The sequence below is a fragment of the Streptomyces laurentii genome, assembly GCF_040635425.1.
GTDB classification, from domain to species: Bacteria; Actinomycetota; Actinomycetes; order Streptomycetales; family Streptomycetaceae; genus Streptomyces; species Streptomyces laurentii.
This window is the reverse complement of sequence record NZ_JBEYHT010000026.1, coordinates 1-57,671: the sequence shown is the minus strand read 5'-3', so window position 1 is coordinate 57,671 and position 57,671 is coordinate 1. Positions and strand designations below refer to the sequence as shown.

Annotated in this window: 43 protein-coding genes and 1 pseudogene (1 of these 44 running past the window's edge); 15 read left to right on the top strand and 29 right to left on the bottom strand. The window is 73.0% G+C overall.

Features of this window, described 5'->3' with window-relative positions; genetic code table 11:
• On the top strand, positions 1–274 hold the 3' portion of the coding sequence (locus ABZ693_RS18225) for an MFS transporter (protein WP_359877947.1). Its footprint begins 1,031 nt before the window's first position; 274 of the gene's 1,305 nt are visible here — the last part of the coding sequence; its start codon lies off the left edge, out of view; the stop codon is at positions 272–274.
• 93 nt (positions 275–367) lie between these two features.
• A complete protein-coding gene (locus tag ABZ693_RS18220) occupies positions 368–952 on the top strand; it encodes a DinB family protein (RefSeq protein ID WP_359877945.1) in 585 nt (194 codons plus the stop codon).
• A gap of 117 nt (positions 953–1,069) precedes the next feature.
• Here the strand turns inward: ABZ693_RS18220 and ABZ693_RS18215 are convergent, their stop codons facing one another.
• Together ABZ693_RS18215 and ABZ693_RS18210 are read right to left on the bottom strand one after the other, a co-directional pair.
• Positions 1,070–4,270 (bottom strand): M20/M25/M40 family metallo-hydrolase, encoded by a 3,201-nt coding sequence (locus ABZ693_RS18215; protein ID WP_359877943.1) that lies wholly within the window; start codon positions 4,268–4,270, stop codon positions 1,070–1,072.
• 161 nt (positions 4,271–4,431) lie between these two features.
• Positions 4,432–5,919 (bottom strand): NsdA family TPR-like regulatory protein, encoded by a 1,488-nt coding sequence (locus tag ABZ693_RS18210; protein WP_359877941.1) that lies wholly within the window; start codon positions 5,917–5,919, stop codon positions 4,432–4,434.
• 644 nt (positions 5,920–6,563) lie between these two features.
• On the opposite strand from ABZ693_RS18210, the gene ABZ693_RS18205 reads away from it, so the two are divergent.
• Both ABZ693_RS18205 and ABZ693_RS18200 read left to right on the top strand, forming a co-directional pair.
• On the top strand, positions 6,564–7,115 hold the full coding sequence (locus ABZ693_RS18205; RefSeq protein WP_359877938.1) for a hypothetical protein: 552 nt from the start codon (positions 6,564–6,566) through the stop codon (positions 7,113–7,115).
• 368 nt (positions 7,116–7,483) lie between these two features.
• The gene (locus tag ABZ693_RS18200; RefSeq protein WP_359877936.1) at positions 7,484–7,891 is read left to right on the top strand and encodes an FKBP-type peptidyl-prolyl cis-trans isomerase; all 408 of its coding nucleotides are present in this window, start codon (positions 7,484–7,486) and stop codon (positions 7,889–7,891) included.
• A gap of 114 nt (positions 7,892–8,005) precedes the next feature.
• On the opposite strand, the gene hypE is transcribed toward ABZ693_RS18200, so the two are convergent.
• The 15 genes from hypE to ABZ693_RS18125 form a co-directional block, all read right to left on the bottom strand.
• Positions 8,006–9,079, bottom strand: coding sequence for a hydrogenase expression/formation protein HypE (hypE, locus tag ABZ693_RS18195; protein ID WP_359878042.1), 1,074 nt, complete (start codon positions 9,077–9,079; stop codon positions 8,006–8,008).
• A gap of 58 nt (positions 9,080–9,137) precedes the next feature.
• Positions 9,138–10,340, bottom strand: coding sequence for a hydrogenase formation protein HypD (gene hypD, locus ABZ693_RS18190; protein ID WP_359877935.1), 1,203 nt, complete (start codon positions 10,338–10,340; stop codon positions 9,138–9,140).
• Positions 10,337–10,702: a HypC/HybG/HupF family hydrogenase formation chaperone gene (locus tag ABZ693_RS18185; RefSeq protein ID WP_359877932.1), complete on the bottom strand. Its 366-nt coding sequence runs from the start codon at positions 10,700–10,702 to the stop codon at positions 10,337–10,339. Before ABZ693_RS18185 ends, hypD begins: the two co-directional genes overlap by 4 nt.
• A 58-nt stretch (positions 10,703–10,760) precedes the next feature.
• Positions 10,761–13,286 carry a carbamoyltransferase HypF gene (gene hypF, locus ABZ693_RS18180; protein WP_359877930.1) on the bottom strand — a complete coding sequence of 842 codons (2,526 nt, stop codon included), beginning with the start codon at positions 13,284–13,286 and terminating at the stop codon, positions 10,761–10,763.
• Positions 13,283–13,978 carry a hydrogenase nickel incorporation protein HypB gene (gene hypB, locus ABZ693_RS18175; protein WP_359877928.1) on the bottom strand — a complete coding sequence of 232 codons (696 nt, stop codon included), beginning with the start codon at positions 13,976–13,978 and terminating at the stop codon, positions 13,283–13,285. Before hypB ends, hypF begins: the two co-directional genes overlap by 4 nt.
• Positions 13,966–14,400, bottom strand: coding sequence for a hydrogenase maturation nickel metallochaperone HypA/HybF (locus ABZ693_RS18170; protein ID WP_359877925.1), 435 nt, complete (start codon positions 14,398–14,400; stop codon positions 13,966–13,968). The genes hypB and ABZ693_RS18170 overlap by 13 nt, the downstream gene beginning before the upstream one ends.
• A gap of 210 nt (positions 14,401–14,610) precedes the next feature.
• A complete protein-coding gene (locus tag ABZ693_RS18165) occupies positions 14,611–14,751 on the bottom strand; it encodes a DUF6893 family small protein (RefSeq protein ID WP_359877922.1) in 141 nt (46 codons plus the stop codon).
• Between the two features lie 31 nt (positions 14,752–14,782).
• Complete coding sequence (locus ABZ693_RS18160; RefSeq protein WP_359878039.1) at positions 14,783–15,262, bottom strand: hydrogenase maturation protease; 480 nt, start codon at positions 15,260–15,262, stop codon at positions 14,783–14,785.
• An 89-nt stretch (positions 15,263–15,351) separates the two neighbouring features.
• On the bottom strand, positions 15,352–16,815 hold the full coding sequence (locus ABZ693_RS18155) for a hypothetical protein (protein ID WP_359877920.1): 1,464 nt from the start codon (positions 16,813–16,815) through the stop codon (positions 15,352–15,354).
• Positions 16,812–17,450, bottom strand: coding sequence for a DUF6084 family protein (locus ABZ693_RS18150; protein WP_359877917.1), 639 nt, complete (start codon positions 17,448–17,450; stop codon positions 16,812–16,814). Before ABZ693_RS18150 ends, ABZ693_RS18155 begins: the two co-directional genes overlap by 4 nt.
• Positions 17,447–18,187, bottom strand: a complete 741-nt coding sequence (locus tag ABZ693_RS18145) for a DUF5947 family protein (protein ID WP_359878038.1) — start codon at positions 18,185–18,187, stop codon at positions 17,447–17,449. Before ABZ693_RS18145 ends, ABZ693_RS18150 begins: the two co-directional genes overlap by 4 nt.
• 53 nt (positions 18,188–18,240) lie before the next feature.
• On the bottom strand, positions 18,241–18,864 hold the full coding sequence (locus tag ABZ693_RS18140) for a NifU-related iron-sulfur-binding protein (protein ID WP_359877915.1): 624 nt from the start codon (positions 18,862–18,864) through the stop codon (positions 18,241–18,243).
• Positions 18,861–20,645 carry a nickel-dependent hydrogenase large subunit gene (locus ABZ693_RS18135; RefSeq protein ID WP_359877912.1) on the bottom strand — a complete coding sequence of 595 codons (1,785 nt, stop codon included), beginning with the start codon at positions 20,643–20,645 and terminating at the stop codon, positions 18,861–18,863. Before ABZ693_RS18135 ends, ABZ693_RS18140 begins: the two co-directional genes overlap by 4 nt.
• A 168-nt stretch (positions 20,646–20,813) precedes the next feature.
• Complete coding sequence (locus tag ABZ693_RS18130) at positions 20,814–21,896, bottom strand: NADH-quinone oxidoreductase subunit B family protein (protein WP_359877910.1); 1,083 nt, start codon at positions 21,894–21,896, stop codon at positions 20,814–20,816.
• A 55-nt stretch (positions 21,897–21,951) separates the two neighbouring features.
• A complete protein-coding gene (locus tag ABZ693_RS18125; protein ID WP_359877909.1) occupies positions 21,952–23,649 on the bottom strand; it encodes a hydrogenase maturation protein in 1,698 nt (565 codons plus the stop codon).
• Positions 23,650–24,088: 439 nt separating this feature from the next.
• Between ABZ693_RS18125 and ABZ693_RS18120 the strand changes: the two genes are divergently transcribed.
• The 5 genes from ABZ693_RS18120 to ABZ693_RS18100 all read left to right on the top strand — a co-directional run bounded on the left by ABZ693_RS18120 (position 24,089) and on the right by ABZ693_RS18100 (position 29,961).
• Positions 24,089–25,537, top strand: coding sequence for a helix-turn-helix domain-containing protein (locus ABZ693_RS18120; RefSeq protein WP_359877906.1), 1,449 nt, complete (start codon positions 24,089–24,091; stop codon positions 25,535–25,537).
• 410 nt (positions 25,538–25,947) lie between these two features.
• Complete coding sequence (locus ABZ693_RS18115; protein ID WP_359877903.1) at positions 25,948–26,109, top strand: hypothetical protein; 162 nt, start codon at positions 25,948–25,950, stop codon at positions 26,107–26,109.
• 536 nt (positions 26,110–26,645) lie between these two features.
• The gene (locus ABZ693_RS18110) at positions 26,646–27,101 is read left to right on the top strand and encodes a hypothetical protein (protein ID WP_359877900.1); all 456 of its coding nucleotides are present in this window, start codon (positions 26,646–26,648) and stop codon (positions 27,099–27,101) included.
• 484 nt (positions 27,102–27,585) lie between these two features.
• Positions 27,586–28,101, top strand: coding sequence for a protein kinase family protein (locus tag ABZ693_RS18105; protein ID WP_359877897.1), 516 nt, complete (start codon positions 27,586–27,588; stop codon positions 28,099–28,101).
• A gap of 42 nt (positions 28,102–28,143) precedes the next feature.
• On the top strand, positions 28,144–29,961 hold the full coding sequence (locus ABZ693_RS18100; protein WP_359877895.1) for a trypsin-like serine protease: 1,818 nt from the start codon (positions 28,144–28,146) through the stop codon (positions 29,959–29,961).
• A 55-nt stretch (positions 29,962–30,016) separates the two neighbouring features.
• Here the strand turns inward: ABZ693_RS18100 and ABZ693_RS18095 are convergent, their stop codons facing one another.
• Positions 30,017–31,063 carry an AraC-like ligand-binding domain-containing protein gene (locus ABZ693_RS18095; protein WP_359878035.1) on the bottom strand — a complete coding sequence of 349 codons (1,047 nt, stop codon included), beginning with the start codon at positions 31,061–31,063 and terminating at the stop codon, positions 30,017–30,019.
• Between the two features lie 283 nt (positions 31,064–31,346).
• On the opposite strand from ABZ693_RS18095, the pseudogene ABZ693_RS36170 reads away from it, so the two are divergent.
• Positions 31,347–31,541 (top strand): annotated as a pseudogene (locus ABZ693_RS36170) (glycosyl transferase); the annotation flags it as partial.
• Positions 31,542–32,154: 613 nt separating this feature from the next.
• Here ABZ693_RS36170 and ABZ693_RS18090 read toward each other — a convergent pair.
• The 8 genes from ABZ693_RS18090 to paaA form a co-directional block, all read right to left on the bottom strand.
• Positions 32,155–33,003: an alpha/beta hydrolase family protein gene (locus ABZ693_RS18090; protein WP_359877892.1), complete on the bottom strand. Its 849-nt coding sequence runs from the start codon at positions 33,001–33,003 to the stop codon at positions 32,155–32,157.
• Positions 32,993–33,841 (bottom strand): tryptophan 2,3-dioxygenase, encoded by an 849-nt coding sequence (locus tag ABZ693_RS18085; RefSeq protein WP_359877889.1) that lies wholly within the window; start codon positions 33,839–33,841, stop codon positions 32,993–32,995. Before ABZ693_RS18085 ends, ABZ693_RS18090 begins: the two co-directional genes overlap by 11 nt.
• 67 nt (positions 33,842–33,908) lie before the next feature.
• A complete protein-coding gene (locus tag ABZ693_RS18080) occupies positions 33,909–34,685 on the bottom strand; it encodes an SDR family oxidoreductase (RefSeq protein ID WP_359877886.1) in 777 nt (258 codons plus the stop codon).
• A 50-nt stretch (positions 34,686–34,735) separates the two neighbouring features.
• The gene (locus ABZ693_RS18075; RefSeq protein ID WP_359877884.1) at positions 34,736–35,854 is read right to left on the bottom strand and encodes a 2Fe-2S iron-sulfur cluster-binding protein; all 1,119 of its coding nucleotides are present in this window, start codon (positions 35,852–35,854) and stop codon (positions 34,736–34,738) included.
• Positions 35,855–35,862: 8 nt separating this feature from the next.
• Positions 35,863–36,363: a 1,2-phenylacetyl-CoA epoxidase subunit PaaD gene (gene paaD, locus ABZ693_RS18070; RefSeq protein ID WP_359877882.1), complete on the bottom strand. Its 501-nt coding sequence runs from the start codon at positions 36,361–36,363 to the stop codon at positions 35,863–35,865.
• Positions 36,360–37,157, bottom strand: a complete 798-nt coding sequence (gene paaC, locus ABZ693_RS18065; RefSeq protein ID WP_359877879.1) for a 1,2-phenylacetyl-CoA epoxidase subunit PaaC — start codon at positions 37,155–37,157, stop codon at positions 36,360–36,362. The genes paaD and paaC overlap by 4 nt, the downstream gene beginning before the upstream one ends.
• Positions 37,141–37,458, bottom strand: coding sequence for a 1,2-phenylacetyl-CoA epoxidase subunit B (locus ABZ693_RS18060; protein ID WP_359877876.1), 318 nt, complete (start codon positions 37,456–37,458; stop codon positions 37,141–37,143). The genes paaC and ABZ693_RS18060 overlap by 17 nt, the downstream gene beginning before the upstream one ends.
• Positions 37,455–38,531, bottom strand: a complete 1,077-nt coding sequence (paaA, locus tag ABZ693_RS18055; RefSeq protein ID WP_359877873.1) for a 1,2-phenylacetyl-CoA epoxidase subunit PaaA — start codon at positions 38,529–38,531, stop codon at positions 37,455–37,457. Before paaA ends, ABZ693_RS18060 begins: the two co-directional genes overlap by 4 nt.
• A gap of 359 nt (positions 38,532–38,890) precedes the next feature.
• Here paaA and ABZ693_RS18050 point away from each other — a divergent pair, with 359 nt between their 5' ends.
• Genes ABZ693_RS18050 through ABZ693_RS18040 form a run of 3 tightly spaced genes read left to right on the top strand, consistent with a single transcriptional unit; the run spans position 38,891 to position 41,287 of the window.
• Complete coding sequence (locus tag ABZ693_RS18050; protein ID WP_359877871.1) at positions 38,891–39,145, top strand: acyl carrier protein; 255 nt, start codon at positions 38,891–38,893, stop codon at positions 39,143–39,145.
• Positions 39,145–40,623: a class I adenylate-forming enzyme family protein gene (locus tag ABZ693_RS18045; protein ID WP_359877869.1), complete on the top strand. Its 1,479-nt coding sequence runs from the start codon at positions 39,145–39,147 to the stop codon at positions 40,621–40,623. The genes ABZ693_RS18050 and ABZ693_RS18045 overlap by 1 nt, the downstream gene beginning before the upstream one ends.
• Before the next feature lie 4 nt (positions 40,624–40,627).
• Entirely contained in the window at positions 40,628–41,287 is a 660-nt protein-coding gene (locus tag ABZ693_RS18040) for an enterobactin synthetase (protein WP_359877867.1), read from the top strand.
• Between the two features lie 158 nt (positions 41,288–41,445).
• Here ABZ693_RS18040 and ccrA read toward each other — a convergent pair whose 3' ends face one another.
• The 3 genes from ccrA to ABZ693_RS18025 are packed head-to-tail and all read right to left on the bottom strand — an operon-like array spanning position 41,446 to position 55,164.
• On the bottom strand, positions 41,446–42,684 hold the full coding sequence (gene ccrA, locus ABZ693_RS18035; protein ID WP_359878032.1) for a crotonyl-CoA carboxylase/reductase: 1,239 nt from the start codon (positions 42,682–42,684) through the stop codon (positions 41,446–41,448).
• Positions 42,685–42,686: 2 nt separating this feature from the next.
• On the bottom strand, positions 42,687–46,583 hold the full coding sequence (locus tag ABZ693_RS18030; RefSeq protein WP_359877864.1) for a type I polyketide synthase: 3,897 nt from the start codon (positions 46,581–46,583) through the stop codon (positions 42,687–42,689).
• Entirely contained in the window at positions 46,576–55,164 is an 8,589-nt protein-coding gene (locus ABZ693_RS18025) for a non-ribosomal peptide synthetase (protein ID WP_359877861.1), read from the bottom strand. Before ABZ693_RS18025 ends, ABZ693_RS18030 begins: the two co-directional genes overlap by 8 nt.
• A gap of 501 nt (positions 55,165–55,665) precedes the next feature.
• Between ABZ693_RS18025 and ABZ693_RS18020 the strand changes: the two genes are divergently transcribed.
• Complete coding sequence (locus ABZ693_RS18020; RefSeq protein WP_435842457.1) at positions 55,666–56,886, top strand: phthiocerol/phthiodiolone dimycocerosyl transferase family protein; 1,221 nt, start codon at positions 55,666–55,668, stop codon at positions 56,884–56,886.
• Between the two features lie 46 nt (positions 56,887–56,932).
• A complete protein-coding gene (locus ABZ693_RS18015; RefSeq protein ID WP_359877856.1) occupies positions 56,933–57,451 on the top strand; it encodes an RNA polymerase sigma factor in 519 nt (172 codons plus the stop codon).
• Positions 57,452–57,671 lie beyond the last annotated feature (220 nt).

The following is a 57,671-nucleotide window of genomic DNA, read 5'->3' as shown; positions in this document are numbered from 1 at the left end:
GGACGCCCTGCCACAGGAGGGCCAGGGCCAGGCCTTCGGCCTGCTCGGCTCCGGCAGCATGACGCTTCAGGGCGTCGGGCCGGTCTGCGTGGGCTCGGTGGCCGCGGGCACGGGAACAGGCGGCGCGATCGCCCTGGCGGGCGGCGCGGTGGCGCTCACCGCCGGCTGGATTCTCACCTGGCACGCGCCCACTCCCCCGGTCCCCGTACCGAACCGCTCGACGGGATCGGAGAACGGCACCGGACAGCGTGCGAGCGGTTCTCCCGCGCGGTAGCCGTCACTGGTCGGTTCGGCCGCGAGCCGTCACGTACCCCACCCTCACGCCTTTCCGACAAACAGAGAACAACTCATGGAAGGTTCACGCCGCATGATCGACGAATTCGCCAAGGACACCCTGCACGGGCGACTGCGGCGAGACCGCGAGGCGCTGCTCTGGAAGCTCGACGGTCTGTCCGCGTACGACGCCCGCCGGCCTCTGACGGCGACCGGGACCAACCTCCTCGGCCTGGTCAAGCACGTGGCCACCGTCGAGGCCAGGTACTTCGGCGAGGTCTTCGGCCGCCCCTCCCCCGAGCCGCTGCCCCGGTGGCAGGACTCCGACGGCAGCGACCAGTGGGCGGCCGAGGACGAGACCCGCGAGCAGATCTTCGGGTTCTACCGGCGCACATGGGAACACGCGGACGCCACGATCGACGCGCTCCCCCTCGACGCCCCCGGCCACGTGCCGTGGTGGCCGGAGCCCTCCCTCCCTACCAACCTGTTCGCCGTCCTGGTCCACGTCCTCGGCGAGACCGTCCGGCACACCGGGCACGCCGACATCCTGCGCGAAGGCGTCGACGGCCGGACCGGGGTGCGCGCCGAACACGAGAAGCCGATCGACGAGCAAGCCCGTGCGGCCCACCGCGCGAAGATCGAGCGGGCCGCCGGAGCTGCCGCACCCCTCAAGGCGTAGAGGTCGCCGGCCCGGACCGCCGCCCGGCGAACGCACCGCGAGGCGGTGGGACGAGCACCTCAGTGCCCGTCCCCCGCCTCGCTCCCCGTCCCGAGTGGATCGGATGGATCGGATGGATCAGATGGTCTGCCAGAGCGCGGGAACGTTCGGCGGCTCCCAGCCCGGGTAGGCGGTGTGGCCCTGGAGGCACCGGTAGCGGACGCCGTTGTAGGTCACGACGTCACCGGCGGCGTAGGTCGCGCCCAGCTGCCAGGTGGTCTCCCCGCCGCCGCCACCGCTCACGGTGAGGGTGTAGGTGGTGGTGTGCGCGACCGAGCCGGTACCGGTGAGGGTCAGGGTGTACGTACCGGCGACCGTGCCGGCCGCGACCTGGACGGTGGCCGTCGAGGACTGCCCCGAGGTCACCGAGGCGGGCGCGAAGGACACCGTCACGCCGGACGGCGCGCCCGACGCGGACAGGGCCACGCTCTGCGCGGAGCCGGTGGTGGTGGCGGTGCGCACGGTCACCGTGGCGGAGGAACCGGGCGCGACGGTACCCGAGACCGGATCGGCGGACACGGAGAAGTCGTTGGCCGGGTTGGACACGTCACCGACGGCGGTCTTCCAGATCGTGTACGCGATGCCGTCGGCGCTGCGGTCCAGGGCGGTGGCGTTGATGTTGGACGTGGTGTCGCAGGACGAGTGGTAGCAGGAGTCGTAGGCACGGCCCGCGGTTCCGCCCCACTTGGCGGCCTCGGCCGCGCTCTTCACCGCGGAGGCACCGGTGGCGTAGCCCGAGGTGGGAACGCCGACCAGCTGGAAGGAGTAGTCGTCCGAGCGGCCCTGGCCCTCGACGTTCTCCTGCGGGGCCAGGCCGAGCGAGGTCCAGTACTCCTTCATCGGCGCGGAGGCGGCGGAGTTCAGGTTGTTGATGAAGTAGCCGCCGTTGAGCGAGGCCACCATGTCGAAGTTGTAGTACGCCTTGATCCGGGAACGCTCGGTGGTCGCGAGCGAGCGGGCGTAGAAGTCGGAGCCGTTCAGGCCCTGCTCCTCGTCGGTCCACCAGGCGAAGCGCACGCGGTTCTTCATGGCGGGGTTCTGCTTGGCCAGGGTCAGCGCCGTCTCCAGGAGCGCGGCGGAGCCGGAGCCGTTGTCGTTGATGCCGGGGCCGGCGGAGACGCCGTCGAGGTGGGCGCCGAACAGGTAGACGCTGTTGGCGTCGCCCTTGGGCCATTCGGCGATCAGGTTGTTGCCCGCGCCGGCGGTGCAGCCCGAGGCGCAGGTCTGCTCGGTGACCGTGAAGCCGGCCGACTCCAGCTTGCCCTTCACGTAGGCGAGCGAGGCGCGGTAACCGGCGGTGGTGGAGCGGCGGTTGCCGCCGTTCTGCCCGGCGATGGTGTTCAGCTGCGCGAGGTGGGCCTGGATCTGGGCCACCTCCACGTCCGGCGGGGTGGTCGGCGTGGTGCCGCCGCCGACGGTCAGGGTGTACGTGACGGTGTGGGTCTTGCCGCCCGCCGCGCCCTGGACCGTGATCGGGTAGGTCCCGGCGGCCGTGCCGGCCGAGGTCGCGATCCGCAGGGTGGAGGCGGCGCCCGAGGTGACGGTGGCCGGGCTGAAGGTGACGCTCACGCCCGAGGGGGCGCCGGAGGCGGTCAGCGAGATCTGCTGGGCGGCACCGGAGACGGTCGACGTGTTGACGGTGGCGGTGGCGGTGGCTCCGGCGTCGACGCTGCCGCCGGCGGGGCTGAGCGCCAGCGAGAAGTCGGTCTGCTGACCGGTGCAGGTCGGGTCACCGGCCTGGGCGGGCACGCTGATGGCGTCCCAGGCGGCCTTCGTCGTGTTGAACAGGCCGCAGGAGGCGTCCAGGTTCTTCGCCGAGGTGAGGGTCGCGGTGCGGTACTGCTTGTAGGTCATGCCGCTGGTCTTGAGCAGCATGCCACCGTAGAAGATCTTGCCGGCGCTCTGGATGCCCACGCCGGTCACCTGCTGGTTGTTGCAGGTGGGGCTGGCGGGCTTGCCGCCGCCGGGGGTGGAGCCCTCGGAGAGCAGATAGAACCAGTGGTTCAGCGGCCCGGCCGCCGCGTGCTCCTCGGTGTTGGGGATCGAGGCCGAGTAGCAGTTGGGGTTGTTGCTGATCAGCTGCGGGTTGTACATGTTGCGGATGGGACCGCGGCCCTGCAGGTTGATCATCTCGCCGACGGTGAAGTCGGGGGTGTCGTACGGGGCCGGCTCGTTCGCGTACGCCTCGGTCAGGGCGCCCATGATGTCGCCGGTCGCCTCGCCCAGGCCGCTCTCGTGGTTGGCGCCGCCGGGGGTGAAGGAGTCCAGGCCGTGGCCGAACTCGTGGGCGACGACGTCGACGCCGGCGATCCACTTGTTCGCGGTGTTGCGGCCGATGGTGACGGTGGAGCCGTCCCAGTAGGCGTTGAGGTCGTTGAGGCCGACCTTCGCCGGCCAGCTGCCGCCGTTGCCGTTGTGCCCGTTGCGGCCCAGCCAGTCGCGGAGCATGTCCGACTGCTTCTGCGCGGCGAACATGACGTCGACGCAGCCGGTCTCCTTGCTGGACGCGCTGCCGGTCCCCCAGTCGTCGGTCGCCTTGGTGAACAGGCCCCCGCTGTAGTCCGAGCACTGCAGACCGGGACGGGTGGTGTCGCGCAGCACGTAGTTGGTGCCCGACCGGGAGGTGTCGATGGTGAGCGGGCTCGGGCCGTTCCACTCGCTGCGGCCGGTGCCGGCGCGCACCTCGTCGTAGCTGTCGACGACCTTGCCGGAGCGGGCGTCCACGAAGACGTGCAGCCGGGTGGGCCGCCGCTCCTTGGTGGTGCCCGCGACCACGGTCTCCCAGGCGAGCGTCTGGACGTCGTTCCTGACCCGCACCACCAGCCGCGGCGCGTCGCTCCCGGTGACCGTGGCGACCCCGGCGCGGCTGGTGCGCTCCGCTCGGCCGGCCTTCACCCGGGCCGTGGTGGGCACCGCGATCGTGGCCTCGGTGGCGGAGCGTACGGCCCGGACCCTGCCCTCGCCGTCCGCGAGGACCACCGCGTCGCCGCCGACCACCGGCAGACCGTGGTACGTGCGCTCGTACGCGACGGAGTACAGGTCCTTGCCGCCCCAGGGGGTGACGTCCCGGCGGTCGTACCGCTCCTCGGGTCCGCCGGCCACGAGCGTGTCCAGGCCGCTGCTCACGGCACGGTCCGCCGCTGCGACGGCTCTGGCGACGGGAGAGGGTCCGGCCGGGGCGGACGCGGGCGCCGCCGCGGCGAGGGAGGCCGGCACCACCACCCCTCCGAGGGTCAGGGCCAGGGACGATATCCCGGCCACCGCGGTCTTTCTGAGCATCGTGGCTCCTTGTGAGAGAGGTGGGGGCTCCGCCGAGCCGGCCCGGCTCCGGGCACACCGGATCCGGGCCGGCTCGCGAGTCGCGACGACACACCCGTCGACGGTGACCGTTGCGTGTCACATCGCGGGCGGCTGAACCCTCACACCGCCCCGCCCCGGGGTCAACGGCCCCACGACCACCGACCGATGCAGGCAAAATCCGGCAAGTGCCCGAAAGTCGGGGCGACTTGTCCGCCCGCCGACCGGAACCGCTCCCGATACGCCCTGACTTCGGGTATGTCGTGCCACTGCCCGGTGAGCCGGCCGTGCAGCCCGCGCAGCTCGGCGCCGATCATGAATTCGCGGGAGCTCACGGCGTCCCCGAGCACCTCGCAGGCCAGCGCCGCGGCGGCCGCCGGGTCGCCGGCGCAGGCCCAGCTGTCGGCCAGGCGCAGCGTGAGCAGCAGCCGGGTGGTACGCATCTGCGGCGGAACCCCGGCGCACGACCGCGCGGTGGCCGTGACCGCCCGCCGGGCCGCGGACCGGTCGCCGGTGGCGACGGCCAGATCGCGCAGGGCACCGCCGATCGCGGAGTCCATCCGCATCTCGCCCTCGGCCCCCGCCATCCACGGCGCCTCCAGCAGGTCGCGGCGGTCCAGACGGGCGAACTTGCGCCGGGCCAGGGCGATATGGCGCCGGCACTCGGCCGTGTCCCCGGCGAGCGCGTACCCGCGGGCCTGGTAGAGGCCGGACAGCGCGGCCATCCAGCGCCGGCCGGTGTCCACCGCGCCGACGCCCGCCGCGTAGGTGAGCATCGAGCCGACATCCCCGTCGAGCTGGACCAGGGTGCACATGTCACTGAGCAGCGTGGCCCGCGCCGGGGCGTCCCGTACCGCGTCGGCACAGTGCAGCCCGTGGCCGAACCGGGCCATGGCGACGGCGCTCTGCCCGCGGTCCATCCGCAGCCGCCCGGCGACCTGGGCGTACTGGGCCGCCAGCCGGAGCTGTCCGTACGGCAGCCGCCCGGTGGCGTTGACGGCCTCGGCCCACCGGACGAGAGCCCGCAGCAGCCCGTCGACGACGGCCACCCGGTGATCGTCGGGCGGCTGCCGGAACCCCTCGCGGATCAGACAGGCCAGCAGGGCGGTGAGACCGTGCAGCAGATCCGGCTCGGCGCCCGCCGTGCCCCGCGACAGGGAGTCGGCGGTGACAGCCGACGGGCCGCCCAGCAGCTCCGACAACTCCGCCCGGTCGGGCACCGCGCAGCCCTCGGTCCCGTGCAGCGGGCAGGCCAGCCCCTCTGCGGGCAGCCGCGCGGGCCACAGCAGGGGGTCGGGGGCGCCGAAGCCGTCGACGCCGTCGGCACCCGGCAGCGGTGCGAACAGCACGGGGTCGGCCAGGAAGTGGACGGGACCGCGCGGCACGTCGCGCGGCTCGGCGAGCACCGCGGCCAGTTCGCCACCGGTCTCCAGGACCGAGTCGAGGCGGCGTACCAGGCCGAGGGGAGGTTCGCGCAGACCTGCCTCCAGCTTGCTGATCACCGAGTGGTGGTAGCCCACCAATAGGCCGAGCTGCAGCTGGGTGAGTCCGGCGGCCCTGCGCCGGGAACGCAGCCGCCGTCCGAACTCCCCCCATGCCGCCCCGCCCGCGCGCGCCGACGCTCCGGTCATGTCCCCTCCCCTGTCGGCCCCGCTCCCCGGAGCCGTGCTCCCGAGCTTCGTAGCCTTCCGCCAGGGGCGGCACAAGATACGGCGGTGGCATGGCGGCCATCACGCCCAGGTGATGGGGTGCCGTACGCGGGACAGGGCGTGGGTATCGCGGCACGCGGCCGCGTCGCCGAATCGGCTCTGCCGCCGACCGTGGACGGCGCGACCGCGCGGCGGCGAACCGGCGTCGGTCGCCTCCTCACGAGCGTGGCTCCCGGCCCTTGGACGCACTGACAGTGATCACATGTGGCCGCGATCCGTGCGTCGCGCGGTTCGCCCGGTGCCGCCGCACCGGTGTGCACGGTCGTCGAGGTGAGGTCCACCAGCCAGCGGTCGTCCGCGCCGGTCGCACGTCGCTATGATGCGGTACATACCGGCCCCGAACAGTTCGCGTCGCGCTCTCTCACGCCTCCCCGGGCACTCGCCGCCGGCCGGTGTGACGAGTCGAGGCAGGTCAGGAACCGCGCGTGACGCGACGCCTCCCCTCGCCGAGCCGAAGCAATTCGTGTCTCATACACCGACCCTGGCCGAATGAGCCCCTGGTCCGTGCCGAACGGGGACGAAAGCATCCACGGTGTCGGTAGAACGCTACGAGACAGGGATGTCCCATGTTTGCTCGTACCTCACGCGTCGCCATCGCAGCGGCAGCCACCGTCCTCGCCCTGGGTGCCGCCACCACCACCGCGAACGCCGCTCCCGCCGCCCCGAAGAACTGCGTGCTCAACGTCGATTCGGGCAGCGTGCAGTGCTTCGGCACCTTCCGCGAGGCCATCGCTTCCTCCACCAACGGCCGCGTCACCGACGCGCCGCTGTCGGGGAAGCACATCGACCAGAGGCTGGCCGACCGTCTCACGCGCTCGTCGTCCACCAAGGGGGCGCAAGCCGTGCAGCTCGGCGTCGTCTACACGGACTCCAACTACGGCGGCTCCACCCTCGTCATCAGCGGCGAGAGGGGCTGCCTGAGCGGCAACGGCCGAGACGCCCAGATCAACCTCGACGGCACCTTCAACAACTCCGTCAGTTCGCTGACCACACTGTCCTGCTGGCTGGAGCTGTGGGACGCCCCCGACACCTCCGGCATCCACCAGGAGTACCAGCAGTCGACCTCGTACGTCGGGGACGCGATGAACGACCGGGCGAGCTCGATCGCCCTGCTGTAACCACTGCCGTACGGCGGCAGGCACCTTGCCGTAGAGAGCCGGCCCGGGAACCTCTTCTCCACGACGAGGGTCCCGGGCCGGCGCCTGTTCACGGCGGTGGACGCCGCTTGCACGCCGTCGGCTGGCATAGCTGGTCAGCGATTGCCGTCGTTCCAGACACAGACGCCCGTGGTGCCCGCGCCGTACCAGCCCACCACTGAGCGTCACCGATCCCTGAGCCGAAGAACAGTCCCCTGTACCGAGGCCGCCCGCACCCCTTGCGGTCGTACAGGAACGCGCTCCGGGAGTCCGCACGCTCGGTAGCGTGGGGGGTCCATGTGTCCGGTTGGCCCGTCCGACGGCGTCCGGCAGAGAGTGATGAGGCTGCAATGACTGAACCGACGAAGCCCACGGTCGACGTTCCGGAGGGTGCCCCTCCCGCTGAGCTGACCATCCGGGACCTGGTCGTCGGGGACGGGGCCGAGGTGAAGCCGGGGATGGTCGTCAAGGTTCACTACGTCGGGGTGACCTTCGCGTCCGGGAAGGAGTTCGATGCCTCCTGGGGACGGGGCGAGCCGTTCAAGTTCGCTCTGGGCGGCGGCAAGGCGATCAAGGGCATGGACCGCGGGGTGAGGGGCATGAAGGTCGGCGGCCGGCGGGAGATCGTCATTCCTCCGCGTCTCGGCTACGGCAAGCAGTCGCCCTCGTCGCTGATCCCGGCCAACTCGACCCTCGTCTTCGTGGTGGACCTGGTCGACGCCTATTCCAGCACCACCGGGTGGAGCAGCGCACAGTGAGCGTTCGTCGGTTCGTGCCGCACGACGGGTCACGCCCGGCCTGATGGCCGGGTCGCCTCCTGGCCGGCCTCGGCCCGGGTGGACCGCCCGAAGCGGGCGGTCCACCCGGCGCGCTCAGCAGATCCGTGGCAGCTGCTCGCCGAGCGGCATGTCCACCACCCGGGTTCCGCCGAGGCCGGTACGGGCGACGACCATGCCCGGATGCTCCGCCACCGTCTCCCCGATGACGGCCGCACCCGCACCGAGCGGGTGCGCGCGCATGGCGGCCAGCACCTCTTCGGCCCGCTCGCGCGGGACGAAGGCCACCAGCTTGCCCTCGTTCGCCACGTACATCGGGTCGAGGCCGAGGATCGCACAGGCGTTGGCCACGGCGTCGGGGACGGGCACGGCACGCTCCTGGAGGACCACGCCGGTGCCCGAGGCCGTCGCGATCTCGTTGAGCGAGGCGGCCAGGCCGCCTCGGGTGGGGTCGCGCAGCACGTGCAGATCCGTCGTCACCGCGAGCATCGCCTCGACGAGACCGTTCAGTGCCGCGCAGTCGCTCTCGATCTCGACGCCGAACTCCAGCCCCTCCCGCACGCTCATGATGGCGACGCCATGGACGCCGATGGGCCCGCTGACGATCACCACGTCGCCGGGGACCACGCGCTGCGGGCGGAGATCCACGCCGTCCGGGATCAGTCCGATCCCGGACGTGTTCACGTAGACGCCGTCCCCGTGGCCGGCCTCCACGACCTTGGTGTCGCCGGTGACCACGTGGACGCCGGCGGTGCGCGCCGCCGCTCCCAGGGTGTCGGCCACCCGGGTCACGACGTCGATCGGGACGCCTTCTTCGAGGATGAATCCGCAGGAGAGGTAGACCGCTTGGGCCCCGCTCATCGCGAGGTCGTTCACGGTTCCGTTGACGGCCAGGTCGCCGATGCTGCCGCCGGGGAAGAAGAGCGGGCGCACCACGAAGGAATCGGTGGAGAAGGCCAGCCGGGCGCCGCCGAGTTCGAGCGCGGCCGCGTCCGTGGTCGACGAGAGTTCCGGGCCGCCGAAGGCGGGGGCGAAGACCTGCTCGACCAGTTCGGCGGACAGGGCACCACCGCCGCCGTGCCCCATCACCACCCGCGACTGGTCCCGCAGCGGTGCCGGACAGGTCCAGGCGAGCATGTCCGGGGCCGGGCCCGCAGCCTGGTCCGACATGGCGCGGCCGGTCGTGGCGGTCACCGTGCCGGCGGCAACGCCCGCGGTCGTGGTCGTGTCAGACAACGGAACTTCCTTCCAGGGGCGGGACGTTCGCGGACGCGTCCGCCGGGAACGGTGCACTCGGTGCGCCCGGTGCGCTCGACGCCTGGCCTTGCCGTCTCGCGGAGCCGAGGTCGAGCCTCCGGTAGAGGTAGTAGGCGGCGCAGGCCCCCTCGCTGGAGACCATCGTGGCGCCCAGCGGGGAGCGGGGCGTGCACAGCGTGCCGAACGCCTCGCACTCGTGGGGCTTGAGCAGTCCCTGCAGGACCTCTCCGCTGCGGCAGGCGGCCGGCTCGCGGGTGTCGATGCCCTCGACGGAGAACCGGATCTCGGCGTCGTGGTCCCGGTACCGCTCCGAGAGCCGCCAGCCGCTGTCCGGGATGACGCCGATACCGCGCCACGCGCGGTCGGTGACCTCGAAGACCTCGTCGAGCATGGCCTTGGCGGCCGGGTTGCCCTCGGCCCGTACGGCGCGGGGGTAGGCGTTGTCGACGGCGTGCTCCCCCCGCTCCAGCTGGAGCACGGTCCTCCGTACGCCTTCGAGGATGTCCAGCGGCTCGAACCCCGTGACCACGATCGGCACCCGGTACCGTGCGGCCAGTTCGGGGTACTCGGCGGTGCCCATCACGCTGCAGACGTGGCCCGCGGCGAGGAAGCCCTGGACGCGGCACTCCGGGGACCGCATGATCGCCTCGATCGCGGGCGGCACGCGGACATGGGAGACCAGCAGGCTGAAGTTGCGGATGCCCCGCTTGCGTGCCTGATGGACCGTCATCGCGTTGGGCGGGGCGGTGGTCTCGAAGCCGATGCCGAAGAACACGACCTCGCGCTCCGGGTTCTGTTCGGCGATCCGCAGCGCGTCGAGCGGCGAGTAGACGACCCGGACGTCACCGCCCTGGCCGCGCACCTGGAAGAGGTCGCGGCCCGTTCCGGGGACCCTCAGCATGTCCCCGAACGAGCAGAAGATCACGCCGGGGCGCGAGGCGATCTCCAGCGCCTTGTCGATGACCTCCAGGGGTGTCACGCACACCGGACAGCCCGGACCGTGAATCAACTCCACCTGCTTCGGTAGGAGTTGGTCGATGCCGTGCCGGATGATGCTGTGGGTCTGGCCGCCGCAGACCTCCATCAGCGCCCAGGGCCGGGTCACCGTCGCGTGGATCTCGTCGAGCAACCGCCGGGCGAGCCCGGGGTCCTGGAACTCGTCGATGTACTTCACCGGTGCCCCTCTCCCACGACGTCCTCGTGTACGAGCCGCTCGCCTTCCGCCACTCCGCCTGCCGTGATCTCGCTCGCCGTCATTCCGCTCGCCGTCATCCCGTCGGCCGCCTCCCACGGGTCGCCGAACTCCTCCTGGAGCATGCCGAGATCCTCGAAGAGCTCCAAGGTCCTCCTGGCCGACTCCTCGTCCAGCCGCTGCAGGGCGAATCCGACGTGGACGATGGCGTACTCACCGACCTCCAGGTCCGGCAGGTACTCCAGACAGACCTCCTTGACCACGCCGCCGAAATCGACGGTGGCCATCCGGGTGCCGCCCCGGTCCTCGATGTCCAGCACTCTCCCAGGGACCGCCAAACACACGTGTGTCTCCTCACTGTCGCTGCCGCTGTCGTTCTGGCTGCCGCTTGCGCTGGCGTGGCTACGCGCCGGAGTCCGGCCCCCCGTCCCCTCCCCGGGCCTGGACCCGCTCCTCGGTCACCCGTCCGGCCACGACCAGCTGGCCGAGGGCCAGTCCGCCGTCGTTCGGCGGGACCAGCCGGTGCCGGAGGACGGTGAAGCCGTCCTCGCCCAGCGCACGCGCACAGGCCGAGGACAGGACCGCGTTGGCGAACACTCCCCCGGTCAACGCCACGGTGTGCACGTCCAGTTCGCCGCGCGCGGCGACGCAGACCCGGTGCACCAGACGCGCCACGGCGTGGTGGAACCGGGCCGCGACGAGGGCGCTCGGTGTGCCGGCGCGCACATCGCCGGCCACCGCCGTCAGCAGGGGCGCGGGGTCGGCACCGAGCGGATCTCCGGGCCGCGGCGCCACCAGCCGGAAGGCGTACCGCGCGTCCTCCTCCGCCTCCGGCGCGCGCAGGGCCGCCGCCTCCAACTCGACGGCCGCCTGCGCCTCGTATCCGACGACATGCCGGATCCCGGCGAGGGAGGCGACGGCGTCGAAGAGGCGGCCCATGCTGGAGGTCGGGACACAGTTCAGGCGGCGAGCCAACTGCCGTTGGATCACCCGCAGTTCAGCGGGCGGGCACCAGGCCACGGGCGGCAGAGCGGGGTCGGCCGGGATGCCCGCCGCATGCAGGTGCGCGAGGGCCATGCGGTACGGCCGCCGTACGGCCGCGTCCCCGCCGGGAAGCGGGACGTAGGCCAGGTGCGCGAACCGGGTGAAGCCCGCGTAGTCGGCGAGCAGGAACTCGCCGCCCCACACCGCGCCGTCGAGACCGTAGCCGGTGCCGTCGAAGGCGACGCCGAGGACGGGGCTGCTGCCGTCGAGACCGTTCTCGGCCATGGCGGCGGCGATGTGCGCGTGGTGGTGCTGGACGGGGACGACCGGGCGCCCCGCCGCGTGCCGGGCGGCCCAGCGGGTGGACCGGTACGCGGGATGGCGGTCCACCGCCAGCAGACCGGGCTCCACGCCCGTGACGGACTCCAACTGCCTCTCGGCCGAGGCGAGGGCCTGTTGCGTCGCCAGGCTGTCCAGATCGCCGATGTGCGCGGACAGCCATGCCTTGCGGCCCCGGCCGAGACAGCAGACGTTCTTCAGGTCGCCACCGACGGCGAGCGCGGGGACGACCTCGACCGGCAGGGTGACCGGCAGCGGAGCGTAGCCGCGCGAGCGGCGAAGGACGAGCGGTTCGCCGTCGCAGACCCGTACGACCGAGTCGTCGCAGGGGACATGGATCGGGCGGTCGTGCAGCAGCCAGGCGTCCGCCAGTCCCGCGAGCCTGGTCAGCGCGTCCGTGTCGTCGGTGACGATGGGTTCGCCGGACAGGTTCCCGCTGGTCATGACCAGGAGCCGGGGGCCTGGCGGGCGTTCGGCGGCGCCGAGGCCGAGGAGCAGGTGGTGCAGCGGGGTGTACGGGAGCATGACGCCGAGGTCCGGACTGCCGGGAGCCACCCCGGGCGCCGGGACGATTCCGGAGCGGGGCGGGGTGGCGCGACGCCGCAGGAGGACGACGGGCCGGACGCGTCCGGTGAGGAGTTCACGCTCGGCGGGGCCGAGGTGCACCAGGGGCTCGACGTCCGCGAGGTCCGACGCCATCAGGGCGAACGGTTTGTCCCCGCGTGCCTTGCGCCGGCGCAGTTCGGCCACCGCCGAGGAGTTCGTGGCGTCACAGGCCAGGTGGTATCCGCCCAGGCCCTTGACGGCGAGGATCGCGCCGGCCGCGAGCATCCGCCGGGCGGCGGTCACGGGATCGCCGGCCGGATAAGCGGCAGGGCCGGTCACCGGGCCGGCCGCGAGGCCCGGCACCGGGTCGGTGCCCGCGTACGCCGCAGAGGGCGAACCGTCTCGTCCGACGACCAAGCGCAGCCGGGGGCCGCACTTCGGGCAGGCCACGGGCTGCGCGTGGAACCGCCGGTCCGTCGGGTCCTCGTACTCCCGCGCGCAGTCCGGGCACAGCGGGAAGCCGGCCATGGTCGTGTGGGCGCGGTCGTAGGGCAGGCCGGTCACGATGGTGAACCGGGGTCCGCAGTGCGTGCAAGTGAGGAAGGGGTGCAGATGTCTGCGGTCGGCCGGGTCCGCGAGTTCCCCGAGGCAGTCGTCGCAGGTGGCCGTGTCCGGCGGGACAAGGGTCCGGACCTCGCCGCCCGCGCGTGAGGGAACGATGGCGAACCCGCTGCCGCCGCTCGCGGTCACACTCGTCGTCTCGACGGCCTCCACCCGGGCCAGGGGCGGTGCCTCGGGTGCGATACGGGCGCGGAACGCCGCCACGTCCGCGGGGTCCCCCTCGACCTCGGCCACCACACCTTCGGCGGTGTTCGTGACGTGGCCGGACAGGCCCAGACCGGTGGCGAGGGCGTGGACGTACGGGCGGAAGCCCACGCCCTGGACGACCCCGCGTACGACGACACGTTCACGGACACGTTCGCGGACACGCTCGTACGGGGCAGCCGTCGGGGGCGCGGCGGTCGTCGGGGATACGGTGCCCGGTCGCCCCGCGGTCACGCGCCGGCCTGGGCCATCACGGGGGTGTGGACGCCGGCGCCCTCCGCCGCCGCCAGCGCCCGGTCGAGCAGCGTCCCGGCGCCGCGGCCGTCCCGGGCGGAGGTGAGCAGGACCTCGACGCCGGGGTTGACCTGTTCCACGTTCCGGCGGAAGGCGGCCTCGTCGAACTCCGCGGCCACGGCGAGGTCGGTCTTGGTGACGACCACCAGTTGGGCGAGGCCGAAGGCGGTCGGATACTTCAGGGGCTTGTCCTCGCCTTCGGTGACCGAGGCGAGGACGACCCGGAGGGATTCCCCGAGGTCGTAGCCGGCGGGGCAGACGAGATTGCCGACGTTCTCCACGAACAGCAGCCGGGTCGCCTCGGGCAGCCAGTCGTGCAGATGCCGGGCGACCATGTCGGCCTCCAGGTGGCACAGGCCGTCTGTGTGCACCTGCTTGACGGGGACGCCCGCCCGGGCCAGGCGTTCGGCGTCGTTCTCGGTGGCCAGGTCCGCGGTGAGCGCGGCCGTGCCGACGCCCCGCTCGGCGGCCAGTCGCAGGGTGCGCTCCAGCAGGGCGGTCTTCCCGCTGCCGGGGCTGGAGAGCAGATTGACCACCGTCGTACCGCGCGCGGTCAGTTCGGCGCGCAGGATGCCCGCGGCGGCATCGTTCCGGGCGAGGACCGCCCGCTGGAGGTCGACTACTCGGCACATGGGCGCCTCTTCTCGGTGAGGGGTTCGTCGCGTGGGGCGCGGGTCGGGGCGGTGGCGGCCGCCATGGGGCCGGCGGGGTCGGTCCAGCGGACCTCCCGGATGCGCAGTTCGCGTCCGGAGACGAGCTCGACGGCGGCTCCCCCGCAGCCGGGGCAGAGCAGCCGGGGCGGCATGCCGACCGGCCAGACCCGGGAGCAGGGTGCGCAGCGTGCGGTACCCGGGACCGTCCGCGTGGTCAGCTCGGCGCCCTCCACGACCGTTCCGGCGCAGGCGAGTCCGAAGCAGAAGTGGAGCGAGTCGGCGACGATGCCGGCCAGCTCGCCCACCTCCAGCCGGACGCTGTCGACGCCCTCGGCCCCGCGGGACCGGGCGGCTGTCTCGATCTGGTCGACGACGGCCAGGGCGACGGACATCTCGTGCATCGCTCTCCGTCCCAAGCTCGGTGGACTGGTGCGCGGGGTGCGGCTGGTGCGCGGAGCGGGCCGGTTCGTGGGGTGGGCCGCGGTCTCCGGGCCGCCATTACAGATCGGGCGGGACGGGGGCGCCGTCCGGCTCGCCGGGAGAGCGCGAGGGTGTCGTCCGTTCGGTGCAGTCGAACGGCGCGCGGTCTCCTCGCGGCTCCCGGCGGCGGGTCACATCCTTCTCATGCGCAGGTAGCGCTGGACGTCCGGGAGGACGGCCTTGCCGACGACCGCGGCGGCCAGGGCGAGGGCGCCGAGGACGCCGAGGACGCCGACGGCGCTCTTCTTCTTGTGGCAGGTGCACGTGCTCATGGGGATCTCCGTATCGCACTCGGGCCGGGCTTCATACGCCGGCTTCCTGGCCGACCAGTTCGGTCACCACGCGCACCGCCTCGGGCACCGCGGCGGCGACCTCCGCGCTGAGTTCCCCGCCTTCGTCGAGGCAGGCCGGCTCGCAGCCGACGACGAGGATCCTGCGGGGCGGCGTACCGCCGGCCCCCGCGCACAGGGTGTCCAGCAGGGCGAGGACGGCGTCGGGTGTCATCCGGTGGCCGTCGAGTGCCGCGGCGGGCGGGGCGGTGAGCCGTTCGTCCGGCGCCGTGGCGTCGATCAGGTAGAGCGTCCCCGGCGGGCCGCCCCGCGCGGTGGCGTCGACGAGGACGCAGGTGTCCCAGCCGTCGAGGAGCTTGTACGCGAGGTGGACGCCGCGGATCCCGACATCGGCCACCTCGACGTGGGGCGGCAGGCGCCGGGCGGCGAGCCGGCGTACGGTCTCGACGCCGAAGCCGTCGTCGCCGAGGAAGATGTTGCCGACGCCCGCCACGAGTGTGCGGGGGGCGGGACGCGGCTCGTCCCGGGCCTCGGGGTCGAGGCCGGTACCGGGGTCGTGGTCGGGGTCTCGCTCGGGGCCGTTCACACGTCCTCCAAGGGCCGCACCTCGTCGGGCTGGAAGTAGAGGAACCGGCCCTGTTCGCGCCGGATGTCGGCACCCGGGTCGTCCTCCACGGTCACCGCGATGTGCACCCCGCCGTCGACATCGTGCAGCACGGCCTCGACCAGGGCGGCCCGACCGTCCACGAACAGATCCTGGGCGTCCGTACGGCGCAGCCGCGGCCGCAACAGGACCCTGCTGCCCGCGCGCACGGCCTGCCCCGCGACGAGGACGTGGTCCCGGTCCGGGTCGACGGTCGGGTCGCCGGCCGGATCCCACCACGGGGTGTCCGGTACGAGCGGGTCGGCGCCCGCGGGCTCGGCGGGCCGGGCGATCTCCCGCAGTCCGCGTACCGCGCCGTGCAGGCGTTCCCACACCTCCTGCGGCAGGGTGTCCGCCAGGTCGATCACGGCCGCGGCCCGCGCGTCGGTCCCCCGGGCCTCGCGTTTCTCCTCGTCGGTGAGGGCCGTGGTACGCAGCGCGAGGATCTCGTCGATCTCGGTGGCGTCGTAGAAGGCTCCCGGGCTCTCGGGGGCGATGGCCGGGTGGTCGTCGAGGATGATCGGCGAGGAGAGCACGAGGTCGGCACGGCCGGGTTCACCGGCCAGTACGGGCCAGGTGTGCCGGTTGTCGCAGGACGCCACGGCTCCTCTCGCCCACTCCGGCGGGTCGGTCAGGGACAGGAAGGAGCCGGCGTCGAGCCGGAGCAGGGTGTGCGTGGCGACCAGCGAGTACGCGAGCGCCGCCTGCCGGTCGTCACCGGGCAGCGGACTCCAGGAACCGGCGTTCTCGACCGTGACGGACAGCTTCCGGACCCGGTACGGGCCGTCGAGTTCCGCCACCGAGATCCGCAGGACACCGCTGATCTCCTCGCGTCGGCGCACCAGTCGGCCGCGCACTCGCCCGTCGGCGTCGACGACCTCCTCGGTCTCCTCGGCGGCGGGGCGGCTGAACGGCACGGTGATGCCCTCGCCGTCGAGCCCGTCCGGCCCGCCCGGTCCGCTGGACCCGCCCGGTCCACTGGATCCGTCCGGTCCGCCCGGCGCGTCCACGGGGACGGTGAGGGTGATCCGCTCCTCGACGCCCTCGTCCCAGGTCGTCAACGTCCGGTCCGTCAGGCGCAGTTCGGGGACCGGCGCGTACGTGCCGTCCTCGCGGAGTGCCTCCGCGGTCCGCCGCCGGACGTGCAGGAAGCGGACCTCGACCGCGAGTTCGGCACCGGGCCGGGGCTCCATCAGGCATTCGGTGTGCTGCCGGGCATGCTCTCCGGCGGCGTTCCAGGACGGCGGTACGAGGACGCCGAACTGCCAGCGGAACCTGTTCTTGGCGGCCGACGCCCGGTACGGGTAGAGCACGTACCCCTCGAAGAGGACCGCGTCGGCGGCCTGCCGGGCGACGGCGAACCGCGCCTCCGTATCGGGGGTGAAGACGGTGGTGGTGGTCATCGGGTGCGCTCCCCCGTCCCTTCGAGCAGGGCCTCGACGGTGGCCTGCCAGGACGGCAGGGCTTGGCGGGACCGATAGGCGAGCAGCGCGTCCATCGCGTCGCCCGGGAGCCGGATCCAGCCGCAGCCCGGGAAGTGCTGGTCCATCATCTCGCGCCAGACCCGTACGGGCATCCGGTGGACGACCTCCTTGTCCCAGGGCACGGGTTCGACGTGGAAGCCGCCCGCGCCCGTGAAGGCGGTGCCGGAGAACAGCAGGAGCAGCGGCACCTCGCCGCCTTCGAGCGCCCGGAAGTACCGGGTCGCGGCGATGTCGACGTCGTAGGTGCAGGGCACGACGAGATCGGTCTCGATCTCGCCGGTGAAGCCCGGGACCATCACGGAGACCTGGGCGAACTGCACCGGGTTGAGGCTGGATTCCCACCGGGAGCGGTCGCCGAACAGGTCGCCCAGGGCCTCGGCCTCCCGGTCGTCGTATCCGCGCCGGGCTGGTTCGACGCGGATCTGGCAGCGCAGCGCGAGCGCGTGCACCCGGGTGCCCGGGGTCGCGGTGACGCGCAGCCGGAACACGAGCGTCGGCCCGGCCGCGTAGGCGTCGGCGCGCACGCCCGTACAGGCGAAGGAGAACTCGGTCACGGCCGGCTCCCCCGCTCGTCACGCACCCACTCGTCACGCGCCTGTACGTCACACGTCCGCTCGTCACGCGCCCGTCCGCGCACGCGGGCGAAGACGGCGTCGAGGTCGGACCGTGCCTCGGCCCCGCCGTCGAAGCCGCGCCAGTGCAGGCGCATACGGCCCACCAGTTCGTAGCAGACGTCGATCGGCACCAGGAAGCACTCCGTGCGCCCGCCGTGGCGGCGCAACAACAGCGCCTCCACGTCCGGTTCCAGGCCGGCGGCAAGCCGGGTGGCGTCCCGTACGGACTGCCAGGCGGGGTCCTCCAGTTCGCTCTCGGTGGCCCCGGCCGGGCTCGGGTAGAGCGCCACCGCCCGGCCGAGGGCGGAGTTGCGGAAGAGGAAGGCGACCGAGACCGGAATCCGCAGCGCCTCCCACACCGTGTCGTCGACGCGGTGGGCCGGGTCGGCGAGGAAGCGGTCCGGGACGGCCCGGAAGCGACCGCGTGGGAAGGTCGAGGGGTCGGTCGAAGGGCTGGTGGAAGGTCCGGTCGAGGGGCCGGTGGAGCGGTCCATGAGCTGGGCGCACGGGCCGCAGGCGCAGACCAGGCTCCGCTGGTCGGTGTCGGCCAGATGGCGGTGCCGGCCGTCGGCGAGCCGTGTTCCGCACAGTTCGCAGCGTTCCTCCCGCGGCGGGCGCGGCGTGGTGAAGCGGCGCAGGCCGGTGGGGGCCGGTCCGGCGCCCGCGCGGGTCGCCAGGCCGGTCGGGAGTCCGGGGGAAAGGCCGGTGGAAGGGCTGTTCGGAAGGCCCGTCACGCGACACCGCCCGGTGCGAGGCCGGGGCCGCCCTGGTTCGCGTACGACGGGCGGGCGCCGATCTGGAGCAGTGCGGGCTCGCGCGCCTCGGCCGGTTCCAGTTCGACGCCGGTCACTTCCGGGGCGAAGCAGGCGAGGGCGTCCAGCGCCGCCTGCCGCGTCGCGTCCCGGGTCGCGTCCGGGGTGCTACCGCATCCGCAGCCGGAGGACACCGCGACGCTCAGTCTGAGCACCCCGCTCGCCGTGTCGAACCCGGCGTTGCGTACCGGCTGCGGCAGTCCGGCCAGCGCCCGGTCGATGCGGCTCGGCAGATCCTCCGGGTGCAGTCCGTGCAGGTGGAGCAGGCTCGCGACGAGCGCGTCGGCGAGCAGGGGGCCCAGCGGCGTGGCCGGGGCACCGGAGTTCCCCGAGTTCCCGGAGGACCCTGGTGTGTCGGACGTACCGGGGCTCCGCTGTCCGAGCAGTTCGACGACCCGGGCGAGGGCGCTGCCGTAGAACTCCATCAGGACCCGTACGACGTCCTCGGCCGCCTCGACGGTCGCGGCGTCCCCTTTCTCCGCCAGCCGGTCGAGGACCTCTTCGACCCGCCGGCCCGCCTGCTCGGCGGTCACGGCGCTCATCCGCCCAGGCCGCTCAGGCCGGTGGGCACGTGCATCGCCTTCACCGTCCGTCCGCTGCCGGTGTACATGTGCACCCCGCAGGGCAGGCACGGGTCGAAGCTCCGGACGGCCCGCATGATGTCGATGCCCTTGAAGTTCTCGGGCGTGTTCTCCTCGAAGATCGGGGTGTTCTGCACCGCGTCTTCGTAGGGGCCGGGGGTGCCGAACGTGTCCCGGGTCGAGGCGTTCCACGGTGTCGGCGGATACGGGTGGTAGTTGGCGATCTTGCCGTCCCGGATCACCATGTGGTGCGAGAGCACCCCCCGGACGGCCTCGGTGAAGCCCACCCCGATCGACTCGTCGGGCACCTCGAACTTCTCCCAGGTCTGGGTGCGTCCGGCGCGGACCTCCGCCAGGCCCTTCTCCGCGCAGTGCAGGGCGACGGCCGCCGCGTACGCCTGGAAGTAGGTCCGGGCGCGGTTGCGCTCCAGGGCGTTGCTCCACCGCGGGATCTTCCACTCGAAGGTGGTTTCCGGCTTGGTCAGCGTCCGGGGCAGGTTGATGACGACACTGTGCCCGGTGGCCTTGACGAAGCCGATGTCGACCAGGCCGGACAGGGCGGTCGACCACAGCCGGGCGAGGGGACCGCCGCCGGTGTCGAGCGCCAGGTGGTCCTTGCCGTCGAACCACCGGGGGGACATCACCCAGCTGTACTTGTCGTCGAAGTTCCGCTTCTGCGGGGCGGGGATGGTGTGCTGGTTCCAGGGGTGCCGGGGGTCGACGGGGTTGCCCAGCGGGTCGCGGGTGACGAACTGCTCCTGCCCTTCCCAGTCGTCGTAGTACGAGCTGCCGAGCAGGATGCGGATGCCGAGGTTGATCCGGGTGAGGTCGTTGGTCACGAGCTTGCCGTCGACCACGACGCCCGGGGTGACGAACATCCGCCGCCCCCAGTCGGTCATGTGGGCGTACGTGAAGTCGCAGTGCTCGGGGTCGTTGAGCGCGCCCCAGCAGCCGAGCAGCACCCGGCGGCGGCCGACCTCCTCGTACCCGGGCAGCGCCTCGTAGAAGAAGTCGAACAGGTCGTCGTGGAGCGGGACGACCCGCTTCATGAACTCCACGTAGCGCATGAGCCGGCTGAGGTAGTCGGTGAAGAGCTGGACCGACGCGATGGTGCCGACACCTCCGGGGTAGAGCGTGGAGGGGTGTACGTGACGCCCCTCCATCAGGCAGAACATCTCCCTGGTGTAGCGGCTGACCTGGAGCGCCTCGCGGTAGAACTCGCCTTCGAGGGGGTTGAGCGAGCGCATGATGTCGGCGATCGTGCGGTAGCCGTGGTCGGCGGCGTGCGGGGCCTCGGTGCGCTCGGCGAGTTCCAGGACCCCGGGGTTGGTCTCACGGACCATCCGCTCGCAGTAGTCGACGCCTACCAGGTTCTCCTGGAAGATGTTGTGGTCGAACATGTACTCGGCGGACTCGCCGAGGTTGATGAGCCACTCCCCCAGGTGCGGGGGCTTCACGCCGTACGCCATGTTCTGCGCGTACACGGAGCACGTGGCGTGGTTGTCACCGCAGATGCCGCAGATGCGGCTGGTGATGAAGTGCGCGTCCCGCGGGTCCTTGCCGCGCATGAACACGCTGTAGCCGCGGAAGACCGAGGACGTGCTGTAGCACTCGGCCACTCTCTTCCGCTTGAAATCGATCTTGGTGTGGATGCCGAGACTGCCCACGATCCGGGTGATGGGGTCCCAGGCCATCTCCACCAGGCCGCTGCCGTCCCCTGTCGTCTTCGCCGGAGATGCCATTGTCTGTACGGTGCCCTTCCTCGGTGCGTCGCTGCGTCGGTGCGTCGGTGCGTCGGTGCGTCGGTGCGTCGGGTATCGACTCGTCGCGTCTGTTCGGTTCGTGGGGTCTTCGTCGCATCGCCGGGGCTTCGGGGCGCCGGCTTCACCAGCGGTGCCGGGGAGCGCCTCTCACCACGGCGGCCGGTAGCCGGTGGTGAGCTCGTCACCGGCGTGCCGCCACTTCGGCTCCTTGTCCACGGTCTCGCCCGTGATGTCCCGCAGCCGGCGGATCACGGAGCCGTACACGCGGCTGGCGGTGCTGGAGACCTTGCCGCCGGGCGGTTCGTCCATGAACGGCATGAACTTGTCCGGGAACCCGGGCATCGTGCAGGCGATGCAGATGCCCCCGACGTTCGGACAGCCGCCGATGCCGTTCATCCACCCGCGCTTGGGGACGTTGCACTTCACGACAGGACCCCAACAGCCCAGCCTGACCAGGCACTTGGGCGAGTCGTACGTGGTGGCGAACTGGCCCTGCTCGTAGTAGCCCGCGCGGTCGCACCCCTCGTGCACCGTCGCCCCGAACAGCCAGGCCGGGCGGAGCTTGTCGTCCAGGGGGATCATCGGCGCGGACCCGGCGGCCTGGTAGAGCAGGTACGTCAGGGTCTCCGCGAAGTTGTCCGGCTGAATGGGGCACCCGGGTACGCACACGAGGGGGATGCCGGCGCCGGACCTCCAGTCCCACCCGAGGTAGTCCGGCACGCCCATGGCGCCGGTCGGATTGCCGGCCATGGCGTGGATGCCGCCGTAGCTGGCGCAGGTGCCGATGGCGACCACCGCGAGCGCCTTGGGCGCCAGACGGTCGATCCATTCGCTCGTGGTGATGGGCTGGCCGGTCTCCGGGTCGCTGCCGAAGCCGCACCAGTACCCCTCCGGCTTGATCTTCTCGTTCGGGATCGAGCCTTCGATCACCAGCACGAACGGGTCGATCTCGCCTCGCTCCCCCTTGAAGAACCATTCGATGAACGTGTCGGCACCCTGCACCGGGCCGCACTCGAAATCGATCAGCGGCCAGTGGACCGCGATCTTCGGCAGGCCGGGCAGACCGGCCAGGGCGATCTCCTCGATGCTCGGCTGCATGGCGCCGGTCAGCGCGACCGAGTCGCCGTCACAGCTCAGGCCCGCGTTGATCCAGAGGATGTGGATCGGCTTCTCGTCGCTGCCGGGAGCCGCGCCCTGCCTCTCGACCGGGGCCTGTGTGCCTGCGTTCATGCGTCGCCTCCCACGGAGGATGGGGCGAAGGCCGCCTTCGGGCCTCGCGTACGAGTCAACGGTCGGCCGGACCGGCCGCGCCCGCATCCCGGAGTCCGCGTGATCCCGCGCCCTTCCCCTCCTTACGGACGAACGCCCGGCGCAGTGCGTGGTACGGGGCGGCGGGATCGTCGAAGATCGCCCGCATGCGGCTGAGCTCCTGTTCCCGGTAGGCCGCGAGGGGCGTCGACGCCTCCCGCGCCTCGTACTCCGCCTTCTTCGCCGCGACGCGGCGCGGGGTCCCGGGGTGCGCGGCCAGTCGAGCGGCCAAGCGGGTCATCTCGGCGGCGAACTCCGCCGGCCCACACGCGACGACCCGGTCGACGAGTCCCATGCTCCGGGCGGCGGACGCGGAGACGGGCCGGGCGGCCCGGGTGAGGCGTTCGGCCAGGGCCGGACCCACTCTGCGGGGCAGCGTGTGGGTCCAGTACTCCGACCCGTACAGGCCCATGCGCCGGTAGTGGGGGTTGAGGACGGCGCCCGACCGGCACCAGACCTCGTCGGCGGCGAGGGCCAGCATCACCCCACCGGCCGCGGCGTTGCCGCCGATCGCACTGACGACGAGCCGGTCGGTGGTCGTCAGGACCGCCTCGACCAGGTCGTTCATGGCGTTGATGGTGGCCCAGGACTCGGCGGCCGGGTCGGCGGCGGCCTCGACGACGCCGAGGTGGATGCCGTTGGAGAAGAAGTCGCGCTGTCCGCCGAGCACGAGGACGGAGGTGGGGCGCCGGCAGGCGGTCCCGTACGCTCTGAGCAGGCGGCGGCAGTGGTCGGTGCTCATCGCGCCCCCGGGGAAGGCGAAGGAGAGCATCCCCACGGCGCCGTGCTCCTGATAGCGGATGTCGGACCAGGTCCGGCCCCGCTCCGGAAGCTGGCGCGGCGCGGGCAGTTCGGGGAGCTCCGGCAGCCGTCCGGCGAGGGCCAGGGTGGCGGGCAGTTTGCAGGCACGTTCCCCACCCGGGCCGGTACGGGCGCGGAGTTCCGGGATCCACACGGCGCCGTCGGCCGTGGCGCGGCAGATCGCGCCGGTCCGGGTCGCCAGCAGCTCCCCAGGCCGGCCGCGCAGACCGTCCTCCGCGTGGCCTCCGTGCAGGAACCATTCCTCCCCGAGCAGCTCGTCCCGGACGCCGGGCTGCGAGTCGGCGGCACGCAGGACGCGCAGGACCGTTTCCGTGTCCTGCTCCCAGGAGATCCGCCGCCGCTCCTGGCGGAGGTGGGGACGGGCCCGCACCGGCCCGGTCTGCGGGCGCGGCGTCGCCCCGGCGGCGACCCGTTCGACGGCCAGATGCACGGCGGCCATGGCGGCGTCGGACAACTCATTTCGGTACAGGTCGCTCTTGGCCACCTCGGGGACGCGGAAGGCGGCCGTCGCCCAGACGTCGCCCGCGTCCATCTCCTCGTCGGCCTGCAGGACGGTGACGCCCCACTCGGCGGCGCCGTCGTGGATCGCCCAGTCCAGGGAGGACGGCCCGCGATCGCCCACCGGGCCCGGGTGCACGATCAGGCAGATCCGGCTCGACCAGACGTCCCGGGGCACGACCGTCCTCAGCATGGGGGCGACGACCAGGTCGGGCGTGTGCCGCCCGACGGCCTCCCGTACCGCCGCCTCGTCGGGCGTGACCTCCACGGACACGGCGTGCCCGCGGTCCCGCAGCTCGGCCTCGGCGCGCTGGGTGAGGCTGTTGTAGCCGCTGGCGATGAGCAGAATGCGCATGGCAGCCCTTCCGGGTCGTGGTGGAAGCCGCGCGCCGGGGCGGCGGCGGATCGGTGCGCGAGCCCCGGCGATCGTCCGGCACTCCGGGGCGGAGCGAACGGTGACGCTTCCCTCGCCTCACTCGTTCGAGACCTGTTTCCCCACCACGTGGCGGCGACACGTGGCGGCGACGTCCGGGCGGGGGGGCGGCCGGGGCGTCGCCCGTGCGGCGGGGCGTGGGGCGGGCCGTGGGGTCGGACCCGGACCACGCGGCCGTACGGCACCCCGCGCACACACGACGGCGCGCTCTCTTTGAGGGGCCGGCCGGATCCGGGCCCTCCCGGCGTGCCCGGAACTGCGCAAGATTGCGCGAAAAGATCCCGTCGGCTCCGGTTGGCCTTCACAGTGCCCATGACCTGCGATACCGCCCCGTTCCGGGCCGGCGCCCCGTGAGGAGACCGTGCGATCGACCGAGCACGCCGCGACGGTCGATTTCGTCGAGCGTTCCCCGCACGCCGACCTGCGTCTCGAGCACGTCGCCGCCCACGTGGGCTATTCGCCCTACCACCTGCATCGCTCCTTCCGCCGCGCGTTCGGCCTGGCCCTTCACACCTATGTGCGGCGCAGGCGCCTCACCGAGGCGGCGCGGGCCCTGGTCGACACGTCGGACCCGGTCCTCGACATCGCGCTCCGTCACGGATTTCGCGGGCAGCAGTCCTTCACCAGCGCGTTCTCCGCGGGCTACGGGGTGCCGCCGGCCACGTGGCGACGCACGCGACCGTTCTTTCCGCTGCTGCCCTACCGCTCCCCGCGGTTCACGGTGGTGTGGCCGAAGGCCTGCTGGTCGGCGCGCGTCTCTCCTGTCACGTTCGAAGCCTCAGGGGAAGAAGGCTACGGAGGGCTGGGAATGCTGGTGACGGAGTTCAGGACGGACGTCGTGGCAGGGCCCGAACGGTTCGCGTTATGGAGAGAAGCCACGGGACAGTCGCATATGCCCAATCGGCTACGCAGCAACGCCCACAACGACTTCCAGGCCAGGATGCGGGGGCTGGACTTAAGCGAAGTGCAGGTGGCCGGGCTCGCTTACCCGCATCTGGAGATCGCCCGGACAACGAAGCTGATCCGGCAGTCCGACCCCGAGGTGTATCAGTTCAACTATTTCCTCGGCGGGCATGGGACTCTCACCGTGGACAGGCGCGACGTGGCGCTGGGCGCCGGTGACCTGGTGGTGATGGACAGCAGCCGCCCCTACCAAGGTGAGGTCTACGCCGATCCGGGCAGATGGTCGCATGTGACGGTGCAGTGTCCGCGCGGGCTACTGCCGCTGCCGGAGAAGGCGGTGCAGCGCCTGCTCGCTGTCCCGATCAGCGGGCGCCACGGCATGGGCGGAGTATTGGCCCGCTGGCTGACCGACCTCAACACACGCGCCGGCGAGTTCACCCGAGCCGACATTCCCACCCTCACCTCGGTCACCCTGGACCTCTTGGCGTCCGTCATCGCCGGCTGTTCCGACGCCGAGAAGGCACTGGCCCCAGAGGCCCGCCGAAGCACCCTTCGGGTCCAGATCAACGCGTTCGTCGAGCAGCACCTCGCCGACCCGGCCATGACTCCCCAGACGATCGCGGACGCCCACCACATCTCCCTGCGCCACCTCCAGCAGCTCCTCGCCGAGAACGACACGTCGCCGGCCGCCTGGATACGCCACCGCCGTCTGGAGCGCTGCCGTCTCGACCTGTCCAATCCTCGTCTGAACTCCCGCCCGATCCATGTCATCGCCGCCCGCTGGGGTTTCGCCAACCCCATGCACTTCAGCCGGCTGTTCCGGACCGCTTACGGGATGCCGCCACGGGACTACAGGAACCTGCCGTCTACGGCATGCGCGAATCGTCAGGCACTCTGCGCGGACTGACAAGGCTGGCTGCCACGGTCCTCGGCATTCTGGACACCGAACAAAGATGTCGTACAGGCCTGCATCCCACATCAGAACCATGGAGCCCCCTGCAGGTCGGGCAGAAGCGTGTCTGCGCTCCGAACTCGTCAGGACTTCCTCAACCCAGAATCGACAAGGAGTTTGTCGTGGTATCCAAACTTTCCCGTACGATCGCCGTCGCTGCTGCGGGCGCCGGCCTGGTCCTGTCCCTCGCTGGCACTGCCCAGGCTGGCAGCCAAGGCACATACAGCGCCACACTCAGTAACGGGTGCGGCTCTGCCACAGGAACGTACAACTACACACAGTCCACCTCCTACAACGGCAAGCTGTCCTACAAGACGAACTGGGATTTCAACCTCAGGGACCTGTGCTCCACCAACGGTCGCGCCGTGAGCATCTACAGGAAGTACTCCAAGTGGAACGGCAGCGCCTGGATAAATGATGGCAGCTACCACCAGATCTCCCCTTCGGGGGCTGAAAGCAACGTCGCCGACGTCCGGCTCTTCCTGTGCGAGGTCGGCGTCCCCTCCGGCTGCAAGGCCTTCTTCTAGCCATCACTACGGTGGGCCGGGCGCTGAGCCCGGCCCACCGTGACCCGCAGCGTCCGAGCTTGCGTCGTTTGCTATGAGGCCCTGACTCCTGCCCAATCGACAACAGGGGCCCGGCGACGCCTGGTGCCGCACCAACGAGCCCCGGCTGCGCGGGGCCGTCTTCGACCTGGCCACCTTCAACGGCACTTGGCCCGCCCTTGCCGAAGCGGTCTCCGATGAGTAGCTGCGCTCCTGGCAGCGGCACCTGGACGGCCCCGCCCTCGCCGCCCGCCTCCAGGGTCTGCGGCACGTCCTGGCCGACGGCGTCCCGGCCGGCGCCCGGGCGAACCACCCCGACGGCGCCTCCGGCGTCCGGAATGCGGTCCTCGCGCTCCTAGACGAGTTCGCCGCCGCACGGCAGGCCGTTCCCCCGGCGCGGATCCCGGCGCCGGAGGAACGGACAGATCCTTCGGGTCCAACAGGCTGACCGGCCGTCGACGGCCGCACCCCACGCCATCGGCCTGTCGTTGGCCCGGCCATGAACCTTCGACCAGTGGATGCACACCGTCGCAGCGACGCCCGGTCCCGGCGAGGACCGCCTCGACCGGCTGCGCGAAGGCGACGGGATCAACGAGCTGGACGCGGGCGAACAGGCCACGTGGGCGCTGTCCGTCATGGCGGACTACACCCGCGAGCCCAAGGGCTGGCAGGCCCGCGTGCTCATCGGACGGACCGGCCCCGAGTGCGTCGGCCCCGCCACCGGATTCGGCTGCCTCAACCACACGGTCGTCGCCGTCATGGACCAGGCGCAGGGCCTCGCGAACACCACCCGCCGGCCGGTGAAGGTCATCCACGGGGTGAACGGCGAGCCGGACCGCTTCCTGCCCGCCCTGGCGAAGCACGCCGCGAGCCTGCGCGGCATCGACTCCTTCGTGTGGGTGGCACTCCCCGAGATCCAGGGCCCGGCCCGCGCCCGCGACGAGCAGCCCCTCGCGGCGCCGGCCACTCACTGACTCGGAAGCCCTGTTGGTTCCAACAGGGCTTACCGACTTCTTCCAAGGGTTTTCCATCTGGAGGGTTCGCCGACCGCACGGGGCCCCTCCGGCCCGATTCCAAGTGGCCCTGTCACGGCGGGTGTCGAGGCTCATCGGACACCACGTGGCCGCACCGTCGCTTTCAGCCGGGCCTTCCTCGACATCTACGGCGTATCGCCCTCACCGAGTTCCGCGCGCGGGCCCGCGAGGCCGCGCTGCACGGAACGTCGCTTGTTTCTGCACGCCATGTTCACAGAAGCGGGCCGCCCGAGCCTAAGTTCTTCGGTGCTGGAGGCGACGCCTCGGTGTGAGCAGTCTGGAGGACATGCGTGTAGAGACCACCTAGCCGGCCCTCGTTCCCTCTTCCAAGCGGGGAGAGAGTCGCCCTCGGGGCCCGGCGATGGACGGTCCGACCAGCCCTGCTTCTCCTCCCTCAGTGCGACGAACACAGGTTGGGACATCGATGAAGGTACGTAAGGGGATCGTCCGCGCGATCGGATCCGCCGTGTGCGCGGGCGCCCTGGCATGGCTCGTGATGGCGGGCGGTGTGACGGGCGGAGCCGCCGCGAGCGGCTCCGGCATGAAGGCGGTCGCCGACGAAGGCCCGGGCCATGCCATCGAGGACTTCGGCTACCCGAACGCCGACAAGATCCTCGCGGAGCGGAACATCACACTCAAGCGCGGTGACGGCCACATCCTGCTCGCCGACTGCGCGAGCGCGACCGATCTGCTGGAGGTCTGGTCCCGCAAGAAGGACAAGATCTGCTTCCGCGTCACCGGGACCAGCGGCTACCTGACCCTGGAAATTCCCTCGGTCTTCGCGATCAAGGGGAACGGCTACTCCGCTCAGGTCGACATGACGGTCGGCACCGAGGAGAAGTCGTTCGAGATCGACAAGAACTCCTGGACGCCGGTCGGCGAGAGCGCGGACGAACAGGGCCGCGAGTTCATGCTCATGGAGATCCGGACCACCAAGTAACCGGCGCGTACACCGGCACCACCCTTTCCCGAAGGAAGACACATGTCCCTACCCCATCCGCGCCCTGCGCGGATCACCGGCCTCCTGGCCGCCACCGCCGTCATATCGGCGGGCCTGATTCCCGCCACCCCCGCCTGGGCGGTGAACGGACCCGAGGCCGCCGCCGGCGCGCATCCCTCCGCGGTGAAGCTGAACCTCGGCGACGAGGCCACCAGCCGGGCCTGCACGGGCACGCTGGTCGACCCCCTGTGGGTCCTGACGGCCACGAGCTGCTTCGCCACCGTCCCGGGAACCTCGGTTCCGGCCGGCAGACCGGCCCTCGAGACCACCGTGACCCTCAGCGACGGCACCTCCGTCGCCGGCATCGAGATCGCGCCGCGCGACGACCGCGACGCCGCACTCGTACGACTGGCCACCCCGGTCGCCGGCATCAAGGCCACGGCACTCGCCGGCTCCGTCCCGGCGCAGGGCACCGACCTGACGGCGGTCGGGTTCGGGCGTACGAAGACCGAGTGGGTACCGAACAAGCCGCACACGGGCGCGTTCACCGTCAGCGCGTCCGACGCGGGCAACCTCACCCTCGCGAGCAAGGGCACCGACGCGATCTGCAAAGGCGACACCGGTGGCCCCCTGCTGAACGCGGCAGGCGAGCTGGTCGGCGTGAACTCGCGCTCCTGGCAAGGTGGTTGCCTGGGCGTGAACGCGGCCGAGACCCGTACGGGCGCCATCTCCGCCCGCGTCGACGGCCTCGCCTCCTGGATCGACTCCGTCAAGCAGCGCCCGGTCGTCGTCAAGGGCGGGCAGACGCTGCAGCCCGGTGAGACGATCTCGTCGGAGAACGCGCGGCTCACCATGCAGACCGACGGCAACCTGGTCCTGTACCACCGCACCGGTGGCGAGGGCAAGGGCGGGGCCCTTTGGGCGACCAACACCGAGGGCAACCCCGGGGCGTTCGCGAAGATGCAGGCCGACGGCAACTTCGTGGTCTACAAGAAGGGCGGCGCCGAGTCCGACCCGTCCAGCGCGCTCTGGGCGAGCCAGACCTGGAACAACACCGGTGCCCGCCTGGAGCTGCAGGCGGACGCCAACCTCGTCGTCTACACGAAGGACGGCGGCCACGGCATCGGCGGCCACCTGTGGCACAGCGACACCTACCCCCGCGGGGACAGGCTCGTCTCCGGCGCCAAACTGATGCCCGGTTACTGGCTCACCAACGGCCGGACCGTCCTGCTGATGGACATCCAGGGCAACGTCCACATCCGTGAGGCCGCCACCGGCCGGGAGCTGTGGAGCAAGATCACCTGGGACCGGTACGCGTACCTGCACATGCAGGCCGACGGCAACCTCGTCCTGTACAAGAAGGACGGCGGCGAAGGCCGGGGCGGCGCCCTGTGGGCCACCGACACCTGGAGCGGCGACGGCGGATTCGCCACCCTCGAGAACAACGGCAGCCTGGTCGTGCGCTGGGCCTCGGGCGGTGAGCGCTGGGCGAGCAGCATGCTGCGCGGGGAGGGCTCCGGCCGCTGCCTGGACTCGAACGGCAACACCGGCGCCACGATCTGGGACTGCTGGGGCGGCGGCACCCAGCAGTGGGACGTGACCCCGGCCAAGGAACTGCGCGTGGGCGGCGACAAGTGCCTCACCGCCGACAAGGGCGCCGGCCAGGGCGCGGGGGTGTCGCTCGCCACGTGTGACGGCAGCGCCGAACAGAAGTGGAACGTCAACACCGACAACACCATCACCGCCCACCTCAACCCGGGGCAGTGCATGAACGTGTGGGGCCAGGAAACCGCCAACGGTTCCCGGCTCGGCCTGTGGGAGTGCAACGGCGGCTCCAACACCAAGTGGATCCGTACCTGATCATTCGTTGATCCGGTGAGGGGTGGCGTGCTCGGGCACGCCACCCCTCACGGCGTCACCGCGCCTGGCACGCCGAACCCGCCGGCGTCCGGGCCGTGCGCGGGGAACCGGCCTTCCCGGCCGTCTGCGACCCGGCGGACTTCAGCACGTCGGCACGGAACTCGTTGGGCGTGGTGCCGTAGGTGGCGCGGAAGGAACGGCTGAAGGCCGTCGGGCTGGTGAAGCCCCAGCGCGCGGCGATGCTCTGGATGGACTGTCTGCGCAGGTCCGGGTTGACGAGGTCGGCGCGGCAGTGTTCGAGCCGGCGCCGGCGGATCGAGGTCGCGACGCCCTCGTGCTGGCCGTCGAACAGCGCGTACAGGCTGCGCAGCGAGATGTGGTGGCGTTCCGCGATCACCCGAGGGGTCAGGTCGGGGTCTCCCAGGTTGTGCTCGATGAAGGTGTCGATCCGACGGCGCAGAACATGGGCCCGGGTCCGCTCCGGCGCCTCTCCCACGGCACCGAGCTGCTGGGTCAGGTAGGAGGTGGCCAGGTCCACGGCCATGTTCCCGAGCCGGTTCAGGTCCTGGGGCCGGCAGTCGCGGCCGTTGTCGGCGAGGCCGACCAGGAACCCGGCCAGGATCGCTCCCATGCCCGATCCGACCGGGAAGCTCTGCGCCAGGAGCCGGTCGGCCTGCCGGGACGACAGCAGCATCTGGGTCTTGGGTATCTGCAGGACGATCACCTCGACGTTCCGGCCGTCCGTTCCCGAGCCGGACTCGTAGGGGCGGGAGGTGTCCCACAGCACCATGTCGGTGACGCGCGCCTCGGACTCGTGACCGTGCTGCGAGAACCACGCGGAGCCTCGGGTCACCAGACCGAGTTGATACTGCTCGGGGTCCCCCTTGCGGATCAGCGCCGGCGTGCGCCGCGAGTGGAGCGGCGAGTAGGAGAACCTCGACACCCGGACCGGTCCAAGGTCCAGCACGGATCCCTCGGCGTGGAACCCGGTGCCTTCCCGCAACATGAACGCCGTGGGCATCAGCGCGCTGGAGACCATGTCAGCGAACCAGTCGAAGCCGTCCGCCGTCGGCACGGATGCCGTGGAACCGCCCTGCCACATCGTCAAGCCCCCCGTATCGCACGTCTAACCGCTGTGTTCCTGCCCCCTGCAGATGATCTTCAGTCTGTCGGACGGAGCGGGCTGGAGCAGCAGGGTTGACCTCACTTCACCGCACGCGTCGCGCGGGAGAGCTGCCGCGCGGCCCGCGCACCTCAGTGGCCGTGGCACCCGATGCCGATACCGATGCCGATGGACGGTCGTCCAGGGTGAGACAGGCCGCTGAGACACCCGGGCGGGTAATGTCGGGGCGGAGCCGCCGGCTGCGGGCGGCCCGGTCGCTTACATGGGCGTCATGGCTTCCTCTCGCACCCATCCCCGGCGCCACATCGCGGTGTTCAACGTCCCCCAGCACGGTCACGTCAATCCCACTCTCGCGGTCGTCTCCGAGCTCGTCGGCCGCGGGTGGCGGGTCAGCCACGCCACGACGGAAGCGTTCGCTCCCCAGGTACGGGCCGCGGGCGCGACGCCCGTCCTCTACCGCGACCTCCACCAGGGCGTCGAGGCGCCGGAGGACATGGCCGAGGGTGCCCGCCAGGCCGCCGAGCAGGCCATCGTCACCGCGCCGGAGCTGGCCGCCGCCTTCGCGTCCGACCGGCCGGACGCCGTGCTCTACGACGTCCACGCCTCGGCCTGGGGGTCCACCTTCCCCGCGAGCACGCCGACATCGACGCGCTGCGCGAGGCGGTGCGGCGCGTCAGCACCTCACTCGCCATCAGGGCAGGTGTGGACGCGATGCGTCGGACCGTCCTCGATGCCGGCGGAACTGACGACGTTCAACACCCTGGGCGGATATCTGCGTTCCATGGGGCGGCCGGAGGAGGCCCTGGCCGTCCACTGGCGGAGCAAGGAGCTGTGTCTCGCCGGGGTCCCCGGCCAGTCGGAGGATCTCCTGGCCTTGTACCGGGTCAGTACCCCGGAGGCCGACCGGGAACTGGCCGCGGCCACCGCCCCCGGCCCCTCACCTCACGGCCTGGCCTGTGGACTTTGGACGGAGCACTCCCCCGTGTACGGGTGTCACGGCCGGCCCAGCCGTACGGCGGCCCCTGCACGCCTCGGTCCCACGGGTGGCTCCCGCTCCCAGACGGTGGCGGTCACCCGTCCGCGGCGCCCTCGGTCCCGCCGCCGGGGCGGTGGGCTCCGAAGGCGGCGGACATCTCCCAGAGGGTGTCGGCGACCGCGCGGGCGCCGGGGGCGCCGGGCTCGATGAGCGTGTAGTGGCCGGTGCCGGGCAGTACCACCGTTCTCAGGTCCTGGTGTACGGCCGCGTAGTCGGTGAACTGGGTGAGCGGGACCTCCTCGTCCACGGCACCGTGCAGCAGCACCGTCGGCACGCCGGTGGTGCCCGCCTCGCGCAGCAGGGTGAGGGGGTCGACCTCGGGCAGTCGCTTATCGAAATCAGCCTCCCCACCCATGAGTTGCAGGGCGGCGCCGTTGCTGAGGCCGTCGCGACGGGTCGCCGTGAGGTCGGTGATCGGGGCGAGTGCCAGTACGCCTGTGGGGAGTCGGCCGGTGTGCCAGCGGGACCCTTCGGGCAGCAGGCCGCGGGCCGCGCACCACAGGGCCAGATGGCCACCGGAGCAGTGACCGGCCAGCAGGTAGGGCCGCCCCTCGGGCAGGGTGTCCACGATCCGCGCGATGTCGTCGAAGGTCTCCGGGTAGCCGCCGGCCCCGCCCGACCGGCGGAATCCGGGCAGCAGCACGTCGAACCCGCACCGCGCCAGGTAGGCCGCGAAGGGGGTCAGATGCATCCGGTCGTAGCGCCAGTAGCCGCCGTGCAGCAGGATCACCAGCGGGGCGCCGGGGTCCTCGGCGGGCCAGGCGTCGTAGGACTGGTGCGGGTGGTCGCCGTAACGGCCGTGGCGCGGCGCGAGGACCGGCTTCAGGCTCAGGACCCGCTTCTCCTCCTGGGCCGCGAAGTCGGAGATCACCCTAGAGTTCACCGCGCACCTCCCACAGTTCCGGGAACACCGGCCTCGCGGACCGCTGTTCGAGCCAGGCCAGGCCCGAGGAGCCGGCGCTGCCCGTCTTGGTGCCCATGGCCCGGCGGACCACCATGATGTGGTCGAACCGCCAGCGCACGATGAGTTCGGCCAGGTCGGTGAGCTGTTCGCCGAGCGTCAGCAGCGGATCGTGCTGCGGGCCGGCGTAGATCCGCCGCCACACCTCGACGACGCCCGGGTCCGACACGTAGGGCTCGCGCACATCCCGTTCCCGTACGCGCTCGGGTACGGGCAGTCCCTGCCGGTGCAGGTAGCCCAGCACCTCGTCGTACAGGGACGGCTGGCGGTGGGTCTCGCTCAGCGCCTCGTGCACGGCGGGGTCACCCTGGTGCAGGCGGAGCATCGCCTCGGACTTGTCGCCGAGGAGGAACTCCACATGCCGGTACATCGCGGACTGGAAGCCGGAGGCCGTACCGAACGCCGCCCGGAAGCCATTGAACTGAGCGGGCGTCAGAGCGGCGAGCGGTGCCCAGGTGGCCTGAAGCGCGGTCAGCGCGCGGCGGCTGCGCGTGAGGGCGTCGGTGGCGGAGTCGAGGTCGTCCTTGGCGAAGGCGGTGCCGGCGGTACGCCACTCGTGGACGATCAGGGTGAGCCACAGCTCCATCACCTGGGTGGTGACGACGAACCCCATCTCGTCGGGCGCGTCGGTGAGGGGGTGCTGGAGGTTGTTGAGGACGGACGCGCGCACATAGGCGTCGTACGGGCTGGCGCCGTCGAAGGGCCGGGTCGGTACGTCGTCCGGGGCCGGCCGGACCGGCGCGGACGTGCCGTTGTCCATGGTGAGGGGTCTCCTAGGGGTGGCACGGGCGGGTGCTGTGGACGGTGGTGCGGGACGGGCGCGGGGCTCACGGGCCGAGGTGGACGCCACCGGAGGTGTCGATCCACTGGCCGGTCACCCAGCGGGCCTCGTCGCTCGCCACGAAGGACACGACGTCGGCGATGTCGGCGGGGGCGCCGAGCCGGCCGAACACGGAGGCCGACGCGTACCGCTGCCGGATCTCCGGGATCGCGAGGGTCGGGTTGATCTCCGTCTCGGTGTAGCCCGGGGCGACGCTGTTGACGGTGATGCCGCGCGGGCCCAGCTCCTGGGCGAGGGCCAGGGTGAGGTAGTCGAGGGCCGCCTTGGTCATGGTGTAGGCGATGATCGGCGGGAAGGCGACGCGGGTGGCGACCGAGGAGATGTTCACGATCCGGCCGCCGTCGCGCAGCCGGCCGAGGCCGCGCTGGACGATGAAGAACGGCGCCTTCGTGTTGACGGCGAACGCCCGGTCGTAGTCGTCCTCGGTGACGTTCGCGATCGTGCGGGGGACGGTGATGCCGGCGTTGTTGACGAGGATGTCCAGACCGGGTGCGGCGTCCTGCGCGGCGAGGGCCCGGTCGAAGGCCGTCCAGAGGGTGTCGGCGTCGCCGGGCACGCCCAGTTCGGCGTGGACCGGGAAGGCCCGTCCACCGTCGGCCTCGATCTCCTTGACGGTGCGCTCGGCCGCCTCCGCGTCATGACCGTAGTGGACGGCCACCAGCGCGCCCTCGCGGGCCAGCCGGCGGCTGACGGCCCGGCCGATGCCGCGGCTGCCGCCGGTGACCAGAGCGGTCCTGCCCGCGTGCCGCAGGGGGGTGGCCATCGCGTTCTCCTTCGTGCTGAGGGGGTGGAATCCGGGTGGGGCGGACGCGGTCAGGCGTCGAAGTCGACGGTGACCTCGGTGCCGAGCGGCCGGGCGCAGCAGACGAGCGTGTAGCCGTCGGCCAGTTGTCCGGCGTCCAGGGCGTACTGGGGGCCGGTCGCCACCTCGCCGTCGAGGACCTTGGCGCGGCAGCTGCCGCAGATTCCCTCGCGGCAGGCGTAGGGCACGTCGGCGTGGTCGCGCAGCAGCGCGTCGAGCAGCGCCGGGTCGCCCGGCCGGGCGGTGACGACCCGGCGCCGGCCGTCGTACAGGGCGGTGACCCGGATGCCCTCGGCCGTGGGCGGCTCATCGGGCGGGGCCGGGCTCGGCGCGTCGGGCACGGCCGGACTGTCCGCCGTGTCGCCGAGGGTGAAGAGTTCGGAGCGGACCAGTTCCGGGGCGGCTCCGGCGTCCGTCAGCGCCGTACGGGCGAGGGCGATCAGGCCGGCCGGGCCGCACAGGGCGTACGTGGTGTCAGGGCCGGGCCGGGCGTCCAGTGCGGCGAGCAGGCCCGGCAGGTTGCCGGCGTCGATCCGCCCGCCCAGGGGCGGGCGGCCTTCCCGGGTGAACAGGTGAAGCACGGTGAAGCGTCCGACGAACTCGTCTTTGACCAGGACGAGTTCGTCGCGGAGCAGGGCGTCCTCGGCCGTGGGCACCGAGTGGACGAGGGTGACCCGGCACGCCGGATCGGTGCGCAGCGCGGCCGCGGCCAGGGCGGCGAGCGGGGCGATGCCGGAGCCGCCCGCGATCAGCACGTGGTGGGCCCCGGGCCGTTCGGCGAGCCGGAAGGCGCCGGTGGGCGGCGACAGTTCGAGGTGGTCGCCGGCCGTCAGACCGGTCAGGGCGTACGCGCCGAAGCCGTCGGGGGTGCCCCGCTTGATCACCAGGCGCAACGCGCCGGGGTCCTCGGGCGGGGGGCACACCGAGTAGCTGCGGCGCAGTTCCTCGCCCGCGCGCTGGTGCCGGACGACGACGTGCTCGCCGGGCCGGTGCGCGAAGGTGTCCCGGAGGGTGTCCGGGACGCCGAGGGTGACGGCGACGGCGTCCTCGCCGAGGCGGCGGACGGCGGTGACCGGGAGCCGGTGCCAGCCGGTGCGCCGGCGGGCGGTGGTCGGGATGACGGAGTTCACGCGGGTCCTCATAGCGCGGTCAGATGGGGGAACAGCTCGTGGCAGGCGGTGCAGTGCAGCATCGACTGGCAGCGGGAGGGCCCGAACGCGCTGTGCGGCCGGGTGGCCCGGGAGCCGCAGTGCGGGCAGGGGACCTCGCCGAGCCGGACGAGCACCGGGCCGTCCTCCCGTACGGGCAGGGGCGGGGCGATGCCGTGGGCGGCGAGCGCGGCCCGGCCGGCGGCGGTGATGCGGTCCGTCGTCCACGCCGGCGTCAGCACCTGCCGTACGCGGGCGTCCGGGTGACCGCAGTCCGCCAGGACGTCCTGGATCGCGGAGGCCATGGCGGCCAGCGCCGGGCAGCCCACGTACGTGGGAATGAGTTCCACGTCGAGGCGTCCGTCGTCGCCGGGGGCGACGGCGCCGATCACCCCGAGGTCGCCGAGCGTGAGAAAGGGCAGCTCGGGATCCGGTACGGCCTCCACTCTCGTCCGGACCTCCGGCACCGCCAGGGCGGCGACTCCGCTCACCAGGTGCCTCCGGGGAACTGGCGGTGCACCGACTGGAGTTCGGCGATCAGGGACGCGAACTCCTCGGTGTGCAGGCCGCTTCGGCCGCCTTGGGCCCGCCAGCGCGGGACCGGCACGGTGAGTCCGGCCTCGGTGATCACCCGGGCGGTGCTCTCCTCCCACCGCGGGCGCAGTGCCGCGGGCGAGGGGACGGTGCCGGCCGCGGCGAGACGGCGCATCAGGTCGTCCTCGTCGAAGAGTTCCGCCGTGTACGGCCATACGAGGTCCAGGCCCCGCTGCATCCGGCGGGTGCTCTCGGGGGTGCCGAGGCCGAGCCGTTCGATCCAGGTGTCGGCGTGCATCCGGTGGAACGCGACCTCTTTGGCGGCCCGTTGCCCGAACGCGGCCAGGTCGGGGTCCGCACAGCCGCCCAGGGCCTCGTAGTACGCGACCGTGTAGTGGGTGTAGGCGAGTTGCCGGGCGATGGTGGTCGCGAAGTCGCCGTTGGGCAGCTCGGTGAGCAGGGTGTTGGTGAACTCGCGGCCGGTACGGGTGTAGGCGAGGGTGTCCTCGTCGCGTCCGGTGCCGTCGAGGCGCCCGGCGTGGGTGAGCAGCAGCCGGGCCTGGCCGATGAGGTCCAGGGCGATGTTGGACAGCGCCAGGTCCTCCTCGATGGTGGGCGCCCGGGTGATCCACTCGCAGAGCCGCTGTCCGAGGACGAGCGCGTCGTCGCCGAGGCGCAGCGCGTGGACGGCGAGGTCGGGGTCGGGGTCGCGGTCGAGCCGGACGCCGGCCGGGTCAGTCGTCGTGGTCACCTTCGGGGCCCTTCTCGGTGGTGAGCGGCGCGAAGTGCTCCGCGTACCGGTACGGCTTGTCCGCCGCGTTGGCGAAGTACGGGTCGCGTGCGTCCGGGGCGGCGGTGTGCACCTCGTCGGAGCGGACCACCCACAGCGACAGCGGGTCGTCGCGGCGGGTGTACAGGTCGCGGGCCCGCAGCAGCGCGGTGTCCGGGTCGTGGGCGCGGACGGAACCCACGTGCTGGTGGGCGAGTCCGCGCCGGGGGCACAGGAAGACCTCCCAGGACGCCGGGACGCCCTCCGACTGTCCGCCGCTCATGCGTGTACCTCCGTACGGTCGTTCTCCTGTGTGCCGGCCTCGCCGACGCTCTCGCCGGCTCCCTCACCGACGGCCTCGCCGACGTTCCCGGTGCGGGCCGCGTGCGCGGCGGCCGCCTCCCGTACCCAGGCGCCGTCCTCGTGCGCGGCACGCCGGTGGGCGACGCGCCGCCGGGCCCACGGGGTGCCCTCGCCGAGCGCGCGCAGGTAGCCGTCCCAGTCGACCGGAGTGAAGTCGTAGTGACCGCGCTCCTCGTTCCAGCGGACCGCCGGGTCCGGCACGGTCAGGCCGAGGCGTTCGGCCTGCGGGACGCAGCTGTCGACGAAGCGCTGGCGCAGTTCGTCGTTGGTGTGCCGCTTGATGCCCCAGGCCATGGCCTGGCGCGAGACCGCGCCGCCGACCGCCGCGATCCGGGCGTCGGGGCCGCCCGCGTCGGTGTCGGGCGGCCCGAACATCAGGGCCACGGCCGGCAGCCACCAGCGGTTCACCGCGTCCTGGGCCATCTCCTTCTGCGCCGGTGTTCCCTCGCACAGGGCGCGGATCAGGTCGTAGCCCTGCCGGACGTGGAAGGCCTCCTCCTGGCAGACGCGCCGCATGGCCCGGGCGTAGGGCCCGTACGAGATGCGGCACATCGGGGCCTGGTTGATGACGGCGGCGCCGTCCGTCAGCCAGGCGATGGTGCCGGTGTCCGCCCAGGTCGGCGCGGGATGGTCGAAGGTGGCCGAGTGGCGCTGGCGGCCGTCGTGCAGGGCGTCCAGCAGGTCGGCGCGGTCCACGCCAAGGGTCTCGGCGGCGGAGTACAGGTACAGACCGTGACCGGCCTCGTCCTGGACCTTCGCGATCAGCACGGACTTGCGGTACAGGGAGGGGGCCCGGGTGAGCCAGGCACCTTCCGGCTGCATGCCGATGATCTCGGAGTGGGCGTGCTGGGCGAGCTGCCGGAGCAGCAGGCGGCGGTAACCGTCGGGCATCCAGTCGCTCGGCTCGACGGCCTCGCCGGCGCCGACACGTTCCTCGAACCGCTCCAGCGCCTCGTCCCCGGCCGCGCCGCCGGCGGGCTCCGCCGCGCTCATGCCGCACCTCCCCGGCCGGTCCGCGCGGACCTCGCCGGTCCCGGCACGTACGCGCCCCCGAACCGCACCCCTCGCCTGGGCACTGGCATCACTCCTTCGGCATGTCCCGGGCGCCTCGGGCGCCCCGCCGTGCCCGGCATCCCGGGCGCGGCCTGATGTCTGGGAAAGAGTGCGGACGGCGGGCCCGCAATCCCCCGGCCGGCGACCTGTGCGCGTGACAAGCGTCACGCGGGACCGGGGGATTGCGGTCCGGCGCGGGCGCCTCTTGTTCGGGTGACAGGCGCGGTGCGCGATCCGCTCGGCGGCCCGTCGGGCGAGTCGCCCGACGGCCGGCCCGCCGGGATGAAAAGGAGTAACCGATGAGCACCATCCGGGAGTTGCTGGTCGAGCTGACCGGCATGGAGGACTACGCGGACGCCGGACGGGTCGGCGACGACGTCGACCTCGCCGCGAGCGGGATCGACTCGGGGGATCTGGTCCGGCTGGTGCTGCTGGTCGAGCAGCGGGCCGGCGTGGAGATCACCGCCGACGACATGGAGAAGCTGCACTCGATCGCCGACTACGAGCGGTTCGTCGCCGAGCGGACCGCGGCCGGTGCGGGCGGCGACGCCTGATGTGGCTGACCCAGCTGCTGGAACGCAACCGGCAGTGCTTTCCCGAGCGGACGGCGCTGGTCGACGAGCAGCGCGCGGTCACCTGGGGGCAGTTCCACGACCGCACGATCGAACTCGCGCGAGGCATGGCGGAGTTGGGCATCGAGCGCGGCGACCGGGTCGCCGTGCTGTCCAAGGACCGGATCGAGGTCCTGGAGACCTACTTCGCGCTCGCCCGGCTCGGCGCGCTGTTCGTGCCGCTGAACCACAGCCTGGCCGTGCCCGAGGTCGCGGACATCGTGGCCCGGGTCGGCGCGGTCGCCGTGTTCGGGGAAAGTGAACTCCTGGACCGACACCCGGAGTTGCCGGCGTCCGTACGGCTCCGGGTGGCGCTGGACAAGCCGGCGTTCGAGACGCTGGGCAGTGTGGCGCCCGAGCGGGCGCTGCCCGTCGTGGCCGACACCGACCCCGTGGCCGTGCTGCACACCTCGGCGACCACCGGCCAGGCCAAGGGGGTGACGGTCGACAGTGCCTCTTTCCGGGCCATCGCCCTGGGCTGGCTGGTGTCGGCCCGGCCCACCGACGACATCGTGATGGTCAACTGCTGCCCGCTGTACCACGGCAGCATGGTGGTGTCGCTCACCTATATGGCCGCGGGCGCGACCATCGTGCTCATGCCGGGCTTCACCCCGCAGCGGGCCCTGGCCGCGGTGGAACGGCACCGGGCGACCCATATGTGGCTGGTCCCGCAGATGCTGCGCTTCACCCTCCAGGCCAAGGGCGCGGACCACACCGACCTGTCCACGCTCCGGGAGATCCTCTACGGTGCCGCGCCCATGCCCCTCGACGTGTACGAGGAGGCCTCGGGGCGCCTCGGCTGCGGTTTCCGGCAGGTGTACGGCATGACGGAGGTCGGCGGCCCGTTCGTCACCCTCGGTCCCGACGAGCACCCGGCGCCCGGGGACGTGACGGCGCGCATCCCGTGCGGTCGTGTGATCCCCGGGATGTCCGCCCGCGCGGTGGGGCCGGACGGGGCGGAGCTGCCGGGCGGCGAGATCGGCGAGATCGTGGTGCGCGGGCCCGGCGTGATGCAGGGCTACTGGAACGATCCGGAGGCCACCCGCGAGATCGGCCTGGACGGCTGGATCAGGACCGGTGACCTGGGGTTCCTGGACGAGGCGGGGCGGATCCATCTCGTGGACCGCACCAAGGACCTCATCATCCGGGCCGGACAGAACGTCTACCCCTCGGAGGTCGAGCGCGCCCTGCTGAGCCACCCCGCGGTGCGGGACGCGGCGGTGGTCGGGATACCGGACGAGGACTACGGCGAGGTTCCCCTGGCGTACGTGGTGGCCGAGCCGGGCACCGGCGCCCTGGAACTCCTCGGGCACGTCTCGCGGCTGCTGGCCCCGTACAAGCGTCCGCGGCGGGTGGAGTTCATCGAGCGGGTTCCCCGCAACCCGGCCGGCAAGATCGTCAAGAAGCTGCTGCGGGACTGAGGACGTGCGCCCGCCGGGCTCCGGCCCTCTCTTCGACGAGATCCAACGGGGCGTATGGCAGGCGGAGTTGACGGAGGCGGGCCTCGGCATGGGGCTCGCCTTCGCCGTCGAGCCGCACCTGGCCCCCGCCGGACCCGGCGAGGCCGCGGCGATCGCGTCGATGCCCACGCCCCGCCGGTCCGAGTTCCTCGCGGGCCGGCTCGCCGCGCGCCGTGCGCTCGGCGCGGTCGGGCTCGACTGCGGGGACGTGCCCCGCGCCGGCCGGCGGCCGTGCTTCCCGCCCGGCCGGGCGGCGTCGATCTCGCACAGCGCCGGGGTCGCGGCCGCGGTGGCACGCGCGCCCGGCCACGACACCCCCCTCGGCTGCGACCTGGAACTCCGCCCGCTCCCGCCCGGCGCGGCCCGGCTGATCCTGCGCGAGGACGAGGAGCACCTGCTGCGCACCTGGCCGGTGACGGACCTCTTCTCCGCGAAGGAGGCCGCGTGGAAGGCCCTGGCGGGCGACGGCCCCGCGGGCACCCTGCGCGACCTGCGGGCCCGGCCGGGCGATGCGGGCTGTCTGCGGGTGTCGACCCGGGACGCCGTGGCGCGCACGGTGCGCGTCCGCGTGCGCGACGCCGGCCCGGGGGTGTTCAGCGTGGTGCTCGGCCGGGACGCGGGCTGACCGGCCCCCGGCACCGACCCTCGTACAGGGACCGCCACCACGGCGACCGCCCCCGTACCGCGCACGCGCCGCGCACGCACCGCGCGCGACGTCGAGCCGATCGGCGCCCACCCCCTTGCCTGGCCGGGTGGGTCGCCGATCGGCTCGTTCGCCGCTGGTCACACGGGCTGCTCCGACGCGTTCACCAGGATCGCCATGTTCCCCGCCGGGTGGCGGTTGTCGTGGATGAGCTGGTGGGCCAGGCCGGTCTCCTCGAAGGTGAAGGTGCGGGAGAGGCAGGGGTCGATGACACCCTGGTCGATCAGACGGGTGACCTCGCGGGCCTCGCGGGCGCTGGCCACGTGCGAACCCTGCAGCCGCTTCTGCCGCATCCACAGGAAGCGGAGGTCCACGTCGCCGTTGTAGCCGGTGGTGCCGCCGCAGATGACGACCATGCCCGCGTTGTCGCACAGGTACATCGAGGTGGGGATGGTGTCGGCGCCGGAATGCTCCAGCACGATCCGCGGGTTGCGGCGCTCGCCGAGCACCTCCCAGAACCGCCGCCCGAAACCGCGTGCCCCCGACAGCCAGCGGCTCATCGCGGCCTCGTCGGTGGTGTCGGGCATCCTCCCCCAGTGGTCGAAGTCGCGCCGGTCGATCCAGCCCTTGGCGCCGAGCCCCACGCAGAACTCGCCGCGTTCCTCGCTGGAGACGACGGCGACCGGGATGCCGCCGGCGTGCCGGACGAGCTGGATGGCGATGCTGCCGAGGCCGCCGGCGCCGCCCCAGACCAGCACGGGGTCGCCGGGCCGGACGGTGTGCGGGTCCCAGCCGAAGAGCTGGCGGTACGCCGTGGCGGCGGTCGCCATGTAGCAAGCGGAGGCCGCCCAGGACAGCCGGGCGGGCTTGGGGTGGCACATGTAGTCGTCCACGACCGCGAACTGGGCGAAGGAGCCGTAGTTCTCCTCGTAGCCCCACACCCGCTGGGTGGCGGAGGCGGCCGGGTCGCCGCCGAGCCGGATGTCCTCGGCGGTCTCGTCCCAGCGGCTGGCGAGCACGACGACCTCGTCGCCGAGCCGGACGCCCCGGACGTCCTCGCCGACGGCCCACACGATGCCGGACAGGTCGGAGCCGCCGATGTGGAAGTCCTCGGTCTCGCCGGCCTTCTGCCGGACGCCGATCACGTCGAGCGGCCGGCCCAGCGCCGCCCAGACGTTGTTGTAGTTGACGCCGGCCGCCATCACCTTGACCAGCACCTGGCCGCGGCGGACCGGGGGCACGTCGACCACCTCGGTACGGAAGGCGTCCACGGGCTGTCCGTAGCGCTCCCGGCGGATGAGCGAGGCGTACATCTTCCGGGGCACGCTGCCGAGTTCGGGCGCGTCGCCGAGTTCGTAGAGTTCCTGGGCGGCGGTCATGGTCATGCGGTGTCTCCTGGACGGTCGGGGCGACCCGGGCGCGGATCGGGTACGGGCCGGCGGAAGTCCGGCGTACCGCGCAGGGCCTCGGCCACGGCCTTGCCGATCAGGGCGATCGGCTCGGGTTCGGTCATCTCGTAGTGCCCGCACGGCACCGCGAGTTCGTGCAGAGTGCCCCGCACATGGGGGCGCCAGGCGTCGGCCTTGCCGGGCTGGACGGCGAGGTCGCCGGGCCCGTCCGCGGCCGTCTCGTCGTCGGCGCCGAAGAACAGCACGTCGCCGTCGAACGCGCCGGGCTCGAACTGCGGGGCGATCCGCAGGTTGTTGCGCATGACGTCCGCGATCGCGGCGGCCTGCGCCCGGGTGACGGGTGAACTGGTCGGATCCGCCGCGACTTTGCTGTCGATGAGATCCAGGACATCGCCTACGCCGGGCAGTTCGGCCCCCGTGTCCACCGGAAGACCGGCCACCCGCATCAGCAGGGCCGCCACCTGGCGTTCGGCCGCCGCCGTGTCGTACGCGTCGTCGCCGTACGGCTGCGGGGCGTCCAGCATGGCCAGCAGCTCCACCCGCTCCCCCTGGTCCTGGAGGGCGCGGGCCATCGCGTGGGCGACGAAGCCGCCGTACGACCAGCCGAGCAGCCGGTAGGGACCGTGCGGCTGGACCTCGCGGACGAGGCCGACGTAGGAGGCGACCATGCTCGGGGCGTCGGGCGCGGGCGGCCGGCCGCCGTCGAGGCCGGCGGCCTGGATGCCGTACACCGGCTGGTCGCCGCCGAGGTGGGGCAGCAGTCCGGTGTAGCGCCAGGAGACACCGGCGCCGGGGTGCACGCAGAACAGCGGGGTGGCGCCGCCCTCGGCGCGCAGCGGCAGCAGCGGTGCGAAGGCGCTCGGGGTGCCGGACGACGGCTGGTCCGCGCCGTCGTCGGCGGCTTCGGTGCCGTCGGTGGCGGCGAGGACGCCGGCGATGGTCGGGGCGGCGAGCAGGGTGGCGGCCGCCAGGTCGAGCACACCGGCCTGGCGCAGGCGGCCCGCCAGCAGGACGGCGCGCATGGAGTCGCCGCCGAGGTCGAAGAAGTTGTCGTGCACGCCGATGCCGCCGATACCGAGGGTCTCCTCCCAGAGCCGGGCGACCTCGCGCTCGCGGTCGGTGCGCGGCGGCACGTGCTCGGTGGCGAGTCGCGGCCGGGGCGCGAGGTCCGGCCCGGACAGGGCCGGGTCCGGGGCGTCGGAGCCGGTGGCGCGGGCTCCCGGGGCGTCGATCCAGTGCCGGTGCCGCTCGAAGGCGTACGGCGGCAGCGGCACCGTCCGGGGCGCGCCCGGCACCGGCGGCAGCGCGCTCTCCACGCCGGCGCTCCACAGCCGGCCCAGCGCCTCGGCGAGGACGAAGCCGTCCGATGCCTCGGCCTTGGCGTGCCGCATGCTGGTGACGGTCACCGGCGCGTCCGGGGCCAGTCGGGCGGCGGCCAGCTTGGTGAGCGTGTCCGCCGGTCCGATCTCCAGCAGGACCGGGCGCCCGCGTTCCCACAGGGCGGCGATGCCGTCGGCGAAGCGCACGGTGCCGCGGGTGTGGTCGAGCCAGTGCGAGACGGACGTCGCCTGCTCGTCGGTGACCCAGGTGCCGGTGACGTTGGTGACGAACGGGATGCGGGGCGGGCGCAGGGTGACGCCGCGCAGGTGCTTCTCGTAGGTCGCGAGGACCGGGTCCAGGACGTGGGAGTGCGCGGCGGCCGGGATCCGCACCCGGCGGAACGGCACGTCCCGGCGGGCGAGTTCACGCTCGAAGCGGGCCACGGCCTCGTCGTACCCGGCGACGGTGCAGGCGGCGGGTCCGTTCACCGCCGCCAGGGACAACTCGTCGCCGAGCAGCGGCATTACGTCCTCGACCGGGGCCGCGACGCCGACGGTGGCCCCGCCCGCCTCACTGATCAGCCGGATGCGTTCGGCGACCAGGGGCAGCATGTCGGCGAGGTCGACGACCCCGGCCAGACAGGCCGCCGTGTACTCGCCCAGGGAGTGGCCGATCAGCGCGTCCGGGCGGACGCCGGCGGCCATCAGGGTGCGGGCGAGCGCGTACTCGGTGGCCACCAGTCCGAGGAAGGTGGTGGTGTGGTCGGCGGGCGCGCCCTCGTAGAGGGAGGCGCGTACGTCGGCGCCGAGGACGGGGCGCAGGATGCGGGCGCACTCGTCCACGATGTCGCGGTAGACGTCGTGGTCGCGGTACAACTCCGCGCCCATGCCGGGGTACTGGGTGCCGCCGCCCGGCAGCAGGAACGCGACCCGCGCGGGCTCGTCCGGCACGGCCGGGGTGGCGGGAGCGGCGGTACGCAGTGCCGACAGGGCCTCGTCGCGGGAGGCGGCGGTCACGGTGAGCCGGTGGCGCAGGGCGGGTCGGCTCGTACGCAGCGCCTGGGCCACCTCGTCCAGACGCAGGTCCGGCCGGTGTTCGAGATGGCGGGCCAGGGCCTCGGCCTGGCCGCGCAGGGCACCGGAGGTGCGCGCGGACAGCGGCAGCACCAGCCGGCCGGTGTCCTCGGGAGCGCGCGGCGGAGCGGGCGCGGGGGCCGGGGCTTCCTCCAGGACGACGTGGGCGTTGGTGCCGCCGACGCCGAAGGCGCTGATCGCGGCGCGCCGGGGGTGGCCGGCATCCGGCCAGTCCTCCAGTGCGGTGGGCACACGGAACGGTCCGGCCGCGAAGTCGATGAGCGGGTTGGGCCGTTCGAAGTGCAGGCTCGGCGGGATCTGGCGGCGCTCCAGGGCGAGGACGGCCTTGATGAGTCCGGCGATGCCGGCCGCCGCGCCCAGATGGCCGATGTTGGTCTTCACCGAACCCAGCGCGCAGTAGCCGCGCCGCTCGGTGGACTGCCCGAACGCCTCGGTGAGGGCGGCGACTTCGATGGGATCGCCGAGGCGGGTCGCGGTGCCGTGCGCCTCGACCAGTCCGATGGTGCCGGCGTCCACCATCGCGTGGGCCTGGGCGGCGAGAATGACCTCGGCCTGTCCCACCGAACTGGGCGCGGTGAAACCGACCTTGCGACGGCCGTCGTTGTTGACGGCGCTGCCCCGGATGACGGCCCGGATGCGGTCACCGTCGGCCAGCGCGTCGTCCAGCCGTTTGAGGACGACCGCGCCGACGCCGTCCCCGGAGGAGGTGCCGGCGGCGTCCGCGGCGAACGCCCGGCAGTACCCGTCCGGCGAGAAGGGCCCGCCGGGTACGTGGCGGTAGCCGAGCAGCGCCGAGGGGTTGAGGGAGACGGCGGCGGCGAGGGCGGTGTCGCAGCGGTAGTCGAGCAGGTCCTGGCAGGCGGTGTGCACGGCGACCAGCGCGGTCGAGCACGCCGTCTGGAGGGACACGCTCGGTCCGGTCAGGCCCAGTTCGTAGGAGATCCGGGTGGCGAGCGTGCCGAGGGAGTTGGCGGTGGCGGCGTGCACCAGCTCGATGGACCCGGGCTGTCCGGCGTACCGGGGGTGGATGTGCGCGGGGTAGTAGCGGCTGTCGCCGCTGCCCGCGTACACGCCGAAGCTGCCGTTGTCGGTGCCGGGCGCGAGCCGGCCCCCGTCCTCCAGGGCCTGGTACGCCGTCTCCAGGAGCAGGCGCTGCTGGGGGTCGACGACCGCGGCCTCGGCGGGGGTGTAGCCGAAGAAGCCGGAGTCGAAGCGGTCGATGCCCTCGACGACGGAGGCCATCCGGATCAGCGAGGGGTCGTCCAGGTCGCGCGGGTCTCCCCCGGCGGCCAGGAACTCCTCGTCGGTGACGGGCCGTACCGACGCGCGGCCGGCGGCCAGGTTGTCCCAGAAGGCGTCGAGGTCGTCGGCGCCGGGGAACCGGCCGGCCATGCCGATGACGGCGACGGCCGGTGCCTCCTCCGGGATGTCCGGTGTGTCGTGGTGGTCACGCATGGCCTCGGCCCTTTCCGTTGCGCGGGGTACGGCGGGCCCGGGCCGCGCGCTGCCGCTGTGCTTGTTCCTTGGCCCGGTCCAGACCGCTCGGCGCGTCCCCGGCGGTGTCGTCCGGGGTCCCGGCTGCGGGCAGCCGGGCGGCGAGGTGGCCGGCCAGGTCGCGCACGGTGGGGTGGGCGAACAGGTCGACCACGGTCACCTCGCTGCCGAACGCCTGGTTGACGGCGTTCTGCGCGCTGACCAGGAGCAGCGAATTGCCGCCCAGGTCGAAGAAGTTGTCCTCGCGGCCGATCCGGTCGCGGCCGAGGACGCCGCACCACAGGGCGGCGATCCTCTGTTCCAGGTCGTGCTGCCGTTCCTCGGTGGCGGGCGGCCGTTCGGCGCTGCCGGCGGCGCGCAGCACCCAGGGGGCGCTGCCCGCGGCGCCGACCGCCGCGTGGTGCAGGGCGCCGAGGTCGGCGCCCTCCTCCAGGGCGACGCGTCCGGCCAGCCGTCGTACGCCCCGCGCGGGTTCGGCGAGGTGGCTGCGGACCCAGGGGGCGGTGCGGTCGGCACCGATCAGCAGGTGAGGTTCGGGCAGGGTGCGGGCGAGATCGAGGGAGCGGAGCGCGGCGGTGGCGTCGAGGACCCGGTAGCCGCGGGCCTCGGTGAGGGCGGTGAGCCCGTATCCGCTGCTCATGCCGCGTTCCCGCCACATGCTCCAGGCCAGGCTCCGCGCGGGCAGACCCTGCGCGTGGCGGTGCAGGGCGAGCGCGTCCAGGTAGGCGTTGGCCGCGGCGTAGGCGGTGTTCATGGCGCCGCCGAACCAGCCGTTGACCGACGAGAACAGCACGAACGAGGTCACCGGATGGTCGGCGCTGACCCGGTGCAGGGTCCAGGCGCCGTGGGCCTTGGCGGCCAGCGCCGTCCGCCACGCGTCGGCGTCCAGGTCCGCGGCCGGCCGTTCCACGAGAGCGCCGGCCAGGTGCCAGACCGATACCAGGGGGACGCCCCAGGCCTCGGTGGCCGCGTCGACGGCCGCGCGGACCTGTTCCTCGTCGGTGACGTCGGCTTGGGCGTAGCGCACATCCGCCGAGTCCGGCAGCGGGCCGCCGGCGGCGGGCGCGGTGCGGCCGAGGAGCAGCAGCCGGGTGCCGGGGGTACGCAGCAGGTGGGCGGCGAGTTCGGTGCCGACACCGCCCGTTCCCCCGCTGATCAGGTGGAAGCCCTCGGCGGCGGGCGGCTCCACGCGGGCCGGCGCCTCGGGCAGCGCGGCCAGCCGGCGCACATGGCGGTGTCCGGCCCGGTAGGCCACCTCGGTCTCCACCGGAGGCTGCGCGGCTTCCGCCAGGACGAGCGGTACGGGGTCGGCGCCCGGCTCGAGGTCGAGGTGGACGCAGCGCAGCCCCGCGGTCTCCTCGCGCAGCGACTTGAGGACCGCGCCGGCCATCGCCTCGGCCGGCGAGGGGAGTTCGTCGCCGGTGACGGCCTGGGCGCCCGCCGTCACATGCAGCAGGTCCGCCGGCCGGGTGCCGAGGGAGCGGGCCAGGGCGAGCAGGGTCCGGGCGCTCGCGTCGTCCGGGGCGGCACCGCCGACAGAGGGAGCGGCGAGGTGGACGACGGCGTCGACCGGCCGGCCGTCGGCGTCCAGGTCCCGCAGCAGCGCCGCGTGGTCGGCGCCGTCGGCGGGCCTGGTCCGGTAGCGGGCGGCGTCGAGGCGTGCGTACGCCGTCCCGTCCGTGACCACCGTGCAGCGGGCACCGCCGGCACGCAGCGACCGGGCCAGGCGCTCGGCGAGGTCGTGTGCCCGGTGGTCGGCGCCGGCCAGGACGAGCGTGTGCCGGCCGGGCGGCAGGACGCGCGCCTGGTGCGGTGCGGCCGGCTGCCACGCGGGCCGCAGGAACCAGTCCGGCAGGGTGGCGGCGGTGCCCATCAGGAGCTGGGCCTCGCGGACGGCGTCGTCGAAGTCGCCCGCCTCGAAGCTCTTGCGGAGCTTGGTCCGCTGGATCTTGCCGATCTCCGTCTTGGGGATGTCGTCGGGGCCGACCGGGACCAGGAAGGCGGGGCTGACGCCGATCTCGCGGGTGACCTTGCCGGCGATCTCCCGGAGCGCGGCGGCGCGGTCGGGCCCGGGGGCGAGGTGGACGAACAGGGCGAGTTCGTCGGTGGTGGCGGCCGGATCGGAGCGGACCGCGCAGGCCGCGGTGAAGCTGCGGACGACGGAGGGCAGTTCCTCGACGCAGGACTCGATCTCGTGGCTGTAGTGGTTGACGCCGTTGACGATGATGACGTCCTTGGCCCGGCCGGTGATGAACAGTTCCCCGTCGCGCAGGAAGGCCAGGTCTCCGGTGTCGAACCAGCCGTCGTCGGTGAACGCCTCCGCGTTGGCGGCCGGGTTGTCGTGGTAGCCGCCGGTCACGGAGGTGCCCCGGACCTGGAACCGGCCGACGTCGCCCTCGGCGAGCAGCGCGCCGTCCTCGCCGACGACGCGCATGGCGAAGCCGGGGTAGGGAAGGCCGCAGCTGACGAAGGTCTCGTCGGTGCCGGACGGTTCGGCGGGCAGCACCGAGTCGGTGACCACGGAGCAGGTCTCGGACATGCCCCAGCCGGGGTGCATCACGTCCTGAGGCATGCCGAAGGGTCGCATCGCGTGCAGGAAGCCGCGGGCCACGGCGGCCACGACGACCTCGCCGGCGTTCATCACCAGCCGCATCGGGCTCAGGTCCCAGCCGCTGTCCCGGAAGCGGTCGGTGTCCTCGGCGAGCAGACCGAAGGCGAAGTTGGGGGCCCAGGTGACGGAGACCCGGTACCGGTGGGCGAGGTCCATCCAGCGGGTCGGGTCCTGGAGGATCCAGGACGTCGGCGCGTGGATCTGCCGGCAGCCGAGGTAGAGGTCCCGCAGGTGGAACATGACGACGCCGGTGACGTGGTCGAGCGGGATCCAGTTGAGGGTGACGTCGCCGTCACCGAGTCCGTTCATGGCCTCGGTGGCGGCGGACCGGGTGAGCACGTTGCGGTGCGTCAGCCGGACGGCCTTGGGCAGGCCGGTGCTGCCGGAGGTCATCAGCATGAGGATGAGGTCGTCCGGCTTCGCGGCGTACCAGTCGCGGTCCTCGGGCGCGTCCCGGAGCGCCTCGGCGGTGGTCAGGCGCAGGCCGGGCCAGTTCTGCCGGTCGGCGAGGCCGCGCAGGCCCGCCTCCAGCGCGGGCGAGCAGACGACCGGGGGCCGGCCGAGCATCCGCCAGATGCCCTCCAGTTTGGTGAGGGCGGCCGAGGAGGTGTCGTAGGAGGCGGGGACCGTGAGCGGGACGGCGACGAAGCCGCCGAGGACGCAGCCCCACAGCACGGCGAGGAAGTCCTCGCTGTCGTCGCACTGGAGGATCACCTGGTCGCCGGGGCGCAGTCCGGCCCGCCGGAGTCCGGCGAGGACCCGGGAGGCCTCGGGGATCAGGGAGGCGTAGTCGCGGTGGGTCTCGCTGCCGTCGGCGCGGACGTGGACGATGTCGCCGCGGGCGCGCTCGGCGGCGCGGACGAGGGCCTCGCTCCAGGCGGAGACGGAGGGTTCGGTCAGCTCGGGGCCCTCGCTGAGCGCGGGACGGCGGCCGGCCGCCGTGGGGACGGCCGCCCCGGGTGCAGTCTCCGTGTCGCGGCGCCGCGTGCCGGCGTGCCGTCGGGCCAGTTCCTCAGGGGTGTTCTCCACCGTGACCTCGGCCGTGGAGACACCGCCCGCGCGGGCGAGGTGGCGCTGCCATTCCTCGGCGGCGCGGGGGTCGACCACCGGCAGGGCGGCGAGGGCGGCCGCGTCGAGGGAGCCGTCGGCGGCGCGGGGCAGGGTGCTGACGGCGGTGACGCGGACGGGACCGGCGCCGGTACGCTCCAGCAGCCGTTCGACGCCCTCGGTGGCCTCCGCGCGGCCCGGCACCACGAACAGCCGGGGTGCTCCCCCGTCGGCCGCGGGCAGCACGACGGCGTCGCGTACGCCGGGTACGGACAGGGCCGCCTCGGTCAGGGCCACGCCGTCGGACGGACGGTCCGCGGCGGGCGTACGCGGTGCCGGCGCGGGGAGCAGACCGAGCCGTACGTCCGGGTCGGCGGACACGGCCGCGAGCAGTCCGCCCAGGGCGCGGGCGAACTCCTCTGCGGTGGCGGGGTCGTAGAGGTCGGTGGCGTACTCGACGTGCAGGTCCAGTCCGTCGGGGGTCCCGTCGGCGGTGTGCCGTTCGAGGACGTCCACGAACAGGTCGAACTTGGCGGTGCCGGTGGCGGTGGGCCGCAACGGCACCGCGGGTCCGTCGAGTCGGAGCAGCGCGGGTTCGTTGTTCTGCAGGGCGAGCATGACCTGGAACAGCGGGTGCCGGCCGGACGAGCGGGGCGGGTTGAGTTCGTCCACCAGCCGGTCGAAGGGCAGTTCCTGGTGGTCGAGCGCGGCCAGGTCCCCCGGGCGGACGCGGGCCAGCAGCTCGCGGAAGGCGGGGTCGCCGGAGGTGTCGGCGCGCAGCACCAGGGTGTTGGTGATCAGGCCGATCAGATCGTCCAGGCCGGGTTCGAGGCGGCCGGCGACGGGGACGCCCAGCACGATGTCCTCGCCGGCGCCGGCGCGGCTGAGCAGCGCGCTGACGGCGGCGTGCAGCACCATGAACAGACTGACGCCCTCGCGTTCGGCGAGGCCGGCCAGGTCCCGGTGCAGGGCGGCGGGCACATGCGCGGTGACATGGGCGCCGCCGCGCGGTGCCGACGGCCGCGGCCGGTCGCCGGGCAGGGTGCACTCCTCGGGCGCTCCGGCGAGCGCCTTCCGCCAGTGCGCGGTGAGCCGCTCGGCCTCGCCGGTACCGTCCTGCCCGGCGGCGAGCAGGGCGCGCTGCCAGAGCGCGTAGTCGGCGTACTGGACCGCGAGCGCGTCCCAGGCGGGGACGGTGCCCGCGCGGCGGGCCGCGTAGGCGGTGTTCAGGTCATCGGCCAGCGGGCGCAAAGACCAGCCGTCGGCGGCGCTGTGGTGCAGGACGAGCAGCAGGGTCCGCTGCTCGCCGGTGCCGAACAGCCAGGCCGCCAGGGGGCTTTCGGCCGAGAGGTCGAAGCTGTGCCGGGCTGCGGCCGTCAGGTGCGCGGCGATCTCCTCGGCGGGGCAGTCGACGGCGCGCAGCCGCGGACGCAGTTCCCCGGCCGGCAGGATCCGCTGGTACGGCGTGCCGTCGTGGTCGGCGACGACCGTGCGCAGGCTCTCGTGCCGGTCGGCGAGGTCGCCCAGCGCGGCGCGCAGCGCCTCGGTGTCGACGGCGGAGCCGAGGGGCACCGCGAGGGGGATGTTGTACGTGGCCGCCGCGCCGTCGAGCCGGTTCAGGAACCACATGCGTTCCTGGGCGTACGACAGCGGGACGCGTGCGGGACGCGGCTGGGCGCCCAGGGCGGGCCGGGCCGGCGCGGTGCCGGGGCCGCCGCCGAGGAGTGCGGCGAGGGCGGCCGGTGTCGGCGTCTCGAACAGGGTGCTGATGGGCACGTCGGTGCCGGACGCACGGCGCAGCCGGGCCAGCAGCCGGGTGGCGAGCAGCGAGTCGCCGCCCAGCTCGAAGAAGTTGGCGTCGACGCCCACGGTGTCCCGGGGCAGCTTCAGCACGTCCTCGAACAGGCCGCAGACCAGGGTCTGTTCGGGGCTCGCCGGCCGGACGCCGGCCGCGGTCCCGGTGAAGTCGGGCACGGGCAGGGCGTCGGTGTCCAGCTTGCCGTTGGCGGTCAGTGGCAGCGTGTCCAGGGGCACGCAGGCGGCGGGGACCATGTACTCGGGCAGATGGGCGGCGGCATGGGCCCGCAACTCGGCTGCGGCGGGCGCCTGTTCACCGGCGTTGACGGTGTAGGCGACGAGCTGCCGGGCCCCGTTGGGGGCCTGCCGTACGACGACGGCGGCACGGGCGACGCCGGGGTGCCGGGCGAGGACGGCCTCGATCTCGCCGGGCTCGATGCGGAAGCCGCGCAGCTGCACCTGCTGATCGGCGCGCCCGAGGTACTCGAGGCTCCCGTCGGAGCGCCTGCGGGCCAGGTCGCCGGAGCGGTACATCCGGCTGCCGGAGGACCCGTAGGGGTCGTCCAGGAACCGCTCGGCCGTCAGGTCGGGGCGGTTCAGATACCCGGCGGCCACGCCGGCGCCGGCCACGTACATCTCCCCCGGGGCGCCCGGCGGTACGGGCCGGCCCTCCGCGTCCAGGAGATACACGCGCAGGTCGGCGAGCGGGCTGCCGATGACCCCGCCGCGGCGCGGATCCGCCAGGTCGGCCGGGGTGAGGCGGTGGTACGTGACGTGCACGGTGGTCTCGGTGATGCCGTACATGTTCACCAGGGCCGGCTGGTCGAAGCCGTACCGGGCGGTCCACGGGCGCAGCCGCTCGGGGCGCAGGGCCTCCCCGCCGAACACGACGTACCGCAGCGCGCCGGCGGTGGGCCCCTCGTCGGCGTCCACGAGCTGTTCGAAGGCGGACGGCGTCTGGTTGAGGACGGTGACCCCCTCGTCGCGCAGCAGGCGCAGGAAGTCCCGCGGGGAGCGGCTGACGGCGTACGGCACGACGACGAGCCGGCCGCCGTGCAGCAGGGCGCCCCAGATCTCCCACACGGAGAAGTCGAAGGCGTACGAGTGGAAGAGGGTCCACACGTCGTCGGCGCCGAAGTCGACGTGCTCGGCCGCGTCGAACAGCCGGACCACGTTGGCGTGCGGGACGGGCACGCCCTTGGGCCGGCCGGTGGAGCCGGACGTGTGGATGATGTAGGCGATGTCGGCCGGGCCGGTCGGCCCGCCGCGCTCGGTGTCGGTCAGGTCACCGGCCGGGCGTGCCGCGAGATCGGTGGCGACGGCGGGGTCGTCCAGCAGGACGGCGGGGGTGTCGCCGCCGAGGTCCCCGGCGGCGCCGTTCTCGGTGACCAGGAGGACGGGCGCCGCGTCCTCGATGACCAGCCGCAGCCGCTCGGCCGGGTGCCCGGGGTCCAGCGGGAGGTAGGCGGCGCCGGTCTTGAGGACGGCCAGCAGGGCGGGCAGCAGCCGGGGGCCGCGGGGCAGCGCGAGGGCCACCACGCGGCCGGGTCCGGCGCCGCGTTCCACGAGCAGCCGGGCCAGCCGGTTGGCCTCCTCGTTGAGCGCGCCGTAGGTCAGGTGGCTGCCCTCGTGCGTCACGGCGACGCGCTCGGGTCCGTCGTGCGCCTGCCGCTCGAACAGCTCGGTGAGCGTGGCGGTGACGGGGATGTCGCGGGCCGGCAGGTCGCGCGGGTGCTCCCCGGGCAACAGCAGGTCGAGGTCGGCGAGCGCGGTGGCGGGCTCCGCCCGCGTCAGCCGCCGCAACAGCGTGAGGAACCGGTCGCGGTGGAGGGCGAGTTCGTCCTCGTCGTACAGCGCGGGGTTGGCGTCGAAGGCGAACCAGAGGGTGCCGGAGCGGACCCCGGGCCGGACGCTGATCTGGAGGTCGTCGACGGCACCGCCGGACAGGTGGTGCCAGGTGGCCGTGCTGCCCTGGAAGTCCAGCTCCTCGGTGAAGGGCACGATGTTCAGCACGGGACCGTACAGGCGGCGTCCGGTGCCGAGCAGGCCGAGGTCGCGGCGGATGGACTCGCCGCGGTACTGCTGGTGCCGGCGCAGGGCCGCCAGCTCGGCGGCCACCGCGCGCGCGAACTCCGCGACGGGGGTGCCGGGTCGGGTGGTGACGCGCAGCGGCAGCACATCGGAGGCGGTGCCGGGGGTGCGCAGGGCCGCGCTGCCGAGCCGGCTCATGGTGGCCATGCCGAGGACCAGGTCGTCCTCGCCGGTCATGCGGTGCAGATACGCGGCGACCGCGGCGGTGATCAGGTCGGTGCGGGTGACGTCCAGCCGGGTCGCGGCGGCGGACAGCGCCTCGGTGTCCGGAGCGTCCCACTCGGCGGTGCGGCGCAGGAACGGCACGCTCGGCGCGGCCGTACGGCGGGTGAGGCGGGCCGGTTCCGGCAGGCCGGCCAGGCGGGCGGCCCAGTGGTCGCGGTCGCGGCCGTGCCGTTCGGAGGCGAGGTAGGCCGCCTCCTCCGCGCGAAGCCGGTCGGCCGGCGCGAAGGTGCCGGGTCCGGGGTCGCGCCCCTCGGCCAGCGCGTTGTAGACCTCGGCGATGCGTCGCCCGAGGAGCTTGTAGCTGTAGCCGTCGAGCAGGATGTGGTGGGCCCGCAGCAGCCAGATGTGCCGCTCGGCGGTGAGGGTGAGCAGGGTGTGCGCGAACAGCGGTCCCTTGTCGGTGTCCGCCGGGGTCGCGAGGTCGGCGCGGATCCGTTCCCAGGCGGCGGCCTCCGGGTCGGCGGCGTCGCGTACGTCGGCCCGGTGCAGCGGCCAGTCGGCGGCGTCCTCCGCCGGACGGCAGCGGGGGCCGTCGTCGGTGTCGAGGAAGCGCAGCGCGAAGGTGCCGGCCTCGCCCACCGTGCGGCGCAGCGCCGTCTCGAACAGCCCGGAGTCCAGGGCACCGTGGATCTCCACCGCCTCCGCGGTGTTGTACGCGGCGTTCCCGGGGGCGAGCCGCTGCGCGTACCAGAGCCCCTCCTGGGCGCCGGACAGAGGCCCGGGCAGTGATCGACGTTCGTCCTGGGGGAAAGACTCCTCGCGGAGTGACATAGCACAACCCTCACGTGGCAAGCCGTAGCGAGCCGGCCGGCGAAAGCCGGGCCGGTCTGACAGGAAAGCGGCCTCGGCCCACGGGGCCGGCATCACGGGCCGCACTGATCGGGGCACGGCCCTGTCGGGGCCCGCCGCCGGTTCACGCGGTCCTCACGTTGGGACAGCCGGTCGGACACCGTCAAGCCGGACCGGGCCCCCGGAACGGAATTCAGGTATTTCCCTGAAGAACGCGGGTTCCGGGATAGCGGCGTCCGCGACAAGTTTTAGGGAAAACACGAGACTTTCCGGCACGGGGCCGCCTCGGCTGGATTCTCCCGGCCCCGACCGTGCACTCTCGAAAGGACGTGGAACCGGACTCCCCGCATTGACCCGTCGTCAGCCGGGTGCGGCCTCCGGGAATGAGTGGACGAAAAGAGGTCCTGAGTGATGCGCCGTGTGCTGTGTCCGGTGGAAACGCTGTACGTCGGACAGCGAAGCCGAGCGGTTCTCTCCTGCGCCTTGCGTGGCCGCCTCGACGCCGAGGCGCTGTCGGCCGCGTTCGACGGGGTCACCGCGGCGCATCCGTCGCTGCGGACCCGGATCGTGCCGGACGGCGAGGGCTTCGCGCTGGACCCGCTGGACGAGGCGGAGCGTCCCCGGCTGAACGTCCGGACCGGCGCGACCGAGCAGGCCCTCGCGACGGAGCTGAACACACCGCTGTCCGTCGGCGGTCCGCTGAGCCGCGCGGTCCTGGTGAGCGCCCCCGGCGGCGAGGAGCATCTGTTCGTCCTCTCGGTGGATCACACCATCGTCGACGGGCACAGCGGAATCGCCCTGCTCAACGAGATCTGGGACCGGTACCGGAATCTGGTCGAGCAAGGGGAGCGGGCCGGCGCCCCCGACGGCACCGGCGCGTACCCGCCGCCCGTCAGCGCGTTGCTGCCCCCGGCCGACCGGGCGAGGACCGACGCCCATCTGGAGCGGCGCACCGACGAGGCGCGCCGGCACCCGTCGGAGCTGATTCCCTACGACGTCGCCGACCCGGCCGCCGCCGAGGGCCGGATCGAGGTGTGCCGGCTGGCCCTGGACGCGGAGCGCACCGACCGGCTGCGCCGCAGCGCCCGTACGGCGGGCGTGTCCGTACACGCCCTGATCGCCGCCGCCCTGCTGGCCACGGCGCGCCGGCGGCTGCCCGGCGACGAGGCGCGCACGCTCGGCTGCCTCTCCCCGGTCGACCTGCGCTCGCGGCTGACGCCCCCGATTCCCGCGCTGACGATGGTCCCCGCCGTCACCTCCCACCTCCAGACGCTGGACGTCACCCCGGACACGGACCCGTGGGAGCTGGCCCGCACCGTCCATGCCCGGCTCGGCGCGTTCGTCGCGGGTGACGGACCGTTCCACGAGATGCGGATCACGCCCGAGGTCCCCCGCAACCCCACCCTGCAGCTGGCGACCGTGATCGCCACGAACATGGGCGTCGTCCCCGGCCCCCGGCTGCCCGCGGGCCTGGTGGCCACCGACGTCCGGCTGCTGCCCGCCCGGGAGCACTACTTCCCGGCGGCAGGACGCAGTCCCGTGATGGCCTGCGTCGTCTCCTTCGAAGGGCGGCTCGCCATCGAGTTCCCGCACTTCACCGCCTGCTTCAGCCCGGAATTCGTCCAGGCCTTCCGCGACGAGGTCGGCACGGTGCTCGGCACGTTCACCGACGCCGCCGAGCCCGCTCCCGCACCGGCGGGATGACCGGCTCACGCACCGCACCGGCCACCCTAAGGAGCCTTTCGCCGGCATGAACAACGTCAGCGACATCCCCACGCCCCTGACACTGCTGCCGCGCGCCCAGGCGGGCGACGAGCAGGCCATGAACCAGCTGCTGACCGGGATCATCCCCTACGTCGCCCGGCTGTGCCGGACCATCACCCGCGACGACGGCGCGGACGCCACGCAGGAGGCCCTCCTCGCCGTCTACCGCGGCCTGCGCACCCTGCGCGAGCCGACCGCGTTCTACGGCTGGGTCCGTTCGGTGACGGTCCGCGAGGCCGTGCGCGTCGTGAAGCGGGCGGGCGAGGAGGGGCCGTACCCGGGGGTCGAGGCGGGGCAGGAGACGAACCCGCTGGACGCCGTCCACATCAGCGACGTCCTGGACCGGCTGTCCACGTCCCACCGGCAGGTCCTCACCCTGCGCGCCTACGGCCTCAACGAGGAGGAGATGGCCCGGCTCCTGTCGCTGCCGGTGGGCACCGTACGGTCCCGGCTGCACCGGGCCCGCCTGCGGTTCCGTGAGGCGTGGCAGCCGTCGGCGGCCTGAGATCCGTCGATCATGACTGCCACCGATGCCACGGATGTCACCGATGTCACCGATGTCACCGATGTCACTGAGGGGATGCGATGCGCCGCCGCCGCTCGGTCAGGGAACGCCGGTGAGCCGGGCCGCGACCGGCCCGGCCGCCGTCCGCGACGAGAGCCGGTGCCGGCCACGCTGCGGGCGTGCCGGGGCGCTTTATTTGAATAAACCAAAAAGTACACAA

What these genes read in the sequence shown, in the direction of transcription:
- ABZ693_RS18135 (WP_359877912.1), bottom strand. Translation starts at nt 20,645, where the DNA reads ATGGCATCTCCGGCGAAGACGACAGGGGACGGCAGCGGCCTGGTGGAG.
- ABZ693_RS18155 (WP_359877920.1), bottom strand. Translation starts at nt 16,815, where the DNA reads ATGACCACCACCACCGTCTTCACCCCCGATACGGAGGCGCGGTTCGCC.
- ABZ693_RS18100 (WP_359877895.1), top strand. Translation starts at nt 28,144, where the DNA reads ATGTCCCTACCCCATCCGCGCCCTGCGCGGATCACCGGCCTCCTGGCC.
- hypE (WP_359878042.1), bottom strand. Translation starts at nt 9,079, where the DNA reads ATGTCGGACCAGGCTGCGGGCCCGGCCCCGGACATGCTCGCCTGGACC.
- ABZ693_RS18130 (WP_359877910.1), bottom strand. Translation starts at nt 21,896, where the DNA reads ATGAACGCAGGCACACAGGCCCCGGTCGAGAGGCAGGGCGCGGCTCCC.
- ABZ693_RS18105 (WP_359877897.1), top strand. Translation starts at nt 27,586, where the DNA reads ATGAAGGTACGTAAGGGGATCGTCCGCGCGATCGGATCCGCCGTGTGC.
- ABZ693_RS18170 (WP_359877925.1), bottom strand. Translation starts at nt 14,400, where the DNA reads ATGCACGAGATGTCCGTCGCCCTGGCCGTCGTCGACCAGATCGAGACA.
- ABZ693_RS18085 (WP_359877889.1), bottom strand. Translation starts at nt 33,841, where the DNA reads ATGGACAACGGCACGTCCGCGCCGGTCCGGCCGGCCCCGGACGACGTA.
- ABZ693_RS18045 (WP_359877869.1), top strand. Translation starts at nt 39,145, where the DNA reads ATGTGGCTGACCCAGCTGCTGGAACGCAACCGGCAGTGCTTTCCCGAG.
- ABZ693_RS18220 (WP_359877945.1), top strand. Translation starts at nt 368, where the DNA reads ATGATCGACGAATTCGCCAAGGACACCCTGCACGGGCGACTGCGGCGA.
- ABZ693_RS18025 (WP_359877861.1), bottom strand. Translation starts at nt 55,164, where the DNA reads ATGTCACTCCGCGAGGAGTCTTTCCCCCAGGACGAACGTCGATCACTG.
- ABZ693_RS18060 (WP_359877876.1), bottom strand. Translation starts at nt 37,458, where the DNA reads ATGAGCGGCGGACAGTCGGAGGGCGTCCCGGCGTCCTGGGAGGTCTTC.
- hypB (WP_359877928.1), bottom strand. Translation starts at nt 13,978, where the DNA reads ATGTGCCGAGTAGTCGACCTCCAGCGGGCGGTCCTCGCCCGGAACGAT.
- ABZ693_RS18140 (WP_359877915.1), bottom strand. Translation starts at nt 18,864, where the DNA reads ATGAGCGCCGTGACCGCCGAGCAGGCGGGCCGGCGGGTCGAAGAGGTC.
- paaA (WP_359877873.1), bottom strand. Translation starts at nt 38,531, where the DNA reads ATGAGCGCGGCGGAGCCCGCCGGCGGCGCGGCCGGGGACGAGGCGCTG.
- ABZ693_RS18110 (WP_359877900.1), top strand. Translation starts at nt 26,646, where the DNA reads ATGCACACCGTCGCAGCGACGCCCGGTCCCGGCGAGGACCGCCTCGAC.
- ABZ693_RS18125 (WP_359877909.1), bottom strand. Translation starts at nt 23,649, where the DNA reads ATGCGCATTCTGCTCATCGCCAGCGGCTACAACAGCCTCACCCAGCGC.
- ABZ693_RS18165 (WP_359877922.1), bottom strand. Translation starts at nt 14,751, where the DNA reads ATGAGCACGTGCACCTGCCACAAGAAGAAGAGCGCCGTCGGCGTCCTC.
- ABZ693_RS18215 (WP_359877943.1), bottom strand. Translation starts at nt 4,270, where the DNA reads ATGCTCAGAAAGACCGCGGTGGCCGGGATATCGTCCCTGGCCCTGACC.
- ABZ693_RS18095 (WP_359878035.1), bottom strand. Translation starts at nt 31,063, where the DNA reads ATGTGGCAGGGCGGTTCCACGGCATCCGTGCCGACGGCGGACGGCTTC.
- ABZ693_RS18080 (WP_359877886.1), bottom strand. Translation starts at nt 34,685, where the DNA reads ATGGCCACCCCCCTGCGGCACGCGGGCAGGACCGCTCTGGTCACCGGC.
- ABZ693_RS18200 (WP_359877936.1), top strand. Translation starts at nt 7,484, where the DNA reads ATGACTGAACCGACGAAGCCCACGGTCGACGTTCCGGAGGGTGCCCCT.
- ABZ693_RS18205 (WP_359877938.1), top strand. Translation starts at nt 6,564, where the DNA reads ATGTTTGCTCGTACCTCACGCGTCGCCATCGCAGCGGCAGCCACCGTC.
- ABZ693_RS18030 (WP_359877864.1), bottom strand. Translation starts at nt 46,583, where the DNA reads ATGCGTGACCACCACGACACACCGGACATCCCGGAGGAGGCACCGGCC.
- ccrA (WP_359878032.1), bottom strand. Translation starts at nt 42,684, where the DNA reads ATGACCGCCGCCCAGGAACTCTACGAACTCGGCGACGCGCCCGAACTC.
- ABZ693_RS18210 (WP_359877941.1), bottom strand. Translation starts at nt 5,919, where the DNA reads ATGACCGGAGCGTCGGCGCGCGCGGGCGGGGCGGCATGGGGGGAGTTC.
- ABZ693_RS18050 (WP_359877871.1), top strand. Translation starts at nt 38,891, where the DNA reads ATGAGCACCATCCGGGAGTTGCTGGTCGAGCTGACCGGCATGGAGGAC.
- ABZ693_RS18015 (WP_359877856.1), top strand. Translation starts at nt 56,933, where the DNA reads ATGAACAACGTCAGCGACATCCCCACGCCCCTGACACTGCTGCCGCGC.